The sequence below is a fragment of the Clostridium boliviensis genome (assembly GCF_033342255.1).
Lineage (GTDB): Bacteria > Bacillota > Clostridia > Lachnospirales > Lachnospiraceae > Lacrimispora > Lacrimispora boliviensis.
Window position 1 is genome coordinate 1 of sequence record NZ_JAWONS010000123.1, and the last position, 57671, is coordinate 57671.

At 40.5% G+C, this 57671-nt stretch carries 61 protein-coding genes, 1 pseudogene and 1 riboswitch (1 of these 63 running past the window's edge); of the genes and pseudogenes, 12 read left to right on the forward strand and 50 right to left on the reverse strand.

Going from position 1 to position 57671, the window contains the following annotated elements; translation table 11 throughout:
- Positions 1-91: 91 nt before the first annotated feature.
- Positions 92-478 carry a winged helix-turn-helix transcriptional regulator gene (locus RZO55_RS07930; protein WP_318063747.1) on the forward strand — a complete coding sequence of 129 codons (387 nt, stop codon included), beginning with the start codon at positions 92-94 and terminating at the stop codon, positions 476-478.
- A 187-nt stretch (positions 479-665) separates the two neighbouring features.
- Here RZO55_RS07930 and RZO55_RS07935 read toward each other — a convergent pair whose 3' ends face one another.
- Positions 666-1007 carry a hypothetical protein gene (locus RZO55_RS07935; RefSeq protein ID WP_318063748.1) on the reverse strand — a complete coding sequence of 114 codons (342 nt, stop codon included), beginning with the start codon at positions 1005-1007 and terminating at the stop codon, positions 666-668.
- A gap of 200 nt (positions 1008-1207) precedes the next feature.
- Here RZO55_RS07935 and RZO55_RS07940 point away from each other — a divergent pair, with 200 nt between their 5' ends.
- From RZO55_RS07940 to RZO55_RS07950, 3 genes are read left to right on the forward strand one after another with little or no spacing between them, the layout of a single operon-like run.
- Positions 1208-2461 (forward strand): ABC transporter substrate-binding protein, encoded by a 1254-nt coding sequence (locus RZO55_RS07940; protein ID WP_318063749.1) that lies wholly within the window; start codon positions 1208-1210, stop codon positions 2459-2461.
- Complete coding sequence (locus RZO55_RS07945) at positions 2458-3159, forward strand: GTP-binding protein (protein WP_318063750.1); 702 nt, start codon at positions 2458-2460, stop codon at positions 3157-3159. The genes RZO55_RS07940 and RZO55_RS07945 overlap by 4 nt, the downstream gene beginning before the upstream one ends.
- A complete protein-coding gene (locus tag RZO55_RS07950; RefSeq protein WP_318063751.1) occupies positions 3156-4163 on the forward strand; it encodes an ATP-binding cassette domain-containing protein in 1008 nt (335 codons plus the stop codon). Before RZO55_RS07945 ends, RZO55_RS07950 begins: the two co-directional genes overlap by 4 nt.
- Positions 4164-4227: 64 nt before the next feature.
- On the opposite strand, the gene ribH is transcribed toward RZO55_RS07950, so the two are convergent.
- Genes ribH through ribD form a run of 4 tightly spaced genes read right to left on the reverse strand, consistent with a single transcriptional unit; the run spans position 4228 to position 7659 of the window.
- Positions 4228-4695, reverse strand: a complete 468-nt coding sequence (ribH, locus tag RZO55_RS07955; protein ID WP_318063752.1) for a 6,7-dimethyl-8-ribityllumazine synthase — start codon at positions 4693-4695, stop codon at positions 4228-4230.
- 19 nt (positions 4696-4714) lie between these two features.
- The gene (locus RZO55_RS07960) at positions 4715-5914 is read right to left on the reverse strand and encodes a bifunctional 3,4-dihydroxy-2-butanone-4-phosphate synthase/GTP cyclohydrolase II (RefSeq protein WP_318063753.1); all 1200 of its coding nucleotides are present in this window, start codon (positions 5912-5914) and stop codon (positions 4715-4717) included.
- A gap of 10 nt (positions 5915-5924) precedes the next feature.
- Positions 5925-6572, reverse strand: a complete 648-nt coding sequence (locus RZO55_RS07965) for a riboflavin synthase (protein ID WP_318063754.1) — start codon at positions 6570-6572, stop codon at positions 5925-5927.
- On the reverse strand, positions 6553-7659 hold the full coding sequence (gene ribD, locus RZO55_RS07970; RefSeq protein ID WP_318063755.1) for a bifunctional diaminohydroxyphosphoribosylaminopyrimidine deaminase/5-amino-6-(5-phosphoribosylamino)uracil reductase RibD: 1107 nt from the start codon (positions 7657-7659) through the stop codon (positions 6553-6555). Before ribD ends, RZO55_RS07965 begins: the two co-directional genes overlap by 20 nt.
- Positions 7660-7817: 158 nt before the next feature.
- Positions 7818-7932, reverse strand: a riboswitch (FMN riboswitch).
- A gap of 247 nt (positions 7933-8179) precedes the next feature.
- Here ribD and sufC point away from each other — a divergent pair.
- From sufC to sufU, 5 genes are read left to right on the forward strand one after another with little or no spacing between them, the layout of a single operon-like run.
- Positions 8180-8944 carry a Fe-S cluster assembly ATPase SufC gene (gene sufC, locus RZO55_RS07975; RefSeq protein WP_318063756.1) on the forward strand — a complete coding sequence of 255 codons (765 nt, stop codon included), beginning with the start codon at positions 8180-8182 and terminating at the stop codon, positions 8942-8944.
- Positions 8931-10349: a Fe-S cluster assembly protein SufB gene (sufB, locus tag RZO55_RS07980; RefSeq protein ID WP_318063757.1), complete on the forward strand. Its 1419-nt coding sequence runs from the start codon at positions 8931-8933 to the stop codon at positions 10347-10349. Before sufC ends, sufB begins: the two co-directional genes overlap by 14 nt.
- Before the next feature lie 16 nt (positions 10350-10365).
- The gene (locus RZO55_RS07985; protein WP_318063758.1) at positions 10366-11451 is read left to right on the forward strand and encodes a SufB/SufD family protein; all 1086 of its coding nucleotides are present in this window, start codon (positions 10366-10368) and stop codon (positions 11449-11451) included.
- Entirely contained in the window at positions 11429-12655 is a 1227-nt protein-coding gene (locus RZO55_RS07990) for a cysteine desulfurase (protein WP_318063759.1), read from the forward strand. The genes RZO55_RS07985 and RZO55_RS07990 overlap by 23 nt, the downstream gene beginning before the upstream one ends.
- Positions 12645-13085 carry a Fe-S cluster assembly sulfur transfer protein SufU gene (gene sufU / locus RZO55_RS07995; RefSeq protein WP_318063760.1) on the forward strand — a complete coding sequence of 147 codons (441 nt, stop codon included), beginning with the start codon at positions 12645-12647 and terminating at the stop codon, positions 13083-13085. Before RZO55_RS07990 ends, sufU begins: the two co-directional genes overlap by 11 nt.
- Before the next feature lie 90 nt (positions 13086-13175).
- Here the strand turns inward: sufU and pepT are convergent, their stop codons facing one another.
- The 10 genes from pepT to RZO55_RS08045 all read right to left on the reverse strand — a co-directional run bounded on the left by pepT (position 13176) and on the right by RZO55_RS08045 (position 21761).
- Positions 13176-14402 (reverse strand): peptidase T, encoded by a 1227-nt coding sequence (pepT, locus tag RZO55_RS08000; RefSeq protein WP_318063761.1) that lies wholly within the window; start codon positions 14400-14402, stop codon positions 13176-13178.
- A gap of 217 nt (positions 14403-14619) precedes the next feature.
- Positions 14620-15222 (reverse strand): hypothetical protein, encoded by a 603-nt coding sequence (locus tag RZO55_RS08005; RefSeq protein WP_318063762.1) that lies wholly within the window; start codon positions 15220-15222, stop codon positions 14620-14622.
- Positions 15223-15253: 31 nt separating this feature from the next.
- Complete coding sequence (locus tag RZO55_RS08010; protein WP_318063763.1) at positions 15254-15808, reverse strand: DUF2628 domain-containing protein; 555 nt, start codon at positions 15806-15808, stop codon at positions 15254-15256.
- Entirely contained in the window at positions 15798-16859 is a 1062-nt protein-coding gene (locus RZO55_RS08015; protein ID WP_318063764.1) for a tetratricopeptide repeat protein, read from the reverse strand. Before RZO55_RS08015 ends, RZO55_RS08010 begins: the two co-directional genes overlap by 11 nt.
- Positions 16856-17668 (reverse strand): hypothetical protein, encoded by an 813-nt coding sequence (locus RZO55_RS08020; protein WP_318063765.1) that lies wholly within the window; start codon positions 17666-17668, stop codon positions 16856-16858. The genes RZO55_RS08015 and RZO55_RS08020 overlap by 4 nt, the downstream gene beginning before the upstream one ends.
- A gap of 27 nt (positions 17669-17695) precedes the next feature.
- Positions 17696-18226, reverse strand: coding sequence for a hypothetical protein (locus RZO55_RS08025; RefSeq protein WP_318063766.1), 531 nt, complete (start codon positions 18224-18226; stop codon positions 17696-17698).
- Between the two features lie 8 nt (positions 18227-18234).
- Positions 18235-19545, reverse strand: a complete 1311-nt coding sequence (locus RZO55_RS08030; protein WP_318063767.1) for a phage baseplate assembly protein V — start codon at positions 19543-19545, stop codon at positions 18235-18237.
- A 19-nt stretch (positions 19546-19564) separates the two neighbouring features.
- Positions 19565-20137 (reverse strand): hypothetical protein, encoded by a 573-nt coding sequence (locus RZO55_RS08035; protein WP_318063768.1) that lies wholly within the window; start codon positions 20135-20137, stop codon positions 19565-19567.
- Positions 20138-20161: 24 nt separating this feature from the next.
- Complete coding sequence (locus RZO55_RS08040) at positions 20162-20788, reverse strand: hypothetical protein (protein ID WP_318063769.1); 627 nt, start codon at positions 20786-20788, stop codon at positions 20162-20164.
- 58 nt (positions 20789-20846) lie between these two features.
- Complete coding sequence (locus tag RZO55_RS08045) at positions 20847-21761, reverse strand: hypothetical protein (protein ID WP_318063770.1); 915 nt, start codon at positions 21759-21761, stop codon at positions 20847-20849.
- 138 nt (positions 21762-21899) lie between these two features.
- On the opposite strand from RZO55_RS08045, the gene RZO55_RS08050 reads away from it, so the two are divergent.
- Positions 21900-22169 (forward strand): ZIP family transporter, encoded by a 270-nt coding sequence (locus RZO55_RS08050; RefSeq protein ID WP_318063771.1) that lies wholly within the window; start codon positions 21900-21902, stop codon positions 22167-22169.
- Between the two features lie 167 nt (positions 22170-22336).
- Here the strand turns inward: RZO55_RS08050 and RZO55_RS08055 are convergent, their stop codons facing one another.
- The 11 genes from RZO55_RS08055 to RZO55_RS08110 all read right to left on the reverse strand — a co-directional run bounded on the left by RZO55_RS08055 (position 22337) and on the right by RZO55_RS08110 (position 35018).
- Complete coding sequence (locus RZO55_RS08055) at positions 22337-23863, reverse strand: S8 family peptidase (protein ID WP_318063772.1); 1527 nt, start codon at positions 23861-23863, stop codon at positions 22337-22339.
- 1086 nt (positions 23864-24949) lie between these two features.
- Positions 24950-25522, reverse strand: a complete 573-nt coding sequence (locus tag RZO55_RS08065; RefSeq protein ID WP_318063773.1) for a CHAP domain-containing protein — start codon at positions 25520-25522, stop codon at positions 24950-24952.
- Positions 25523-25701: 179 nt separating this feature from the next.
- Positions 25702-26604: a hypothetical protein gene (locus RZO55_RS08070; protein ID WP_318063774.1), complete on the reverse strand. Its 903-nt coding sequence runs from the start codon at positions 26602-26604 to the stop codon at positions 25702-25704.
- A gap of 19 nt (positions 26605-26623) precedes the next feature.
- On the reverse strand, positions 26624-28015 hold the full coding sequence (locus RZO55_RS08075; protein ID WP_318063775.1) for a hypothetical protein: 1392 nt from the start codon (positions 28013-28015) through the stop codon (positions 26624-26626).
- A 12-nt stretch (positions 28016-28027) separates the two neighbouring features.
- Positions 28028-28606 (reverse strand): hypothetical protein, encoded by a 579-nt coding sequence (locus RZO55_RS08080; protein ID WP_318063776.1) that lies wholly within the window; start codon positions 28604-28606, stop codon positions 28028-28030.
- Positions 28607-28629: 23 nt separating this feature from the next.
- Entirely contained in the window at positions 28630-29169 is a 540-nt protein-coding gene (locus RZO55_RS08085) for a hypothetical protein (RefSeq protein WP_318063777.1), read from the reverse strand.
- A gap of 34 nt (positions 29170-29203) precedes the next feature.
- Entirely contained in the window at positions 29204-29779 is a 576-nt protein-coding gene (locus RZO55_RS08090) for a hypothetical protein (protein ID WP_318063778.1), read from the reverse strand.
- Positions 29780-30370: 591 nt separating this feature from the next.
- A complete protein-coding gene (locus tag RZO55_RS08095) occupies positions 30371-31663 on the reverse strand; it encodes an IS110 family RNA-guided transposase (protein ID WP_318063779.1) in 1293 nt (430 codons plus the stop codon).
- 136 nt (positions 31664-31799) lie between these two features.
- Positions 31800-33080, reverse strand: a complete 1281-nt coding sequence (locus RZO55_RS08100) for a hypothetical protein (protein ID WP_318063780.1) — start codon at positions 33078-33080, stop codon at positions 31800-31802.
- A gap of 14 nt (positions 33081-33094) precedes the next feature.
- Positions 33095-34486, reverse strand: a complete 1392-nt coding sequence (locus RZO55_RS08105; protein WP_318063781.1) for a phage baseplate assembly protein V — start codon at positions 34484-34486, stop codon at positions 33095-33097.
- Positions 34467-35018 carry a hypothetical protein gene (locus RZO55_RS08110; RefSeq protein ID WP_318063782.1) on the reverse strand — a complete coding sequence of 184 codons (552 nt, stop codon included), beginning with the start codon at positions 35016-35018 and terminating at the stop codon, positions 34467-34469. The genes RZO55_RS08105 and RZO55_RS08110 overlap by 20 nt, the downstream gene beginning before the upstream one ends.
- Positions 35019-35369: 351 nt before the next feature.
- Here RZO55_RS08110 and RZO55_RS08115 point away from each other — a divergent pair, with 351 nt between their 5' ends.
- Complete coding sequence (locus RZO55_RS08115) at positions 35370-36284, forward strand: helix-turn-helix domain-containing protein (RefSeq protein WP_318063783.1); 915 nt, start codon at positions 35370-35372, stop codon at positions 36282-36284.
- A gap of 115 nt (positions 36285-36399) precedes the next feature.
- Here the strand turns inward: RZO55_RS08115 and hisIE are convergent, their stop codons facing one another.
- The 16 genes and pseudogenes from hisIE to RZO55_RS08190 all read right to left on the reverse strand — a co-directional run bounded on the left by hisIE (position 36400) and on the right by RZO55_RS08190 (position 50865).
- Positions 36400-37014, reverse strand: coding sequence for a bifunctional phosphoribosyl-AMP cyclohydrolase/phosphoribosyl-ATP diphosphatase HisIE (gene hisIE / locus RZO55_RS26020; protein ID WP_439100032.1), 615 nt, complete (start codon positions 37012-37014; stop codon positions 36400-36402).
- A 309-nt stretch (positions 37015-37323) separates the two neighbouring features.
- A pseudogene (locus RZO55_RS26025) lies at positions 37324-37689 on the reverse strand (HisA/HisF-related TIM barrel protein); the annotation flags it as partial.
- Positions 37686-38429, reverse strand: a complete 744-nt coding sequence (gene hisA / locus RZO55_RS08125; RefSeq protein ID WP_318063785.1) for a 1-(5-phosphoribosyl)-5-[(5-phosphoribosylamino)methylideneamino]imidazole-4-carboxamide isomerase — start codon at positions 38427-38429, stop codon at positions 37686-37688. The pseudogene RZO55_RS26025 and the gene hisA, both read right to left, overlap by 4 nt.
- A gap of 11 nt (positions 38430-38440) precedes the next feature.
- On the reverse strand, positions 38441-39028 hold the full coding sequence (gene hisB, locus RZO55_RS08130; protein ID WP_318063786.1) for an imidazoleglycerol-phosphate dehydratase HisB: 588 nt from the start codon (positions 39026-39028) through the stop codon (positions 38441-38443).
- A gap of 11 nt (positions 39029-39039) precedes the next feature.
- On the reverse strand, positions 39040-40347 hold the full coding sequence (gene hisD, locus RZO55_RS08135) for a histidinol dehydrogenase (RefSeq protein WP_318063787.1): 1308 nt from the start codon (positions 40345-40347) through the stop codon (positions 39040-39042).
- The gene (gene hisG, locus RZO55_RS08140) at positions 40344-40994 is read right to left on the reverse strand and encodes an ATP phosphoribosyltransferase (protein WP_117418986.1); all 651 of its coding nucleotides are present in this window, start codon (positions 40992-40994) and stop codon (positions 40344-40346) included. Before hisG ends, hisD begins: the two co-directional genes overlap by 4 nt.
- A gap of 11 nt (positions 40995-41005) precedes the next feature.
- Complete coding sequence (gene hisZ / locus RZO55_RS08145; RefSeq protein WP_318063788.1) at positions 41006-42268, reverse strand: ATP phosphoribosyltransferase regulatory subunit; 1263 nt, start codon at positions 42266-42268, stop codon at positions 41006-41008.
- 119 nt (positions 42269-42387) lie between these two features.
- A complete protein-coding gene (locus tag RZO55_RS08150) occupies positions 42388-42921 on the reverse strand; it encodes a Holliday junction resolvase RecU (RefSeq protein WP_318063789.1) in 534 nt (177 codons plus the stop codon).
- Positions 42922-42926: 5 nt separating this feature from the next.
- Positions 42927-43889 carry an RluA family pseudouridine synthase gene (locus RZO55_RS08155; protein WP_318063790.1) on the reverse strand — a complete coding sequence of 321 codons (963 nt, stop codon included), beginning with the start codon at positions 43887-43889 and terminating at the stop codon, positions 42927-42929.
- Between the two features lie 23 nt (positions 43890-43912).
- Positions 43913-44482 carry an O-linked GlcNAc transferase-like protein gene (locus tag RZO55_RS08160; protein WP_318063791.1) on the reverse strand — a complete coding sequence of 190 codons (570 nt, stop codon included), beginning with the start codon at positions 44480-44482 and terminating at the stop codon, positions 43913-43915.
- A gap of 19 nt (positions 44483-44501) precedes the next feature.
- Complete coding sequence (locus tag RZO55_RS08165) at positions 44502-45287, reverse strand: SDR family NAD(P)-dependent oxidoreductase (RefSeq protein WP_369293201.1); 786 nt, start codon at positions 45285-45287, stop codon at positions 44502-44504.
- A gap of 28 nt (positions 45288-45315) precedes the next feature.
- Entirely contained in the window at positions 45316-47250 is a 1935-nt protein-coding gene (locus RZO55_RS08170; protein ID WP_318063792.1) for a YgiQ family radical SAM protein, read from the reverse strand.
- Complete coding sequence (locus RZO55_RS08175) at positions 47247-47912, reverse strand: HAD family hydrolase (RefSeq protein ID WP_318063793.1); 666 nt, start codon at positions 47910-47912, stop codon at positions 47247-47249. The genes RZO55_RS08170 and RZO55_RS08175 overlap by 4 nt, the downstream gene beginning before the upstream one ends.
- Positions 47881-48663 carry a pseudouridine synthase gene (locus tag RZO55_RS08180; protein ID WP_318063794.1) on the reverse strand — a complete coding sequence of 261 codons (783 nt, stop codon included), beginning with the start codon at positions 48661-48663 and terminating at the stop codon, positions 47881-47883. Before RZO55_RS08180 ends, RZO55_RS08175 begins: the two co-directional genes overlap by 32 nt.
- A complete protein-coding gene (locus tag RZO55_RS08185; RefSeq protein WP_318063795.1) occupies positions 48648-50012 on the reverse strand; it encodes an RsmB/NOP family class I SAM-dependent RNA methyltransferase in 1365 nt (454 codons plus the stop codon). The genes RZO55_RS08180 and RZO55_RS08185 overlap by 16 nt, the downstream gene beginning before the upstream one ends.
- Before the next feature lie 43 nt (positions 50013-50055).
- Positions 50056-50865, reverse strand: coding sequence for a M23 family metallopeptidase (locus tag RZO55_RS08190; protein ID WP_318063796.1), 810 nt, complete (start codon positions 50863-50865; stop codon positions 50056-50058).
- Positions 50866-50916: 51 nt separating this feature from the next.
- Between RZO55_RS08190 and RZO55_RS08195 the strand changes: the two genes are divergently transcribed.
- On the forward strand, positions 50917-51843 hold the full coding sequence (locus RZO55_RS08195) for a nucleoside recognition protein (RefSeq protein WP_318063797.1): 927 nt from the start codon (positions 50917-50919) through the stop codon (positions 51841-51843).
- Here the strand turns inward: RZO55_RS08195 and RZO55_RS08200 are convergent.
- The 8 genes from RZO55_RS08200 to RZO55_RS08235 all read right to left on the reverse strand — a co-directional run.
- The gene (locus RZO55_RS08200; RefSeq protein WP_336624280.1) at positions 51800-52378 is read right to left on the reverse strand and encodes an HrpE/YscL family type III secretion apparatus protein; all 579 of its coding nucleotides are present in this window, start codon (positions 52376-52378) and stop codon (positions 51800-51802) included. The two genes, RZO55_RS08195 and RZO55_RS08200, sit on opposite strands and share 44 nt — an antisense overlap.
- A 22-nt stretch (positions 52379-52400) precedes the next feature.
- Positions 52401-52889 (reverse strand): pantetheine-phosphate adenylyltransferase, encoded by a 489-nt coding sequence (coaD, locus tag RZO55_RS08205; RefSeq protein WP_318063799.1) that lies wholly within the window; start codon positions 52887-52889, stop codon positions 52401-52403.
- 18 nt (positions 52890-52907) lie between these two features.
- The gene (gene rsmD, locus RZO55_RS08210) at positions 52908-53471 is read right to left on the reverse strand and encodes a 16S rRNA (guanine(966)-N(2))-methyltransferase RsmD (RefSeq protein ID WP_318063800.1); all 564 of its coding nucleotides are present in this window, start codon (positions 53469-53471) and stop codon (positions 52908-52910) included.
- A 140-nt stretch (positions 53472-53611) separates the two neighbouring features.
- The gene (locus RZO55_RS08215; protein WP_104436182.1) at positions 53612-53815 is read right to left on the reverse strand and encodes an alpha/beta-type small acid-soluble spore protein; all 204 of its coding nucleotides are present in this window, start codon (positions 53813-53815) and stop codon (positions 53612-53614) included.
- 162 nt (positions 53816-53977) lie between these two features.
- Entirely contained in the window at positions 53978-54586 is a 609-nt protein-coding gene (gene udk, locus RZO55_RS08220) for a uridine kinase (protein ID WP_318063801.1), read from the reverse strand.
- Between the two features lie 97 nt (positions 54587-54683).
- Positions 54684-55337, reverse strand: a complete 654-nt coding sequence (locus tag RZO55_RS08225) for a DUF975 family protein (RefSeq protein WP_318063802.1) — start codon at positions 55335-55337, stop codon at positions 54684-54686.
- A gap of 29 nt (positions 55338-55366) precedes the next feature.
- Entirely contained in the window at positions 55367-57418 is a 2052-nt protein-coding gene (gene recG, locus RZO55_RS08230) for an ATP-dependent DNA helicase RecG (protein WP_318063803.1), read from the reverse strand.
- 99 nt (positions 57419-57517) lie between these two features.
- Positions 57518-57671 carry the 3' end of a DAK2 domain-containing protein gene (locus RZO55_RS08235; protein WP_318063804.1) on the reverse strand. 1517 nt of this gene lie beyond the right edge of the window, so 154 of the gene's 1671 nt are visible here — the last part of the coding sequence; its start codon lies beyond the right edge, outside the window; the stop codon is at positions 57518-57520.

The window sequence follows — 57671 nt, forward strand, 5'->3', positions numbered from 1 at the left end:
CAATTATAGCATAAAGTTATAAATACATAAGTACGCAGTTTTTTCTGTGTTAGTATAAAAAATATACTATTAATTTAAAGGAGTTGTAATTATGAATGCTGATTTGGATTGCAATGTAGAATTACCTAGTGATTCTATAAATGAGAACTATAATACAAGATGTCCCCTTATATACGCATTAGAGATTATTGGGCAAAAATGGAAGTTACCTATTATGTGGTACTTATTCGAAAATGATTTTACTAGATATAATGAATTAAAACGAAAAGTTAAAGGTATTACCAATATGATGCTTACAAAATCTTTAAAAGAATTGGAAGAAAATAATCTTATCATTAGAACCCAATACGAATCAATTCCTCCTAAAGTTGAATACTCTTTAACAGAAAGAGGTAAAGCACTACTTCCTGCATTGAATGAATTGTCTAAATGGGGTGAAGAACAACTTAAACTTGATAAGACGAAATCAAATTTTTAATCGATTCTTATTTACTTTAATACGCAATTTTTCACTATTACGACAGAAAATCATGAGTAGATAATGGAGTGTTATTGGCAATAAGACACAATATTTCATATGAAGACTTAAAAAGGAGGGAAAATTGACTTCCCTCCCCATATCAAATCCTTATACCAATATTATTATCCAACAGAGCTAAAATCACCTATTTTAAGTATTCACTGACGCCCTTCCAGGCCCCATTTTGATTAAATTTCGTCTGATCCGGATCAAAATCTTTATATTCCAGTTTTTTTAATTCCTGCAAATGGAAACCATCCTTTAAAACAAGAAGCGCCAAAAAATCTTGCGCCCAGATGTTCTCCTTTTCCCAGCATTGCAAGAAAACGATCCTTGGGTTTTGCCAGCAGAAAATGATGTTCTCCAGACTGATGGTTTTGCTTTCCAGTCCCTTCTTTGCCAATTGTTGTGCGAAACACAGACAGACTTCTTTTGTACAACCAGTCCCTGAAAAATAAGCCAGGGTTATTTTTTTTGGTTTTAACAATATAATTCCCCCTCTGCGAATCAAATTTATATGATTTTATCATACTATCTACTTAATGAAAAAGATAGTGGCTTAACAGGAAATAATATCAGAAGTATTTCAAATTAGTTGTTTTTACAACAAACAAAACAGAGAAACTATGATATGATAAACGTAATTTCAGAAACCAACTTACAATTAACATAGAGAAAGGAATCATTATGTCAAATTATTTTAAAGCCTCTGATACGATCTTTCATATCACAGAAACTTATCCGGAAACCATTGAAGTTTTTATTGCCAATGGTTTTGAGAATTTAAGCAATCCTGTTATGCGCAGAACTCTTGGAAAAACCATTTCATTAGAAACAGCATTGGCTATGAGAAAGGTTAACCAGGAACTTTTTATTAAGAAGCTGGAGGAAGTAATTGTTCAGAAGGCCCCCAGCATGACAGACGGACTTGCGCCTGCACAATCAGAAATAAAGGGAGATATCCGGATTGAAGGTGTCCTGCCCTGCCCAGTTCGTATTCCTCTTCTGGAAAAATTTGAATCCTGGCTTGAGGAAAATAAAAGTTCCCTTGGATATAAGGTGGAATATCATTTAAAATCAGCAAATCTGGGACTTGATGATGTAAAGGACCGGGTTATTTTAGCAGATGGTAATCCTGACGGTCTGTCAGACCTTTATCTCTCTGCAGGTTTTGATTTATTCTTTGATAAGAAGATGATCGGAGGTTATCAGGATCTGGGAGTATTTGAAGATCTTTCCGGTATGGATCATTTAAATCCTGATCTTGATAATGAAAACTTATCACTAAAAGATCCCCGGAACCAGTATGCCATCATCGGAATTGTTCCTGCAGTTTTCATGGTTAATACAAACGTTCTAGGGGACCGCCCCTTCCCCGAGAGCTGGGCAGATTTAATGAGACCGGAGTTTGAAAACAGCATCAGCCTTCCCATGAAGGATTTGGATATGTTTAACGCATTTTTACTTCATATCTATCGTTTTTATGGGCAGGAAGGAATTGAAAAGATGGGGAAAGCTCTCTTGCGGAGCATGCATCCCGCTCAGATGATTAAGTCCCATAAGTTAAAAGATGGAAATAAAGTTCCGGCCATTACGGTTGCCCCCTATTTCTTTGCCAGCATGACAGATGAGAAAAGCCCGATACGTCCGGTATGGCCAAAAGACGGAGCCATTATCAGTCCGATTTTCCTGTTGGCAAAATCAAAGAATAAGGATAAAGTAAAACCTTTCGTTGATCTTTTATATTCAAAAGAGATTGGAGATATTCTTTCCTCAAACGGGAAATTTCCGTCCACCAATCCTCTGGTAGACAATCATTTAACGCCAGACCAGAAGTTTATGTGGATCGGCTGGGATTTTATTCACAACAATGATATTGGTGAGTTAATCAAAACAATAGAAAAGCAGTTCTTTGCGGCTGCACAGAAGGAGTTCTTATGAATCTGATTATTTTTTCAGGCCCGCCCTCTTCCGGTAAAACATCGGTAATATTAAAAACAATTTCATCGTTTCATTCAAAAAACATTAAAGTGGGCGTGGTGAAATTTGATTGTCTTTACACAGATGATGACATTGCCTATGAAAAGGCGGGAATCCCTGTAAAAAAGGGCTTATCCGGCGCTTTATGTCCGGATCACTTCTTCGCTTCTAATATTGAAGAGGTGGTTAACTGGGGAAATGAAGAAAAGCTTGATCTGCTTATTACGGAATCAGCAGGTCTGTGCAACCGCTGTTCCCCCTATTTAAAAGAAGTAAAAGGTGTTTGTGTCATTGATAATTTATCCGGCATCAATACCCCCAAAAAAATCGGCCCTATGTTAAAATCTGCCGACTTCGTGGTGATCACCAAAGGAGATATTGTTTCTCAGGCGGAACGGGAGGTATTTGCTTCCTGCGTAAGCTCTGTAAATCCAAGAGCCATTACCATGCATGTAAATGGGCTGACCGGGCAGGGGGCCTATGAACTGGCCAGTCTTCTCTACGATGAAAACCAGAATATCAAGTCCGTTCAGGGAATGCAGCTTCGTTTCCCCATGCCCTCCGCTTTGTGCTCTTACTGTCTGGGCGAAACAAGAATCGGGGAAGCATATCAGATGGGTAATGTAAAGAAAATTGATTTAGGCGGTGATAAAAAATGATAAATATCAGTATAAAAAAGCTGTTGGGGGAATATCCGTTTGCTGCCGCATATTTTGAGCAGAATAAGCTTACAGTCGCCGGGTTCGAGGATCAGACATTTGAGGAATATCTAGATCATTTCTCAGAGGAAGAACTGGAAGACCAGGCAATCGATAAAGCCAGGCTGTTGTCAGATCTGCCTGTCTATCTGGAGCAGATGCGTCAGTTTTTAGGAATGGAGAATGATCGGAAGGTACAGTCACTGACTATTTTACCAGGTCATGATAAATCAGGAACTGGGGAAGGTTTTAAGGAGCTGACAGTAGAGACCTCCCAGATCATATCCATAGTAGGACCTACCGGTTCCGGAAAAAGCCGGCTTTTAGCAGATATTGAATGGACGGCTCAAAATGACACTCCTACCGGACGCAGTATTTTAATCAACGGCGAAGTACCTGATATGAAGTGGCGTTATTCCTCAAATAACAAGCTGGTAGCCCAGCTTTCTCAGAACATGAACTTTGTTATGGATTTAACAGTATTGGACTTTTTGCGGATGCATGCAGAAAGCCGCATGGTTTTGGACCCTGAGTCTGTGATAGACAGAATTATTGCAGCTGCCAATGATTTAGCGGGAGAAAAATTTGAACTCTCCACTCCTGTTACCAGCTTAAGCGGCGGGCAGTCCAGAGCGCTTATGATTGCAGATACAGCTATATTAAGTTCCTCCCCCATCGTTTTGATTGATGAAATCGAAAATGCAGGAATAGACCGGAAAAAGGCGTTAAAGCTTCTTGTTACTTCCGATAAAATTGTTTTGATGGCAACCCACGATCCCCTTCTTGCATTAATGGCAGACAAGCGGATTGTCATTAAGAACGGCGGTATCAATCATGTGATTTATACAAGCGAAGAAGAAAAACAGCTGTTAGAAAAGTTAGAAAACATGGATTCTCTCATCCAGACCGCACGCCAGGAACTCCGGTCAGGAAATACACTTTCTCCTGACCTGTTGTTAGAGTAAAATATAATTCTGTCAGTCCTCCAATAAGGTTATAAACTGCCCTTATTGGAGGATTTTCTTTGATTTAAGCCTGTATTCCGCGGATCAGGCTAACCATTTCGATCGCTCCGGCTGCACAGTCAAATCCTTTGTTGCCCGCTTTTGTTCCGGCCCGTTCAATTGCCTGTTCAATATTTTCTGTCGTCAGGACTCCGAACATGACAGGAATGCCGCTGCCTAGAGATACCTGGGCAATTCCCTTAGATACTTCGCTGCAAACGTAATCGTAGTGAGTTGTGCTGCCCCGGATGACCGCACCGAGACAGATGACAGCATCATATTTGCCGCAGTCTGCCATCTTGGAAGCAATTAACGGGATTTCAAAAGCGCCAGGCACCCAGGCTACTTCGATATTCTCCTCACCGATGCCGTGACGCCTCAGACAATCCAATGCCCCGCCGAGAAGCTTTGATGTTATAAATTCATTGAATCGTGCTGCAACAATGCCGACCCTGACATCCTTTGGTACCAGTGTTCCTTCAAATACTTTCATTTTTAAATCTCCTTTATGTTTAATAATGTAAAATGTGTCCCATTTTTTTCTGTTTTGTTTTTAAATAAAACAGATCATGGTCATTTGCCGGAATCTGTATAGGGACTCTTTCCATAATTTCCATACCAAAGCCAGACAGTCCATACACCTTTTCCGGATTATTGGTGAGCAGGCGCAGGGTTTTAACTCCCAGTTCCCGTAGAATCTGAGCACCGATGTAATATTCTCTTGGATCCCCTTCAAAACCTAATGCAAGGTTGGCTTCCAGAGTGTCCATACCTTTGTCCTGCAGGGCGTAAGCCCGCAGCTTATTAACCAGTCCGATACCGCGTCCTTCCTGACGCATATAAAGGAGAATGCCCCTGCCTTCCTGTTCAATTTGTGTCATGGCTGCAGCAAGCTGCTGTCCGCAGTCACACCGCATGGAGCCGAATGCATCCCCAGTCAGACACTCAGAATGAACACGGCATAAAAGATTTTCCCCATTACCGATTTCGCCTTTGACAAGAGCGACATGATGCTCTCCGTTTAGTTTATTAACAAAACAGAAGGCTTTAAAATCCCCATATTTTGTAGGCATGTCGCTGATTGATGTCTGCTCCACCAGCCTGTCGTGTTTTTTACGGTATTCCTTTAACGCATCAATGGTAATAAAGGGAATCCTCCATTTCTTAGCCAGCCCTATCAGTTCAGGAGTCCGCATCATGGTTCCCTCCTCTCCCATGATTTCACAGCAAAGCCCACATTCCTTCAGACCTGCCAGACGCATAAGATCCACTGTGGCTTCTGTATGTCCGCCCCGCTCCAGCACTCCGTTTCGCTTTGCAAGAAGAGGAAACATATGTCCTGGCCGGCGGAAATCTGCGGCACTTGCATTGTCGTCTGCACATTTCATTGCAGTCAATGACCTTTCCGCTGCTGAGATTCCGGTAGTGGTATTCACATGATCCACAGAAACGGTAAAGGCGGTGGAATGATTGTCTGTGTTTTCAGAAATCATTTGCGGCAAATCCAGGCGCCGGCACAATTCCTCATTCATAGGCATGCAGATCAGCCCTTTCCCATGTGTCGCCATAAAGTTGACATTTTCAGTAGTGGCGAACTGGGCGGCACAAATGAAATCACCTTCGTTTTCCCGCCCCTCGTCGTCTGTTACAAGAATAATTTTTCCCTGCTGAAGCGTTTTAAGGGCTTCTTCTATGGTGTTGTACTCAAACATCTTACTCCTCCTAATAGCCAGATTTTGCTAAGAATTCTCTTGTGATACCGCCAGATTGCGGCTTATCCTGGACTGGTAATAAAAATTTTTCCAGATATTTTCCCACAAGGTCATTTTCCAGATTCACTATATCCCCTGCTTTCCTGTGTGACAGGATGGTGGATTTTACTGTGTGGGGTATGGCAGATATCCGAAATCCCGTGTTGTTTACCGAAGCGACTGTCAGGCTGATTCCATCCAGTGCAATTGAGCCTTTTTCTACAATATAACGGAGTATTCTGCCCTCTGCGGCAATGGTGTACCAGATGGCATTGTCATCTCTTTGAACGGACGTTATCGTACCTATTCCATCAATATGTCCGGAGACGATGTGCCCGCCAAAACGTCCGTCTGCAGCCATTGCACGTTCCAGATTTACAAAATCTCCTGGATGCAGCTTTCCAAGACCGGAACGGTTTAAAGTCTCATGCATCACATCCGCCCGGAAGGTATGGGAAGAAAGCCCGGCAGCCGTTAAGCATACGCCGTTTACCGCTACACTGTCCCCGATTCCAAGATCATCAAAAATCACACTGCCCTGTATAGTCAGCATAGCGGACTGCGCTCCTTTTTTTACCTCCTTCAGTACGCCTATTTCCTCAATAATTCCCGTGAACATAAGGTTTCACCTCGCTTTCAATTAGTATATCTTCTCCCAAATGTGTCACTTCTATGTTGGTGAGAAAAAAACCATCCTCCGGGCGGGGAACGCCTAATCCTGCAACCGGTGTTTTCCCTCCTGATCCCCCCAAAAGCTTTGGCGCAATGTATGTCTGCACTCTGCTTACGATTCCTGCCTGCAGTGCCGACCAGTTAAGAATACCGCCGCCCTCCAGTAATATGCTGTCAATTTTCTCTGTACCAAGCTTTGTCATGAGTTCAGACAAATCTAAATGTCCCTCCACTTGTTCAAGTGAGAGAATCCGGCAGCCAGCTTTTAAATAGGGCTGCTGTGCCTGCAGATCCTTACAGGAGGTTGCTATTAACGTGGGAACCTCATTTGCGGTTGCCATGATCCGGGAAGTCAGCGGAAGCCGCAGGGCTGTATCGCAGATAATGCGAAGCGGGTCACGCCCTCCTTCAATCCGGCAGGTGAGAAGCGGATCATCTGCGAGAATTGTACCAATTCCCACCATTATGGCACTGTAACGGAGCCGGTCTTTATGCACGTTTTCCCTTGCAGCATCACCGGTAATCCATTTGGAGTCACCTGTATACGCTGCTGTTTTTCCGTCCATTGTCATGGCGTATTTCATGACAACGTATGGTCTTCCTGTCTGGATAAAATGGAAAAATACTACATTGAGCCTGTCACATTCCGCCTTCAGTATCCCTTCCGTGACCTCAATTCCTTTTTCCCTCAGGAATCGGATTCCTTTTCCTTTGACCAGAGGGTTAGGGTCCGAACTTCCCACCACAACTCTTCGTATTCCTGCATTTAAAATAGCTTCTGTGCAGGGAGGTGTCTTACCATAGTGACAACAGGGTTCCAGAGTCACATAAAGAGTCGCTCCCTCCGGGGATTCTTCACAGCCTGCAAGTGCATTTACTTCTGCATGAGGAGCACCATACCTCTTGTGGTATCCTGTGCCAATTACCCTGCCACCCTTTAGAAGTACAGCACCAACCATGGGATTTGGATTTACAAAGCCGCATCCTTTTTTGGCAAGCTGCAAAGCCAGAGACATACATTCAATATCGTTCATATCACACCGCCTTTAAAAGAAAAATGCCTTGAACACAAGGCTCAGGGCATATTTTCGGCAATCCGTCCATTATTTATGACTGTTAACACAAAAAGCTCTGAAATGAATGATCATTCCAGAGCGTGTTAATCAGCAGATGTTTCATAAACATGAAAAAACTGCATCTTCTTTCATCCAGACTTTACTGTCGGCTTCGGAGTTACACCGAATCATGCCTTGCGGCTCGTGGGCTATACCACCGGTAGGGAATCGCACCCTGCCCTGAAGATTATTGTTCAATTGGTGCAATAATACTCCTATATGAGAGTTATGTCAAGAAAAAATATATAATTTCTTACATTTACTGTAGCTACATATTTTCCTAACTGTTCTGAAATTTCAAAATTTTCATTATGATTATAAAAAAATAAAAATCAGGCTTGCATTTCATACCAAATAGGTATAGTATGGAAGCACAAAGACATGTTAGCAAATACTAACCATTAGATTCCCATTGGGGAAATAAAGGAGGTTGATATATATGAGTCATACATTACTGGAAATTAAAGATCTCACTGTATCTGTGGAGGATAAAATAATTTTAAACGGCATTAATCTCACCATAGGTTCAGGTGAGCTTCATGTCCTAATGGGACCAAACGGAACTGGAAAATCCACTCTCGTATCCGCCATTATGGGAGATCCCCGGTATCAGATAGAAAACGGGCAGATTCTTTTAGATGGGAAAGATATAACAGAAATGAAAGCAGACGAAAGAGCCAGAGCAGGTGTCTTCCTCTCCTTTCAGGCGCCGGAGGAGATTCCGGGCGTTACCCTTGAAGATTTTCTCCGCACAGCCAAAGGGTCCCTGGAAAAACGTCCTCAAAAGATACTGCAGTTTAAAAAGGACTTAAAAGAGCAGATGAAAGCTTTGGATATGGATCCCGATTATGCGCAACGATACTTAAATGTTGGCTTTTCCGGCGGTGAAAAAAAGAAAACGGAAATTCTCCAGCTTCTTATGCTTCAGCCCAAACTAGCTCTTTTAGATGAAACAGATTCCGGTCTTGATGTCGATGCGGTACGTACCGTTACAAGGGGAATCCGTGCCTTTAAGAGCCGTAAAAACGGGCTTTTTATCATTACCCATAATGCCAGAATTTTAGAAGGCCTTGATGTGGACGTGGTACATGTACTGGCAGGAGGCAAAATCGCTTATACCGGCGGCCGGGAGCTGATTTCAAAAATCACGCAGGAGGGATTTGGCGTTCTGGGAAAGGAGGCTTTAATCCATGAAAGACTTTAAACAGGAAAAAACCAGAGTCGACCAGGCCGACCGCACCATTTATGATGTGAAAGACAGGCTGGACCCGGCCTTTCTTATGGACTCCGGTATTACTTCGGAGATAGTGAACCAGATATCAAAGGAAAAAAACGAACCGGAATGGATGCGTCTGTTCCGCCTTAAATCATTAAATACTTATAAAGAAATACCACTGCCTTCCTGGGGACCCTCCCTTGACGAGCTGAATATGGATCAGATTGTTACTTATGTCCGTCCCAAATCAACCATGAAAGCGAAATGGTCCGATGTGCCGGATGATATCAAACAGACCTTTGAGCGTCTTGGAATTCCCAAAGCAGAGCAAAAATCACTGGCAGGTGTAGGAGCACAGTACGACTCCGAAGTGGTTTACCACAATGTCCGGGCAGAAGTTGCTTCAAAAGGCGTGGTCTATACGGATATAGAAAGCGCTCTTACAGGTCCTTACAGTGAAATGATACGAAAGCATTTTATGAAACTGGTTCCTCCGTCCGACCACAAGTTTGCGGCTCTTCACGGAGCGGTCTGGTCCGGAGGTTCTTTTGTTTATGTGCCGGCCGGAGTTACGGTTGATATTCCCCTGCAGTCCTATTTCAGGCTTAATGCACCGGGAGCCGGCCAGTTTGAACATACATTGATTATCGTGGAGGAAGGTGCCTATCTTCATTTCATAGAAGGCTGCTCTGCTCCCAGATATTACGTTGCCAATCTTCACGCAGGCTGCGTGGAACTGTATGTGGGTAAAAATGCAAGACTCCGCTATTCCACCATCGAAAACTGGTCAAAGAACATGTACAATTTAAATACAAAGCGCGCTTCGGTAGAGGAAGGAGGAACCGTGGAATGGATCTCCGGATCGTTCGGATCTCATATCTCCTATCTTTACCCCATGAGCATTTTAAAGGGGAAAAAGGCACGTATGGAGTTTACAGGCATCACATTTGCAGGAGAAGGCCAGAACCTGGATACAGGTGCAAAGGTACTTCATGCCGCACCGGATACCACCTCTCACATTTCCACGAAATCCATATCAAGGGATGGAGGCAATTCCACGTTTCGAAGCCTGGTAACTGTTACGGAAAATGCCAAAGGCAGCAAATCAGCCGTTTCCTGTGAATCACTGATGCTTGACAGTATTTCCCGTTCCGACACCATACCGGTGATGGATATCTCCTGCAATCAGGCAGATATCGGCCATGAGGCAAAAATCGGCAGAATCAGTGAATCCGCAATCTTCTACTTAATGAGCCGCGGTCTGTCCGAGGATGATGCACGGGCTTTAATCGTAGGCGGGTTTGCAGAACCCATTGCCAAGGAACTGCCGTTAGAATATGCGGTGGAAATGAACAATCTCATTCATCTTGAAATGAAGGGAAGCATCGGCTGAAAGGAGGAACACAAATATGAATACACAAATTAATCGACTCCCGGTTCCTACCTGGAACCGGACAGGAGTGAACTGGCTGGATAAAAAAGCGCTGCCTCCTGACAGGGAATATTCACAGGGAGACCACCTCCCTTATGATGGTGTTCTTCCTCATGGAATCAGTCTTATGGATCGCATTCCGGAAGAAATTGCCGCAATTCCAAGCGGGATGGGTGAATGGCTGGATGAGTTTATCCTGAGCCGTGCAGACAAAACCTGCTACTTATTGGGAGAAGGACCCGCCGGTGAACCTGTTATTATCACCCAGACTCTGGACCTTACCCATCCGGTTATCAGAGCCCATTATGCCATAAATGCAAAGCCAGGAAGTAATATCACAGTTATTCAGATTAATCGGGGGGACGCAAAAGACGGCGTTCTTGGAAGCTTAACACAGATTGATGCGCAGGAAAATTCCGTTGTCCGTCTGATTTCTGTCCAGCTGCTTGGACGAAACAGCCAGAGCTTTGATGCCGTAGGTGCACGCATTGGAAAAGGTGCCAGGGTAGAACTCGTTCGAGCCGTTCTGGGAGGAAAAACAGCGGCATGTGGTTCTCTGGCTCATCTGGAGGGTCAGGGAGGCGGCTATCAACAGGATACTGCATACTTTACTGATAAGGAACAGATTTATGATTTCAATGACATTGCCCGCCACGCCGGCAGAGAAACGGAAAGCGAAATGCATACAGCCGGAGTTCTTGCAGGCTCCAGCAGCAAGATTTTAAGAGGAACCATTGACTTTAATGCAGGATGCGCACACTCTGTGGGGCACGAAAATGAAACCGTGCTTCTGCTAAGCCCCAGCGCCAGAAACAGGACCGTTCCCTTAATCCTGTGCGGAGAAGAAGCTGTGGAAGGCCAGCATGCAGCCAGCTTAGGACAGTTTGATGAAAAACATCTCTACTATCTGTGCTCCAGAGGGCTTAGCCTGATGGAGGCAAAGCGTATGCTGGTAGAAGCCCGCTTTATGCCTGTTCTTCATAAAATAACTCCGGATGATCTGCGCATGGAGATTCTGAATGTCATTGAAAGGAGGCTGGATGAACATGAAACCAATTCGTGATCAGTTTCCTATTCTCTCTGTCCCGGAAAATGGAAAGAGACTGATATACTTAGATAACGCAGCAACTTCATTCAAGCCTTTGTCCGTTTTAGAGGCAGTGGATAATTACTACCGTATGGATAATGCCAATCCCCACAGAGGCGTTTACACCCTGGGCGTCCGTTCCACGGATATTCATGAAAACGCCAGGCTGACTGCGGCCCGCTTTGTAAATGCCGGTCCGGAAGAAATTATTTTTACCCAGAATGCTACAGAATCTCTTAATCTGATCGCTTACAGCTACGGTATGGAATTCTTAAAAGAAGGGGACGAAATTCTTATCTCCGTGGCGGAACACCACAGCAACCTGGTTCCCTGGCAGAGAGTTGCAAAACACACTGGTTCCAAGCTGGTTTATCTCTATCCGGGACCAGACGGGCGGATTACAGAGGAAGAACTGGATCAGAAAATAAACCCGCGCACAAGGCTGATTGCCATTGCCCACGTATCAAATGTACTTGGAACGGAAGCACCGGTAAAATCCATCGTGGAACGCGCCCGTTTACATGGCGCTGCAGTGGTTTTAGACTGCGCTCAGAGTGTGTCCCATATGCCAGTTGACGTCCAAGACCTGGGAGTAGATTTTGCAGCATTTTCCGGACACAAGATGTATGCGCCCATGGGGATCGGTGTTTTATATGGCAAAAAAGAACTGCTTGAGAAAATGCCCCCGTTTTTAAGCGGAGGCGATATGATTGCAAGCGTTCATGAACAGACCGCTTCCTATGCAGAAGTCCCACGCCGGTTCGAGGCGGGAACGAGAAATGTAGGCGGAGAAGCAGGCCTTGCGGCAGCCATGGAATATATTAATTCCATAGGCTGGGAGACGATCCGCAATCATGAGAACGCTCTGATGGACCAGATGCTAAAAGGGCTGAATGCTCTGCCCTATGTCACCGTATACGGCAGTACAGACAGCTGTGACCGTTTTGGGGTTATCTCCTTTAATGTGGACGGGGTTCATCCCCACGATACTGCAACCATTCTGGATTCAGAAGGAATCGCAGTCCGTGCCGGTCATCACTGCGCCCAGCCATTAATGGAATATCTGGGAATTGGCTCCTGTGTCCGGGCAAGTATTGCCATCTACAATACAGACGAAGATATTTCAGTATTTTTAAACAGCTTAAAACAGGTAAGGAGGTGGATGGGTTATGGAGCTTAATGCTTTATACAATCAGATTATTGTGGAAAACAGCCGTTCCAGTCAAAACCGTCACAAGGTATCAGAGGCGACAGCCAGTCTGGAAGGAGTCAATCCCAGCTGTGGTGATGACATTGTTCTGGAACTGCGGGTAAAGGACGGAATCATTGAAGATGCCGGATTTACGGGAGAAGGCTGTGCTATTTCCCAGGCTTCCGCGTCTCTGATGATTGATCTCATTCTTGGAAAACCGGTTGAAGAGGCTCAGAATCTGCTTAAAACCTTTCTGGGGATGATAAAAGGAGAAATATCAGATGAGGCGCAGCTGGATTCTCTTGAGGATGCGATTGCCCTGAAGGGAATCTCCCATATGCCGGGCAGAGTTAAATGCGCTGTCCTTCCCTGGCATACATTAATGGGAATCATTGAAGAACCGGAAACCGCAAAATAAACGAATGATACAGCAAAAAAACGTCCGGAATTGGTTTTGGCAGTATACCATTAAAACCATTTCCGGACGTTTTAAATTTTATTCTATAAATTACTTTTCAGCAAACTTTTCAACAATTTTAAGAAGCAGCTTCACAACCTTTTCCATGGACTGAACCGGGATAAATTCAAATTTTCCATGATAATTGTAACCGCCGGTGCAAAGGTTTGGACAGGGAAGTCCTTCGTAGGATAAGCGTGCTCCATCTGTACCGCCTCTGATCGGAGTAACAAGCGGCTCAATTCCCAGATCTTCCATTGCCGTCTTTGCAATATCGATCAGGTACATATGGGGTTCAATCTTTTCCTTCATGTTAAAATAACTGTCTTTTAAAATCAGCTCTACTGTCCCGCTTTGATATCTGTGATTTAAATAATCTGCCACACGGGTCATAAATTCTTTCTTATCTTCAAACTTCTTCTTGCTGTGATCACGGATAATATAATCCAGTCTGGCTTCCTCCACGTTTCCACTCATGGAATCCAGGTGGTAGAATCCTTCGTACCCTTCCGTATACATAGGGTTTTCAGCAGCGGGCAGCATGTTATGAAATTCCATACCCATTAAAAGCGCATTTTTCATTCTTCCTTTGGAAGAACCGGGATGGATGCTGGAACCGTGGATTAAAACTCTGGCAGAAGCAGCATTGAAATTTTCGTACTCCAGCTCTCCTAACCCACCGCCGTCCACGGTATAGGCTACATCAGCGGCAAATCCTTTCACATCAAAGAAATCTGCCCCTCTGCCCACTTCTTCATCCGGTGTAAATCCGATTCGGATGGTTCCATGAGGAATCTCCGGATGGGCAAGTAAGTATTCCGCCATAGTCATGATTTCAGCCACACCGGCCTTGTCATCTGCACCTAACAGGGTTGTTCCATCTGTAGTGATAATATCCTGTCCGATATATTTTAATAAATCCGGAAATTCTTCCGGGCTCATGGTAAGTCCAGTATCCGCATTCATCAGAATATCCTTACCGTCGTAATTCTTTACGATCTGCGGCTTTACACCTGCACCGGAGTAGGCTGGAGAGGTATCCATATGAGCGATAAATCCCAGTACAGGGACTGCTTTGTCCATGGTAGCCGGAATGGTAGCATACACATAGCTGTGCTCGTCAATTCTTACATCTGCAGCCTTCATGGTCTGCAGTTCTTTCACCAGTTCTTCTGCAAGTATCCGCTGCTTTGAAGTACTTGGAACAGCGTCAACCTCATCCTTTGACTGGGTATCATAGGATACATATTTAAAAAAATGATTGATCACTTCTGACATTGTTAATCGCCTCTTTTTCAATATTTTCTGGTAACGGCATGTTGGATTTCAACCGGATCCAGTTCTCCTAAAGGGTCTGTATATTCAGGTAGTATTCTCCGTATCATACGAAAAAATTACCAGAAAGGACCATTTGGATTTCCTTATTATACCATAATGCGTTTTTAATGTCTATGAAGCCTGAAAAACCATATCTGTATATTATTCTCTCGGGTTTCTATTCTGTTTCATCGCCGTATACCGCAATCAATTCAGAATTATCTAAATATTCACCCAGCATAAATTTAACATTAGACTCCTTTAAGATAAACACATCATCCTCTTTTAAAATATTTTTTATAATAGTGATAATCCACGCATTCGCTAAATAGTGAAACTTTTGCTGTAGCTGTATTAGCATATCATTTATTTCATGCCTTAATACGCGGGTCTGTTTATTCAATTTTTCAATAATCTCATTTTCAATGTTATAATAGCAATCAAATATATATTTAAAATCCCATAATTCTGTACACTCAATTTCTGAAATGCAGTCTCTTTTATCGTAGAAATCGATTCTATAGCATGGGGAATGATCTAAAAAGCCTGTATGTAAAAACGATAAATATATCCATTTCAGAGTCCCTGCCTCGCCAGAATCCTGTAATTTTATGTATTGGCTGTAAATATTATTAAAGACAATTTTCAGACCATCAGTAATTTCAGCAATATATGAATCAATTTCTTTTTCTATCTTCTGTGAACACCATAGATAACGATCATCTGCAATCGTCTGCAGCTCATTTATAACTTTATTTTTCAAATTTGCTTCATTAATCAATTATCAAGACTCCTTCTTTTAATAAGCCAGTCTAGATTTGGGCCATTACAGTGGCCATTGCAACTCCAATTGCTCCTACAACAGCATCTCCAAAATCTAGTAAAATAAAAAAAACAATTGCACTCCATATAGAAGCACCTTTACATTCTACAGAATTTGCCAACCTTTGAATTATACTTCGTTTTTTTCCATCTTCCCAATGAGAAGCATCTATTCTCTTTTTTATCTTCCACCAGTAGATGCAATCAGCCAGCTTTCCTATTATCACAAATTTTATAATCCAAAGTAAAAATAAAAACAGTCCGGCAGAATCTTTGGTATATATTATATTTGCTAAAATTAACATATAAATAATATACGAAGCAAATAATGTAATTACAGAAGAAATAAACCATAATAAGAATCCCTCTATCCACATCATTCGATAAGCAAACCATAATGGACCAAAAAATGCAGCGGCTCCATTAAATTTTTTCTTTCTATCAATTTGTCTGAATCTATTTAAGTACTCTTCTTGATTTTTTTCCAGATATCCTCTTATCTCTGATATTGAATATCCGCCTATCTGGTTTTCATCATAGTCCATTTTCGTCACTCCTCACTTCTCCCCATTTTTCTTTTAAATCTGCCTCTGCCTGTTTAAGCTGCTCCTGTAACCAGGTTTCATAATCCAAATCTGTTTCCACCAGATTTTTGTACGCATATATTAACATGTCTTTATACCTACCAAATGGATCATTAAATCTTTCGTGCTGCCAAAGATAGTATGCTCTGGCATAACACTTAACCTCTTGCTCAGGTTGTTTTAAGTTTTCATATACCCATGCTAACTCAATATAGATTGAATATGCCAACTCTGGATACGATGAACATTGCACTAAAGCTGTCTCATAATCCTCAATTGCTTTATATTGATCCTGGCTTATAAAGGAGTAGAAAGAACCTCTTCTGTCATAAGCATATAGTAAATCATAGTGATCTCTTGTTTGCCAATTTTCCAAAATTTCTATGCATTTATTATGGCATTTCAATGCTTTATCAAAATCTTCTGAATTGTTAGAATAATAGTTCGCCATTTCAAGATAGAGATTTGCCTCTACAGATTTATACTGATAAGTATTCTGATTTAATTGTAATGCCTTTTTCATATAATGGATCCCTACGTCATTACCAACATAGTTATAATTGGCCAGTGCAATCATATAATAATTGTAGACCCCGATTGCCTGATTTGATCCTAATAATTTTCTTTCTTGCTTTATCAGTTTTTTTGCGGTTTTAATTACCTGCTTATAGTCTATTTCACTATTCAGATATTTCTTTTTTAACATATTGGTATCCAGAATCAGGCGTTTCATTGGATCTGAGATATCCTTTTCATAAGCTTCTTCTGCATAGCGATCAACTTCATCTCTTTTATCTTGATATAGACAGCACTCTGATAAATTTGTTAATGCACAGGCTTTTTCTTCTTCCGTAACCGACAGGTCTAGAGCCGCTTTTAAATGGCGTTCTGCATCATCAAATTTTCTGAGACGCAAATAAGCAACACCTAACGCATTTTCTGTTTTTGCGTCATGTTCCATTCCCTGCAATTGTTCTATAACAGATTTCAGTACATCTCCATTTCCTTTCAACTGTGTGACCAGGCCCTGTCAGACTGTGCATTTAATTCCTTATTAAGAATCTTTCTTTTTTCTTCTTCTCTTTCTCTTTTTTTCTTTTCATTTTCATCAAAATAGTCTAATAAGTTTTTAGAAACCGCCCGCTTTGTATCTTTCCAATCCCATGAGCCTATATTTCCCTGTCCCTCTTTGCCCAGAGGTAATGCATATGCCAGATCCGGAGCAAAGCCTTCATCCTTTAAATATTTATTTGAGCCCTGCTTCAATTTTGCAAGCGATTCCCTGATTTGTTTCATATAACTTACTTGCAATTTCTTCATTTTTGCTATTACTTCAAGTTTATTACTCATTCTGGTCTTATCATCTGTATTGAACCAGCTGTCTATTAATTCCAGTACACAAGGATAATTACGCCCCAGTTTTGGAATACCCTGTTGATTCATAGCAGCTGTTACACAATCGGAATAATACAAAAATTTATTCTGTAATGCCTGATACTGAGGACTGTCCACTGGGTAAAGCTTCATAGTCTTGTTTAAATTACAAACAATGTCGTTCATTGCATTGACATAATTATCTGCCTGACAGCACCCGAATTTATCCAGATTTATAAATGGCTCGCAGTCAATATCCCTGATAAACGGACTGTCCTTACCAAATACACCATTATTTTTATCGGTTGCTCTTAAAAGTCTGTAATACTCAAAACATTCTGTATCCAGCTTTTTACATTTCGCCGGAACCTGCTTTGCGCAGGAACACATCACGTATGACGAATCCAAAAGATAATTAGGCTTCTGCTTTCCACTCAAATTTTTCATAATCACTTCCCCTATCAATTATATGTATTAATATACCAGCTGAACACGCTCCAGTGTCAATTTTCTGATATCTCTTCTAAGAAGACTCTCCGCCACATCCAGGCGAATAATAACAATATCTGTATCAATACCAGCAATCTTAAATACACTGTAATCCTCGACAGAACTTGCTTTAATAATCAGCTTTTCCAGTTTATTTCTATTTCTTACAGCCTTGTACTCGTCAGGCAGACAGTCTACATTAACAAATAGAGGCGCATAGTAATTGCAGCTGCTCCCATCCAAATTATTTAAAATACACACCGTCTTAAATTGCAATGAACGCTCATAGACGGAAAATACCTTTTTTACACCATCATTAACCAGAAACAATTGTCCATCCAATACATCAATATAATCAAGCGGCCGTTCGGATCTCGCAAAACCCACATTAATATCAGGTATATTGATAGAATTCTCTAATGACATGGCTGCTCTGCGGTTAACAATATCATTTAAGTTTGTTATAACTGGTGTGTGCATGTAAGTCTTATCTTCTTTTATCCAAAAGTAATCCATGAAACCTCCTATTGATACTGAATCGTGAGTCCTGTATGGCTGATTCCATCAGAGATCATCAATGAATTATTATTCTCCCGGAAAATGATTCCTCTACCTGCAACAATGCTGGTTTCCCCTCCACTGGCAAACTCTACAGATTCTGAGGCTGTTATTTTTACTGCCTTGTTACTATTAATCATAATCCCTTTTTCATCATCCAGTATAATAGATAATCCTTTATGGTTGGTAATCATTATTTTTTCAGGGGTGAAACGTATTTCTTTGTTGTGTATTGTTCTTATGGATTTTTCTTCTGGATTTTTACGCATATCACCATCACTTTCCGTATGAACTGCATTTATTACGTATGCCTGATTTGCGTTTTCATCTGGAAAATATATTCGGATTCTGTCTCCCTTCTCTGGCATACAATACCAGCCGGTGCCTTCTGGCGATGAATAAACGGAGGCAAATGGAAACCAGACAGTATCCTCATTATTAACTTTGCAACCATAGTTACAATTAATTCGTACAACATCATTTTTTACTTTTGAAACTTCCCCCATAAAAGACGCCCCTATTATTTTTTCATTTCCATAGGGTTTTACCTGAAAGCCTTGTTTTTCTCGTAAACAATATCTATGTATTAATTCCTGCTTATAAAGTCTGCTCTCAATTCCATGTACATATAATCTGTGACCATGGAACTCCACAGGTGTGCACAAATTAAGTATTTCACGAGATTCTACAATATATTCCCGTATATGATCTGTAATATTTACTTCATAAAATTCCACATCCAGTTCTGCATCATCTTTTGTGGGTAATCCAAAAAAGAAGCAGATATGGCTGTTCGTACAATCCGGAACCAATACCGTATTTAAGCAGCTTGCCAGTCTCTTTAAAAAGAACCAGTCTGTCTCCCTGTATTGCGCTATGATATTGCAAGATTGTTCGCTAACATGGTTCATAATAATACTGGCATTTTCATTCTTAGAAACAATGTAACGTACAATTTCTTTATATGTCTGATTCTTATTGTAAAAAAACCGCACTTTCTCTTCTGTGTCTAATAAAGTCGTTTTAGAAATTGCATGTATTTCCAGTTTAGTTAAATAGCCTTCTTCCGTATTTGATATTTTATCAGGTAGCCCACGAAAAATAGTATGTACGACTCCATTTTCGTCTGTAATCTCAATTGTAATTTCTGTATCAGGTGTAAATTTGCTTAAAACATCCTTTTCACCAATATAACCTGATATATACGCCAGCATATGTTCATTAACCTCTTTTTTTATCTGGCAGTCTAAAATTTCTATCATAGAAAATGGTTTCACAAGATACTGATCGCTTTCATTATGCTTCTTCCTTTCCGTGAATTGTATTTAGCAGCTCCAGCATAACTGGTTTCCATTCCATCCATGCTTCATAAGGACAATTAAAAAGTCCTAAAAGAAATCTTTCATTTATTACTGTTATAGATAAAATATTATATACAGCTCCGTCCAGAGTATGGCTCTTAAATTCCATCCAGCCACACCGGTATTCATCGTTTTCAATATGCCCTTTACTCATAAACTTATTTGCAGGCTGGGCGGTTGTAATCATAAGTTGAAATTGATTTAATGTACCATCAATCTTTTCAGCTTCAATCTCCTGCTCAAACAGGCTAAAGGTAAAGTTAACCTCACCTGCCTCATCTGTCATAATGACCTGTGGTCTGTCAACTGACGGGTACTTTTTTGATGCCAGTTCCGGGTCCATCTGTGTAAACTCTTCCGGCATCATAATTCCAAAAAAGGAAAGCAGCTCTATTTGATGAAATTTTATCAGCCTGTCGCCGACATACATTCCTGTTTCGCTGTTTATATACTTACTTCTCTTTTGCTCATTTCGCATGAATGCAATTTGTTCGTCCTTATATTTCATGGTACCTCCCAATTAAAAAATTCACTAATTTCTCCCTAAAAATATCAATTCAGATACCTGATGCTCCTTACTGGGATTTTGAAATGAAGGTAATCCGCCTAGTATAGCTGAAGAAACAGCTGATTCAGCAATTCCCTGGGGAATACCGGCCATAATATTCGTTGCATATTGGTATGAATTGCTGATGCCAAAGTCCTTACACGCCTGTTCCGGCTTATGCCCAAGCTTATGAGGAAGTCCGCTGATAACTGCTTTTTCGGTTGTCATCCGCATTTCATTTCCTGATAAATCAATACAATCTCCTGATTTCTTATTTTCAAAATGGTATCCCAGTGGTGTATCCATTGTTACGTTACCACCTGTCCGGATCCTAATACTGTCGTTAGCATTAATGAAAATATCCTTTTGGGAAAACAGATTAATACCAAGTTGATCCGATAATGCCATACTTATCTGACTGACTTCACTTGATAACCCTATTTGAGCTGATTGGATATCTAATCTTTTTCCTTCTTTTGTTTGAAAAGTTTTTACAGAGGCTTCCGGATAATCAATCTTCTCATTTACACTTCCTATCACAATCCCGCTGTTTTCCTTTTCATTTGAAAAATACAATTGAACTCTTGTCCCTTTTTCCGGCATCGCATACATAATATTGCCTGATACCGGAACATATTCGAATGCAAATAATTCCTCATCAAGAGGATTCTTATTTTTGATCTAAATCCAGTTTTACTTTTATTTTCTCCTTGGATGTCCATTTAACAGTTCCTCCCAGACACAGTCCGCATATTCTATGGTTATAAAATGGTTTCATCCCTGCCACAGCTTCTGAACCAAGTTTATATTCTACTTGAATTAAACCATTTTTAAAACTGACATGTTTAGAGATAACTATTTTTTTTGAATCTTTAAACCATACCTTATCTCCCAGCATATAGTTCAGGCTTCCGGAAACAGTATATATACAAAAATCTTCTGAATTACATTGAAAGAGCAATCTCTTCTTTCTATATTCCCCCCACTCCATTTGACATTTGTAGTTATTAGTGTCTTCTAACTGATATTGCTTTCCTCCGATAACCCCAACTGATATCTGGGGGTACTCGCCGGTAATCTCCGGTATAACAACGGAACCAAACTGGCTGGCAATTCGTTTACAAAATTCCCAATCGGTTTCTTCATATTGCAATAATGGAGTATTTAGTTCTAATCCGCTTCCACAAGTAAATAAAATATTACGCCCTTTTCCAGAAACAAGATCAAGCATTTGCCGATAGGTCATATGTCGATTCTGATAAAAACAGTATTTTTTATCTTTATCAAACTCGTAACTTGAAGATATACATTTAAGTTTTATATAACATTCTTCTCCTTTGAATATTAATCTTGATTCTTGTATTATTCCTGTAAATACAGGAATATTTACTCCTTCTTCTTCACAGATAAGGGACATTTTCTTCCCAATTAAATCACTGTTGCTTTCATCGGTTATATTATTCATCAACCCTTCTAATTTAAGAATGGCGTGTTCATTCATTTTTGCTTTCATTTCAAAATGTAACACCTGATTCAATTCTACCGTACCTGTCACAAATATTTTATCCATACTAATCCCAACCAATATCCTGCCCCCTTCGTATCTGTTACTAAAATTATGCTTTATAATCCATTTTTAAACGAAATGTATCTACTAAAAAATACCATTTTACGACATTAATTTCAACCCAAATGCCAAAATTGTACACGTTAGCTTCCGAAATTGTACATTACATCTGAAATTCTTGTAAAAGCAAAAGATGCCTTGACTTCTGCTCTGGGGGTTAAAGGCGGTTCCTGGGCTGCCGTTGGCGGATTCTTTTTTGGTATATTAATTATAGCAATAATCGATAAACTGATTCTCTCTACTGAAAACCCCCATGAGATACATACGGTAGAAGAGATGGATGAAAATTGCTGGAAAAATAAGATTGGATTTATAAATATTAGTTCAATTGTGTATGTCGAAAGAGCCAACCTTCCATTATGGTGAAAGGTTGGCTCTTTCGACATAGTTTCTGAATCTGCAGATCCAGTTCCAGTTACGTATTGGTATTGTCCGTTCCATCACTTGGAAACACACTGCCGTTCAATCTTGACCATACGGTACATCTTGCTGCACTCCTACAGCTCTGATGTCCTTAAGATAATAGACTGTCATCAGCTCCTGCCGGATCGCATATGCATTTCATATGCTTTTGAAACAGCTTTAAATGTATTTATTCTCCCATGACCGGTATAATTATCAAAACCTTTAGCGCCAATGTCATCTGCAGTATTTCGGATTATTTCTTCGACTTCACTTGCTTTTAGTTCTGGAGCAACGGAAAGCACAAGTGCTGCAACTCCTGCAACATGTGGGGTCGCAGCAGACGTACCGTTAAAATCTTCTACGTAATTATTAGAACTATAGCCGTCCTTATTCATAATATCAGTTGTGAAAATATGAACACCCGGGGCTGCTACATCAACTTCCGGACCATAATTACTACCCCACCAATATTCGCCGTCTCTACTTGTCTTACTTTTTCTTTCACCATACTCATTACATGCTGCAACAGTTATAACATTATCCAGACTACCAGGAAAAGAAACACTGCCATTATCATTGCCAGCTGCAAAACAAACAACGCATCCTTTTCCGTTTCGGCCATTTCGTTTGGCATTATTTATTGCATTTGTAATAGTTTGGCTGTCACCTCCGCCTCCCCAGCTGTTACTAAGGACATCCGCTCCTCTTTCCACAGATTTAGCAATTCCATCTGCAATTTTTGCATCATCAGTAACCCATATGCTTTCGGATCCATACTTAACTCCATACGCAATTCTTATCCCCATTATTTTACATTCCGGAGCCACGCCGGCTATTCCTTTATTATTATTACTTTTTGCGGCAGCTATGCCTGCACAAGCAGTTCCATGCGCATCAGCACTTTTAGGAGTTGGATCATTACGCTTGTAACAAGCATCATACCCGGTTACCAGTTTATCTGGTACATTTAAGTCTTCATGTTTGTAATCCACACCTTCATCAATAATAGCAATAATAATATCGTTATTTCCTTTCGTTATTTTCCATGCTTCTGAAATAGCGATGTCTTCACCTGCAATTCCTCCAGTTTGTCCAGTATTGTTAAGAGCCCACTGCTTATTTACATATGTATCATTACTTATTGCTGACATAGGCTTTAGCAACCGAACAAAATTAGGCTGTGCATATATTACCTTATCATTTTTATGATAAGTATTTGCCATCTCCAATGCACTTACTGCTTTACCTTCTGTGGTTTCCACAAGATATGAATTTTCCTCCCAATTAATATTTTCTATAATTTTAACATTATTAGAATCATTAATCTTATTAATTTCTTCTCTTGTTACATCTGGTTTGAATTGGATAATAAACTGATTTGTAAGTATCATTGGTGTTTTATCTTCTGCTTCTAATACAAAAAAATCATCTTCTTCTGGCTGATTTTTGCTTGAAAATGAAGTGGTTTTATAAACCTGCTTCTCGCTTATTGTCTCTAAAATAATGCCATTATTCAAATTAGTCATTTTCGAATTTGGGTTAGAAGTTAAAGATTTGTATTTACTTTCCATATAACCATTGTCTTTAAATGCTCTATATGATTCAGATTTTTTTAAGGGTATTTTTTTTCCGTTGCTCCAATAATTTAATTCCATTATAATTCTCCTCCTATTATTTTTTGAATTTGCAAATTCAATAATAAGAAAGAAAAATTAATCATTTTTGTAAACTTGAAACTTTCTTTAAGGTCTATGAAGCAACAGTTGGTTGGGTACCCGGGAATTGCCTACACATCGGTAGGCCGCAGATGTTCTCTTTCCGATTCGTAAAAATTTTAAAGATATGAATAATTTTGAATTCATTATTGGAGATTTTATAAATGTTAAATACGGTGAAATCAAAACAGGTAAATGGTACCTTAACAGGTTAACCTGCCACGGTACCATTTACCTTTAGCAACATAAAGTCTATTTTTCTAAATGATCCCTTACTAACGATTCGCCAGTTTCCTGTTCATATCTTCCCATGTTACACCCTTTGCGACATAAGAACCATCATATGATAAAGGAAATCAGAAATCTCTTCCCCTAGCTTTTTTTAAAACTTATCAATACCTTTATCAAATAGGTAGTTGGTATAGGAGCTTTCCTTTGGATTTTCCTTTCGTGTTATTGCCAGCCTAAATTAGCATTGCTCTATTTCCTCGATCGTCACTGGAATGTCCTTTATACTGTCATTAAGGTATAAAAGAAAGAAGTCTGCGGATAAGGAGCCAGCGGATTTCGCCGCCTTTTCCCTTTACAATACGCTTTACATGATCGCGCAGGACTAAAGGATGACCACATTATTGGACAGATATACGATCCTCAGCAAACCTCAGCAGATCTATAATATTCGCCTCTATCCTGTCTTGGCTAATATTGACCCAACTTCCATTTTGTACTACCTTAATAATGCCGCCACATCTGCAGACCAAAAAGGAATCTTCAGTCACAACCGGTCGCTCATAAATATTACTTCTTAACTTTCCTATTTCAGTACTTAGTGTATTAAAATTAGTACAAATATTCTCTATCTCCTGCTCCAACTTACTTCTATTATCTTCAATTCCATGTTTTCTAGCAATAGCCTCAAAATCTTCAAAGTACTGTAATCCATCAAATCCTAATTTAGTCCATCAGGGATAGATCTTTCTGTCATATATAGTGACATTTGAATTAAAAATGGACCATGGCCCACATTTATTCTGCCCGTAGCCACCCAGCAGGTTTTTTGTCTGTACCAACATAATAACATCCATCTTTGTTAGTCATGCTAAATCTCTGACGTGGCTTTCCATACACATTTTGCTGTATAACTTCGATGTCGTTTTCCGTAACCTCAGTTATAATAGCAACATGTCCATATTTCGTATCTGTAAACACGATCAGATCATCTTCTTTCGGAGCGACATTTCCTCCATTATAATATTGGAGTAATTCTCTTTGCACATTCATCTCTCCCTGTTTCGTACTATACGAAAAGTAGTCTTTTGCATTACCATATAAATCAGGCATTTTATGCCCCTTAGCTTCATAATAGAATCGCTTTATAAATTCTACACACTGCCAACTGCGTCCATAGTAGTAACCATCATCACTAAAATGTTTGCCATATGATTTTGTATAAAAATAACCGTTATAACATACATTTACATTTTTATAGCTGTCAATTGTTTTGCCTATTTTACTTCTGTCTTGAATGTAAAACAGGGTTGGTATACACACTAATATTAATAAAATTCCACTTAAAACAAGTATCCTTATTTTTTTCATATTAATCTCCATTCCGCGTGCCTTCGAGCGCGGTACAAATAGTCATGAAAGTTTTTCAATTACCACTCTGTGATGTAAAATAACTAGTAAGAAGCTATACTACAAAGCACGGTGTCCTTCCATTTTTTCTGGATTTTTGACCTGAATAATATAACTTTCATTCTTATACAAATTTATCTTTAACGATATCTTTTATAAACACCCTGTTCTAAATCTGAATGATTGAATCCGTAGCAGGAACTTTTTCCGTCAAAATTTGTATCATTGTATGAAAATGGAATCTCCAACCACCATTTATATATTTCCAAGACGTTTTTTTCATTTTCACTCAATTTTCCTTTAACTATAAAATAGTTATTATATTCTTCATATTCATAGGAATGTATATTTTTTAAAATTGTATCAAAAGAATATTCTGGTAAATTTCCTTTTAAATCTATGGGTATCTTCTTTTCATCCTCTATCAAATACCATTCCAGAGATTTACCGTTCCACCTTGGTTCTATTTTATAATAGCCATCCTTTTTAAGATAATAATTACCCTCAGAGTTCTCCATAAAAATATCATAATAAACTGTTGGATGATAATCTCCATTGATTAAATCATACTCATCCAGACAATCCTTAGGATAATAAAACCTTTGTTCCGGGCGATACTCCTTATATCCATAATCCCTTTTTACTGGCTTTATTATCTCCCAGTCTTCTACGTAAAAAACAATCTGATCTACATATTCTGAAAAATCTTTAATTACATAACCCTTTACCAAAAACTTATTCTGCTCTGAACCCATAAATATGTAAGACAATTCTTGTCTTGGATCTTTTCCCAATAATGCTATAGGGTTTTTTTCTCCATCTTCCTCATAAAAATATTGTCCTTCCATTTTTTCTGGATTAGTGACCTGAATAATATAACATTCATCCCTCTTCACCATTCTTTTTGCATATCTCATTTCTATTGCCGGTAATGCAATTGGAAGAGAATTTGCCTCACGGATTTTATTTCCCACAGAAAATAAAAGAATTAAAATCATTGCTAATAAAAATACATAAATTCCATTCTTTATTATCCTTATCATTCATTTCTCCCCTATTTTTTTATATTTTGCTACTACAGATATCCATTATACCGGTCACTGTATAAGTGTATGTTAAGAATCCCCGTGGTTCTCCCCATGTCCCTACAATGATTTTCCAATCATCTCCTCTATTGTTAACCATAGGATACTGCAATGAGCCTTTATCCGCATATCCATATTTCTTACCCGCCTTATCCAGCCTTTCTCTATCAATTTTTCTACTTTGCTTTTCCTTCCATTCTTCCGATGTATCAAATATTTCTCCCACTGTTTCTGCTCCCTTTTCACCTGTAATATATCTGGCTATTTTCTCTGCCTTCTCTTTTGATATTTCCTTGAGTCCGTTGATATAATCAGAAACTGCAGGATCAGGCATACCACCAGGGAGATTGAAAGCCGCATTTATTTCATCCATGGTACTGTTGATAAATATATAGTTCGATCTGGCATTTTGAAAAGCATGGCTAATCCCTATTGTCTTATCCGCCCATAGTTGGGCAAAACGAAGTCCATTTTTATCTGCAGTCCCAGCATTACATGTATAGAAATAAGTTTCCATATTACCATTATCAAAAGCTTCAGATAGTAAACGGTCTATATCCGATTGCTTAAAATTAAGTATTGATTCCAAATTCTCCCCAGTTTTAGAATATTTATTCATTTCATATCCAAATGATAATTGATTCTCTGCTCCACCAGTATACAATGGTGTTTGTCCATGACCAAAGACAGACATATATGATATTTTATTTTTTTTTCTTCCTTCACTTTTCCCATAAATGCTTTTAAAATTAATGTAATTAATAAGCTCGTCATTCTTCTTAATAAGCTGAATTTTTATGCCCAAATTTTTAGCCGTTTCTTTAAAATGTTGATTATCATTGCCACCAATTTTATACAGTAATTCTGAATAATACACCAGCCATGTAATATGGTCTGGTTTCGTCCCTTTCTTAATCCTTACGTTTATATCATGCAAAGCCGCTTCTATAAATTGATATATAAATCTACCTTCCGCTTGCAACCCGGAAACTATAATTTCCTCATAATTATTTTTCTCCTTCGCTTTTTTATTTGGTGCGCCAGTTGTCACTTTGTTCAGACTTGTACTAAAACCAACGACACACTTTCCATTATCATTCATCTCTATATTTATTTTTCCTACCTGAGGCGAACTATTAATGGCACTCAAATAAACCTCAGTAGAAATTCCATTCATACTTTCCGCTTTATAAACCTGAGGTTGTGAAGCAAGCATCGATTGGTATGTAGAATTGTAATTTCCCGGTATCCATATTTTCTCTTCTTTTGTTACTGTTTTATTTAATTCCTGCTTTGCATTCCCTTTTATCTTGATTGCCTCTCCATTAAAATTAAGCTGATCCACTAAATTAAAATATGTTTTTCCCATTCTGCCTCACTCCTATAGGATTTCTTCTAACTCCCCCATATGCTCACCATATAAAATGACAAGCTGCCTCTCTCCTGCCCATTTCTTCACTTCCAGATCTTTTATCAGCGCGTCTCCTAATACCTTAAAATACTTCAGACCAACTCTCCAATAATAAGAAATGAAAAGTCTTCTCAACACTTCTACTTCATGAGATTCAACCCGAACAAACCTTTTATTAAGCTCTTTCTGCAAAAAAGCCTCGTCTTCTTCTATATTCTGATATAGAAAATACAGATGCCAATACATACTTTTCCTTTTCTCATCTGCAAACAACAATTGATTAAACAAATTTATTTCATACTCATAAGTTCCCGTAACCAGACTGCTATGAAGATAACTGATTCCAAGAAATAAAACTTCTTCCTGTTCTCCTTCCTCTTGCTTATAAGAGGTATCAGACAGGAGATTTTCAATGATGCTATTGCAAAAATCCCTGATAATCTCCTCTTGATGTTTTTGAAAAAACGCTTCCACCTGGTTTTGTTTCTCTTCCAATCGCTTTTCCCATAACGGAGTTGCATACTCCCTCAATTTTTCTATGTCATTCATCCCTTTTTCTTTCTTCTACTAATTTAATTTTCTATTTTCTGACCTGAATCAATTGGATATATACAGCCGCCTCCATACTTACATACTAAAAATGATTCATTAGTAGGAATGCTGTGATACGTTTGATCCCCGCTATCCCAAACCAACATCTCTATCTCTGTTCCTTGCCACACCTGTGATAATTCCATCATACATTCCGGGCCATAATCAGAGATCTGCTTTCCACTGATACTCTCATTGGCCGGAATAACCTTCTGTTTTTTTTCAAGCCCCGGATTTCCAAAAATTTGTGGAGCATGGCATACTCCACAGGTTCCTGTTGGTCTGTCTTTATCTGTCAGCACTTCATCGCACCCTACATAGGTAAAGCTTGATGAACCCTTCTTTAGCTTTATTACTTTTTTTCCATATTGACACGCCACCAAAGCCCCATCTACCAGAAACTCTTTATAGATTTTACTTTGATCCATACCCTCAATCTCACGCATCATTTTCTCTATGCGCATATCTTCCTCATTGTGGTCTGAGTATTCCATTCTTTTGTTATCTTGAGCCTCCTTCATGCACCAGCCCCTCCTTTATTAAGATTTGCCTAATCTATAAAAAATGTTCTTTCGTTGTCAAAAAGATACTTTTTGCTATATCTTTCCAATCATCAGCTTCATCAAATAAACAGTTAAATGTCTCCTGTAGAATTTTATTTTTTATAGAAGTCATGCATACCAGATTATATATCTGTACATCAATGCCTGAGCTTTTATAGGAAAACATTTTAAAATACTGTTCTTTTTGTTTTTCTTCGAAGACCTCCAATATTTTTACTGAAGAATTTACCTGCTTTAAAACTGCCTGGAACTGGTTCGCAATTTCATTTATTCTCTCAGGTTCTCCTCCCGGTATATCAAAAAGATTAAATGTAAAATTAATGGTGCCATCCAGACTTGTCTTTATAATCTGCGGTCTGAATTCGGAAGGGTATTTTACCGCTGCGATAGCAGACGGTATATCAATAAATGAAATCGGCAGCATAATATCTACCTGATTACGAAACAAATATTCTGTTTTGAACTCGATCAATTTCTTGTTTACATAAATTCCGGTATCCAATGTTGTATGTTTCTGTTCCTTTTGGTTCTGTCTCATTTCCAAAACTGCTTCATCGAAGTATGTCAAGCTTAAACCTCCTCATATAGTCAAGTCTTTTTCCTTGAAAAATCAAGGTTTTTTGTTTCTTTATCTCAGGTAAATGAGCCATTGTTATGGATATTTCTCTGTATTGAATACTAAAATAGTGGTATCAGGGTACACGAAGTAAAACGTCTTTGCTTTTCGCTTTACATGGCCTTGTGTATACCCATCCCTCTATGGCAGCTAACCTCCTGTGTCCACCTGGATCTCCATCCGTTTCCGCATGCGTCCTAACTACCTTCGTTCTGCCTATCCATAACCAGGGTGTCAGCTTAGCTCCTTTACTGGGTCTATGCCCTATGGAAAATATTCCTGCCGACTACTGGCTCATTCTTTCTTTTGATTACTGATTTTGCTCCCACAACAGCGTTGTTTAAAACGGACGTTTTCCTGTTGCTTTTTACTTTCTGCATCGCCACTTTTGTGGCAGTTTAAAGCTTAACCTCTTGTTTACTATTTATCGTGGCTGGATTTAATTGTCAAGGGCCTGCCGCTTTAGCGGTACTGACGTACCCTTGATAATTAAATTCAACCGCGATATCTTTCGACAGAGGTTCAGCATTTTTTCTTTACTTTTTATGCCGCTTGGACCGATATCTCTGGTCTCTTGATGTCTCCTCGCAGCTTTACTGGGTCATAACTGACTCCTGTTGTCAGAATCTTGTAAATCACTCTGAGCAACTTACAGGCTACTGCTATCAGCGACTGCATCTTCTTTAATGGATTCTTCTGTCTGGTTGTATAGTAATGGTGCAGTTCCCTGAATTCTTCATTCTTTCCAACTAATGACATTGCAACCTCAAACAGCAGATATCTCAGTCTCTTGCGACCACGCCTGCTTATCGTTGTCTCGCCTTTATGTTTTCCTGAACTATTCTCCACCAGTGCATATCCTGCCAGTTTCTGTATCTGCTTTGGGTTATCAAAACGACTAATGTCTCCCACTTCAGCTATAAATCCAGATACCGTCTTACTTCCAACACCTTTTATTTCCAGCAGCTTATCTATGTATGGAATTCCACTCATCAAGTCATCTATAAGAGCCATAAGTTCGTCGACTCTTTTGCTATAGACATCATAATCATTAAGCAGATTTTTTATTTCCATACGCGCCGCTGTCAGACCTTCCTGACTTCCAACGCTATGCTCTGCAGCCGCTACCAGGGTCTTTGCCCTCTTTAGTCCAGCGCCTCTCAGCTTTGCGTCTCGCCAGATTTTATTCACTCCGTCCACACCTAACGCTATAATGTCTACCGGCAATGGTGCCTGTGCTAAAATCATCAATCCACTTTTTGCATCTTTCTTCCCATAAACGTCTTTGTATTCTGGAAAGTAAATGCTGAACCATCTTGCAATCCTATTAAGAACCCTTGTGAGTTCCTCCTGCGCCTGAAATCTCAGATTTGAAGCTGTCCTAAGCTCTGCATAAACACCTTCCGGAAGGTAAGGGTAAGAGAATCGTCCCTCATTAATTAGTCCTGCAATAACTTTTGGATCTTTGCGATCAGTCTTAGTTGGATTATTATCATCAAGTTCTTTGGATTTCTTTACGTGATGGGGATTGACAAGAACAGGTTTCATGCCGTTATCCTGTAAGAACTTACCAAGAGCAAACCAGTAGTGGCCTGTTGGCTCCATCCCCGGAAGCACAGCCTGTTTATCATGCTTCTCTCCCAGTTCATGCATCCATGCTAAAAAGCAGTTAAATCCAGCTTCTGTATTACTGAAGGAGAAGGCCTTCTTTGAGTACTCATAACCTCTCCAGTCAAAAGCTCTGGCATAGTGCATTTCACTTCCAACATCAATACCAACCACTAAAGTTTTTTCTGTAATAGTTCCTAATTTTGCATTCTGTGTGTTATAATTCATTTCTAGATACCTCTCTGTTTAATAAGATTTTTTACTAACCGGCAAAGTCAGTAATCTTATTTTACACTGAGGTATTTTTTTCTCAACCTTCTTTCTTGGAATTCCCTATATTTGAATTATACAGGAAGCTCCTTTTTTATCCTATGATTCCCTTTATCTCATCCGATGCTTTTAAATCAATTCTTTCTGCCTTTAACCGCACCTTCTCTTTTGCTTCTATTTCAATCTTTTTTCCGCTTCCGATATATATTCCTGCTTCATCTTCTAATACCAATTTATTTTCTTTTTTTGACATCTCCAGTATACAGGGATAAAGCTTTATCTTTGCACTATCAGAAGTTTGCATGATTCGATTTTGATAATGTTTTCCATAATTACTTTCTGCCCCGTCCCTATGCAGACATACCTTAACCACTGCCTCTCGTTCATCATAAGATGGCATAGTCAAAAGTACAGGACTCCCCTTTTCAGGCATTGCATACATCATATTCCCTGTCTCTGGCCTCCATGGGTACAAATAGGCTCCATTCTTTTCATCACCATCTATCTCCAATTGAACAGCCACATTCTCCCCGACAACCTGTTCTACTATTCCATATAGCTCCCGGCCGGTTAAGTCTTCATTGTATATTACATTCTGCCTAATGGCAGATTCCTCACTAAGCGTATAGGTAAACAGCATCTCTCCCCGGTCAAATTCTATTATTCTTTTATAGATAACCAATGTTTTGCCCTGAAATACCGTTTTGTCTCCAATCTGATAAACCTCCTTGCTTTTTACGATATAACTTTGTTGACTTGATTCAAGCTCTATCATCATCTCATAAGAGTTCTTAAAAAATATTGGTATCTCTATTCCCTGTCGCATCCCTAACCAAAATGCCGGTTTCCCTGTAAGCAGATCGCTGATCACAGATTTACCTAAGTGACTGGCAATCCGTTTTACAAACTCCCAATCTGTTTCCATGTATTGAATGAGTGGTTTTAATATTTTCATGCTATTCCCACATGTTATAATTAAATTAGCCCCTTGTTTAACCGCTATTTCTTTAGAAATATCAGCATATGTCATCTCCGTATCCTGAAAGGATCTCTTTTTTCTTTCAATATCTAATTTCCACGTTGCTGTTATTCCTTCTACACAGATCTGAGCTGATCTACCTTCAAATGTAATTTCATAATTCTTCACTAATCCATTAAATAGTACCTTTTCTTCTCCCTGCCAATTCATTTTCAATTCAATGGGCGATTTCAGAAAAAGTTGATTTGGACTTTTCAATGCTGCTTCATAGGGAATTTCCCCTTTTAGTCTTAAGCAGCCATGTTCATTTACTTCCCATTTAGCAGTTAACCCAATGACTTTACTCAATGGTATTTCTATATTTGTTACTAAATATTGGTTGATCCTTAACTCCATAATTCTCCCTTCTCCTAATGAAGGCGAACATGCATGCCTTCCATTGATATACCATCGCTTATATTAATTGCTGAATCCCCTTGCTTTAAACGGAGTTTTGAAGAAGCATTCATAACTATATCCGCTGTTTTGCTGGTTACAGAAATTCTTTCGCCCGCCTCCAGCAACACAGAATAATTACTCTTCATTCGTATTCCTTTTCCATCTGACAATTCAACAGATATTCCACAATTATTTGTAAGAAGTATGTAGTCTGGAGCCAGGCAAATTTCCTTCCCCTGTCTATTTTTGAATATCTTTTTTTCCGGCATCGTCCTTTCATCACTATATTCATGCACCGCACTGCTTACATAAGCATCAGAAGCTCTCTCTGACGGAAAGCGTAAATGAACAGTATCGCCGCACTCTGGCATACAATACCAACCAGTTCCATCCGGTGACGAATAAACAGTAGAAAAGGGAAACCATTTATAACCGGTGGATTCTCTGTTTTCATCCTCTGATACACTGATCTGAACCATATCGTCCTTCACTGATTTAACACTACCCCTTAATGCAGCTCCTATTATCTGCTTATTAAATCTTCTTTCCTGCATTAGTGCCTTTTGGGATTTTAGAAAATATGTATGGTATAATTCCTGTCCTTTCATAGATGATTCTATGCGATAAATAAATAATTCTTTTTCTAAAAAATCTACACAGGCGCCAATTTCATAAATTTCTCTGCTTTCTACCTCATAATATCCGCTTTCTTCTTCATCGATATGAATTGCCTGTAGTTTCTTTTTCTCAAACTCCGCCAGATCTCTGCATATTTTATAGGAAACAGTCTGAGTCATTGTTCTTTTTTTCCACTTTGGCAGACCAAAATAGTATTTTACTCCACCTGTCTGGGTATCAGGCACTACTACTGTATGAAGATAAGACGCAAGCCGCTTTATAAAAGTCCAGTCAGTTTCTTTATACTGCATAATGAATTCCGGTATCGGACTTTCTTTTCCACAGGTCATGATCATATTGCTATTGTCATAGAAATTATTGCAGGTCTCTAAAACTGTACGATAAGTAATTAAAGTATCCTGAAATGTTCTTGTATGGATCGATCTTTCCATCAAGCATGTACCTGTCTTTACTTCAAGAGTCATAACTGCAACACCATTTTCTACCTTAATGTCAAATATGGTTAAATACCCAAACAATAAAGTATAACATTCACCATTCAATTCTGATGCAGTAATTTTTACAGTTTTAATATTTCTGGCAGTTTTAATATACTCATCCAGCCTGGCTATTGGTATAGCTCCTGTAATTTTAACATTGGCATGCTCGTTTACCTGTTTGATACTTTGATAATCTATCACTCTCATTTCATTGAATGGTTCTACTTCAATTTTTTCTGCTCTCATATTTTCCCCCTTCGCTTAATATAACTTCCTGTAATCCGATTCCTACAGCATTTCTTCTCAATATACTCTCTGCAAAATCGAGACTGACTATGGTATGCCTTTTTTCTTTATATTTCACCCAGAAAATATTCCTTCCTTCTACCCATGCCGGGGTTTTAATTTTCTCAGTGACAATAGTTTCTCTGCCTTTTAGATTAATTAATTCAATATCACTGCTCTCCTCCATAACTGGTAAATAATACTGCTTTTCTAACTTATTCTTAATATCCAAAAGTATGATTTCTCTGAAAACAACTTCATCTCTATACAGTCTTATTACTTCTTTTATCATTGGTGAAACCAATAAAAAGGGAAATGATATGATATCTGTAAAAATAGTATTTGGAGATGAAGTGATCATTAAAACCTTTCTTCTCGGCAGCTTATGGTAAATCTCCCAGTTTATTAAACGAACTTTTATTTCTTCATACCAGTTCGTAATCTGGGGGGAGGTCCTATATGAATCATTAACACTTATATCAAAATATTTCATAAAACTCCTCCTTTAGTTTTAATATATTTTTTTAACTCGCTGATCTTTTCCAATCAATATCCTGCCTCCTTCTTGTCTGTTACTAATTTTTTGCCTTATTATCCATTTTTAAATGATATGTATCTACTAAAATTACCATTTTACGACATTAATTTCAACCCAAGTGCCATAATTGTACACGTTAGCTTCCAATATTGTACATCGCGGCTAATTTACTCATGAAGTCGCTGGAACTATACTTATTGTAATCCCATCCATATACGTTTATAATAATTATACAAAATCTGTACATACATTGCATAGCAAACCACGCTTCAATCCCTTATTATAGGAACTACGGAGGAATAATACATGAACAGCAGTAAAACTTTTGATGATGTAATACAATACCTTGAAAAAAGCATATTCGAGGGTTCTGAAATCGATTATAACGAGATTTCCAAAATAGCCATGAGTCCGGCAGCTTTGTTCCAGCGCATCTTTATATTCGTATCAGGTATCAGTATTGCCGATTACGTAAGAAAGCGCAAACTAACATTAGCCGGATATGATTTGAAAAACAGCGATATTACTGTTTTGGATGTCGCTATAAAGTACGGATTTCACTCTCATTCTGCCTTTTCACGGGCATTTAAAGAGCACCACGGAATCACACCATCGGAAGCAAAGTCTGAAACTGCTAAACTAAATAATTATCTTCCGATTAATTACCTGGAAATGAGATTTATAGGAGGGAAACGGATCATGGCAGATATGAAAAAGATTATTTACAAAGAAACAAAAGAACGCCTGATGGTAGGCCTGGGTCGTGAGACATCATTTTTTGAAGCAGGGAATGTATGGAAAGATTTTTTTGAAGGGGATACAATCGAAAAACTAGGTCCTCTCTCTGACTCAACATGCTGTGAAGATATTGATTCCAATGTTGGTATCGGTATGATGTATAATTTTAAAGATATGAATAATTTTGAATTCATCATTGGGGATTTTATGAATGCGGGTACTGAAATCCCGGAAGGTCTGACTGCCAAATATGTTCACGCAGGATTAACTGCCCGCATTCAGATTGAAGGAAGCAACGTTGCAGAAATACTTGAATCCGCATATTTGTTAATCACGGAAGCGATTGAAAAAACCGGTAAACAAATTGATCACGAACATTTTTACTGGTGTGAAGTATACACAAACGAACGTTATTGTGAGCCTTTAAACCGGGGCGAGAAGGTTATTATTGATTATATACTGCCTGTCATAGCAAACAGTTAAATGAATGATTAAACGGTACCTTAATAGTAATACACAGAAAACGAACTGTGTTAAACTATCAGGTACCGTTTACCCTTAATAACATACGGCGATACTCTTTATAAATGGGTCCTGTCTAACGATTCGCAAGTTCCCTGGTAATATCCTCCCAGGTCACACCCTTCTGCGCCATCAGAACCATCATATGATAAAGAAAATCAGAAATCTCATATTTCACTTCTTCGGAATCAGGATTTTTCGCGGCGATAATAATTTCCGTCGCCTCTTCTCCCACTTTCTTCAGAATCTTATCAATGCCTTTATCAAATAGGTAATTGGTATAGGAGCCTTCCTTTGGATTTTCCTTTCGGTCAAGAATGACTTCAAATACTTCCTCAAAAACTTTCAGCGGATTGGAATCCTGATATTCCTTCTTTACCAGTTCCTGATAAAAACAGCTTCTGGAACCCGTATGACAGGCTGCCCCAATCTGATTTACCTTGGCAAGAAGGGTATCGTTGTCGCAGTCCAGAGACAGTGATTTTACATACTGATAATGACCGGAAGTCTCACCTTTCAGCCAGAGACTCTGACGGCTTCTGCTGTAATAAGTCATCAGCCCTGTTTTTAATGTTTCTTTAAAAGCTTCCTCATTCATATAGGCCAGCATGAGAACTTCCCCGGTACGGTAATCCTGGGTAATAACAGGAACCAGGCCATCTCCGTTTAATTTAAACTCGGAAAATTGCATCGCACTTTCAAAAGTATCCACTGCAATTCCCTGCATTTTCAATTCCTGCTTCAGTTCCATACAGCCGGTTTTTCCATCTGAAATATCTATAATTCCCGTAATATTTTCTCTTTTCAAAGCATCTGTCAGGAAAAAGGGATCATTTCTAAGCCCTGCAACAAAAAACATCTCTTCCTGCGCAGAAATTTCATTCAGCCCTTCTTCTGAAAGGTCCATATCTCCTACGACCATAACAGAGGCTCCCAGCTGGGCGTATTCTTCCGTGTGAGGCAGATAGGAAATATCCGGTAGATAAGCATATATTTTATCATCTCCGAACCGGTCGGAGGCTTCCTTCATCATATCCACATTTTCTTCCAGACTCACATCAAGAAAAGCCGCTTTGGCACCGGCATATAAGTATTTTTTTACATCCTCCAGACGTTTTACTCTTCCGCCAGCAAGGACAGGAATATCTGACACTCTTCCGATCTCTTTCATCAGACCGATGGTGCGCTCATGATCAGCTTCCGTTTCTGATCGATCAAAGAGAAAAAGCTCATCAGCGCCATTATCTCCAAAAAAACAAGCCAGAGAAATAGGACGTTCCTCATAACAGGCTGATAAATCATCAAGTCTCCATGCTTTCCCTTCACGTATTCCGAAACCTGCAATTAATTTTTTACATTCCATCATACTTTCCTCCCTTGATGGCCCTGCAGTTCAAAGGTCTTTACCGCTTCCGAAAGATCAATTCGCTTCTCATACAATGCTTTTCCGATAATCGCCCCCTGGACGCCTGCTTCGTATAATTCTTTTAAATCTTCCATAGAAGACATCCCGCCGGATGCGATCACATCCAGACCTGTTTCGTCCGTCAGTTTTTTTGTATATGCCACATTGGGACCGGAAAGCATTCCGTCCCTGGAGATATCCGTATACACAATATGGCGGATTCCGTATTCCTTCATCTGGGAGCAAAGCCTGGAGGCGGTAATTTCGCTTACGGTTTCCCAGCCCTCTACCGCCACCATTCCGTCTTTTGCATCCACGCCTAACACGATCCGGTGTGCTCCAAACCTATGAATCATATCCCTGATAAACTCCGGCTGCCTCACCGCTTTGGTCCCGATAATCACCCGGGCAACTCCCAAGGAAAGCATGGAAGCAATGGCCTCTTCACTGCGGATCCCGCCCCCGATCTCTACAGGGATTGAAACTGCATTGACAATTCTTCGTATTACTTCTTCATTAACCGAATGTCCTGCCAGTGCTCCGTCTAAATCAACCAGATGAAGATAGGTAGCCCCCTGTGCCTGCCAGAGTTCGGCTATCTCCTCCGGTTTGTCAGAATATACGGTAATCTCTTTAAATTCACCTTGCTTTAAGCGGACACATTGTCCATCTTTTAAATCAATTGCTGGATAAAGCTGCATATGGATTCTCCTTATAATGTACCTTTTGTAGACAATACTCCGGTAATCCGGGGATCCGGCAAAGTAGCATCATCAAGTGCCTTGGCAAATGCCTTAAATACCCCTTCTATTATATGATGATTATTATCCCCTGATAGTTTTCTGATATGAAGATTCATCTCTGCAGAATAAGATACGGCATAGAAAAATTCCTTCACCATCTCTGTCTCAAAATCTCCTGCCCGCTCCGCTGTTAAGGGTACATCAAATCCGAGATAAGGGCGGCCGGATAAATCTACAGCACATAAAATTAAAGTCTCATCCATGGGCAGTATCATATTTCCGTAACGTTTGATGGATTTTTTATCACCCAGCGCTTCCTTAATGGCAGCCCCCAGTACAATTCCCGTATCTTCAATGGTATGGTGGGTATCTACTTCCAAATCCCCCTTAACCGTCAGCTCCAGATCAAAAAATCCATGACGGGCAAAGCTGCTTAACATGTGGTCAAAGAAACCGATCCCTGTATTAATATTGGCAGTTCCGCTTCCGTCAATACTCAATTTCATCTGGATGTCAGTTTCCCTGGTTATTCGAGATATCACTGCACTTCGTTCCATATTTTTCCCCTTTATTCCTGGATTTCGTCCTCTTCAAACCGTATTTTTACCGAATTGGCATGGGCTGTCAGCTGCTCAGCCTGGGCAAAATAGTCAATCTCTTTGTACACATCTGCCAGTGCCTCCTTGGAATAGTAAATAATGCTTGATTTCTTAATAAAGTCGTCTACACTGAGAGCAGAAAAGAATCTTGCCGTGCCATTGGTAGGAAGAACATGATTGGGTCCTGCAAAATAATCGCCCAAAGGTTCAGAGCTGTATTCACCTATGAAAATAGCGCCTGCATTATGAATCCTTGTCATGTCTTCAAAGGGATTCTTCGTAACAATCTCAAGATGCTCCGGCGCAATCTCATTAACGGCTGAAACGGCATCCTTCATATTATCCGCCACAAGAATGCAGCCGTAATTATCCAGAGATTTATTTATGATCTCAGATCTGGAAAGTTTTGAAGCCTGTAATCTCGCCTCTTTTGATACCTTTTCGGCCAGCTCCATGCTGGTAGTCACAAGTATTGCAGAAGCCAGTTCGTCATGTTCTGCCTGAGACAAAAGATCCGCAGCCACGAACCTTGGATTTGCGCTTTCGTCTGCAAGCACTAAAATCTCGCTGGGGCCTGCAATACTGTCTATGCTGGCGTGACCGTAAACTGCCTTTTTTGCCAGTGCTACAAATATGTTGCCTGGGCCTACAATTTTATTAACCCTTGGAATGGACTCAGTTCCGAAAGCCAGAGCGGCAATCGCCTGTGCTCCGCCCACCTTATACACTTCAGTTGCCCCTGCAAGATAAGCAGCCGTCAGCGTAACCGGATTCACCTTTCCATCCTTTCCGGGAGGAGTTACCATAACGATCCGGTCCACTCCTGCCACCATAGCAGGGATTATGTTCATAAGTACAGAAGAAGGATAAGCTGCTTTTCCTCCTGGTACATACACACCTGCACTCTCAAGTGCCGTTATCTTCTGACCGAGAATGGTTCCGTCCGGCTTACTGTCAAACCAGCTGTACTGTCTCTGTTTTTCATGAAACTGCCGGATATTATTCAGGGATTTTTCCATGACTTCTAAAAGCTTAGGATCAACTGACTTCACCGCTTCTTCGATTTCCTCTTTCGTTACGCGGATATTGGTCTCATTTACTTCTGCTTTGTCAAATTCTCTGGTGTAGGCAAAAACTGCCTTATCTCCCTCTTCCTTTACCCGGTCCACAATCTCCTGTACGGTTTTGGCATACGTATCGTATTGATTGGGATCTCTCTTTAACAATCCGGAAAGAATATTCTGTTTGGATGTTTCATCTAATTTTACAATCTTCATTGATTTTCCTCCTGCAGCAAAAGTCTCAAATCCCGAATCAGCTTTGTTATCCTGTCATTTTCCCGCTTCATGCTCACCTGGTTCACCACCATGCGGGCAGAGAGGGGGCAGATCTCTTCCAGTACTGTAAGCCCGTTCTCCTTTAAAGTTGTTCCCGTCTCCACGATGTCAACGATGACCTCAGACAAACCAACAATGGGAGCAAGCTCAATGGAACCGTTTAGTTTAATGATTTCTACAGTCTGATGTTTTTTATTGTAAAAATAATCCTTTGCAATGGCGGGATATTTTGTTGCTACACGGATCCTCTCATGATGCTTTAAAAGTTCACCGGCAGACTGGGGTCCGCAGACGCACATACGGCAGTTGCCGATTCCCAGGTTCATGACCTCATAAAGCTTTCTTCCCTCTTCTAAAATTGTATCTTTCCCAACGATACCAATATCTGCGGCACCGTATTCCACATAGGTGGGAACATCACTGGCCTTAGCCAGGAAAAACCGGATCTTAAGCTCTTCATTGGTAAAGATAAGCTTTCGGGAGTCCTTATCTTTCATCTCTTCGCAGGTGATTCCGATCCGTTCGAACATTTCTAGTGACTGCTTGGCCAGACGCCCTTTTGCCAGGGCAAATGTCAGATATCTCATACGTACCCCCATTATTTTAAGTATTCTGAAAGCGGAACCACATCCATGCGCTTTAAGTCAAGATTGATTACTGTTACCGATATTCCTTCCTGATCCAGATACAATAAATTCTTTAAGTCGCGGCGCATGGCATATTCTTTATAAGCCTCCATGGACCGTTCCGGTTCCTTACACTGCAGCTGAACCGGTACCTTTAAATTCCGGAAATGTCCGGCCAGAGAAATGGCATTCTCCCTTGATTCCTGCTCATAAAGAATCATGGTGTTGGTCATTGAAACTTCTGTTTCAATCTTTTGCCTGCTTAAAGCCAGCAAAAGCTCATCGACAGAGATACCAAATCCCACCGCCGGGGAATCCTTGCCAAACTGCTTTAAAAGGCTGTCATACCGGCCTCCGTTTACAATATAATCCCCTGTACCATAGGTATAAGCCTTAAAAATAATTCCGGTATAATACTGATACTGGCTTAGCATTCCAAGGTCATATGACACATAGTCAGAAAGTCCGTAGTGTTCCAGAATACGGTTCACCTCTTCCAGACGGCTGATGGCCCTTAAAGCCCGCTTATTAGCAGTCAGTTCTCTGGCAGCCTTTATCTGTTCCAATGAGCCAAAAAGTTCGGGAAGCTTTAAAAATACCTGTTTTAACTCCTGGGAAATGGGCTGAGCCATAACTAACTCTTCCACACCAAAGTAATTCTTGTTTTCAATCAGTTCCCGGAGGGTTTCTTCCATCTCCCCATCCATACCGGCTTCTTCCAACAAACCTTTAAAGAAATCCACCTCTCCCAGCTCAACCTGAAACTCAGTCAGTCCGGTTGATTTCAGCGCCCAGATCACCATGGCCAGGATTTCCCCGTCTGCATCCGGTGAATCATCACCAATTAACTCAACACCTGTCTGGCTGGCTTCTTTCAGTCTTCCCTGGTAGCTGGAATTATTGATAAAAGTACGTTCCACATAGCAAAGTCTTATGGGCATATCCTCATCCAGAAAATATTTGGCTGCACATCTGGCGATTGCTGGCGTCTCATCCGGCCGCAGCACCAGAGTGTGGTTATCCCGGTCAAAAAACTTGAACATCTCCTTTGCTTTTACGCTTCCCCTGGACTCGTTGAAGATATCAAAAAATTCAAAGGTAGGTGTTTCTATATCCTGATAACCGCATAAGTGAAACTCTTTCAGCATTTTTTCCTGAATGACTGCTTTTCTCGTACACTCTATTCCATAAATATCCCGGACTCCATCCGGCGTATGTAACAGTTTATTCGCCATAACAACCTCCAACCGTTCAAGAAAATATCTTTCATGAAAAACCATTTTCTTTTACTTTATTGTAGTAAAGTGATAATTTAGTAACGTGTAGTATATTATAGGCGAGAAAGATATTCTTGTCAATCTCTTCTGTCCAAATCTTTCTGTATCATTTCCAGATAATGAACCAGGATATCCCTGCAGCTTGCAATTTTCCAGGTTTTATCCAGTTCCTCATAAGTGAAACTTTTTCTTCCGCCCTTCTCCATTCTTTGAAAATAACATTTAATCTGATCAAAGGGCAGATAATAAACTTCATTCTTTTGGGTATAGGATACAATAATAAATGCAATTCCTCCCTGCCTTTCAAATTCTTCCATGAAAGTGACCTGATGAGAATGAATGTTCTGCAGGGGAAACGTATCAGACGAACATTCCTTTGCATCAAAGCAAACAGGAATTCCCTGAACTGCACCGATATAATCCACTGTACTTTTCTGATCAAAATAGGCCAGGGTAATATGCCTGCTCTCTTTATCAATGGAAATAGGTGTAATAGGTGTGGGAATTTTCTGAATCAGAGCCAGTCCCTTTTCCCTGTAACTGTCATTGCTTCGATTGATCAGCTCTTCTAACGTTGAGCCTCTTAATCCTCTTGTTTTCCAGGTTCCCATCGTATCTACCTCCATTCCCTGCATATGGCAGCGTAAATGGGAGGAAGGGGAGCCGTAAATTCCTTGTCTGAGAGATAAGAAAGGGGTTGCGGCAGCTGAGGCAATACCAGCTGATAAGAATGAAGAAGCTGTGACTGAACTTTGTAAAGCCTCTTCGCCTCTTCATTTACCTTTTTATCTCCATATTTGTAATCTCCAACGATTGGATGCCCTATGGAAGATAAATGAGCCCGGATCTGATGCGTGCGCCCAGTGATCAGCGTTACCCTAAGAAGCGTATAACCACCGTAATAATTTAACGGCATATATTCCGTGGAGATCGGCACACTGTCTTTAAATTCACTGGTACGGACAGTGACCTGATTGGTCTTTTCATCCTTTGCCAGGTACCCGGTAATCATCTGTTTCTGGGTCACATGCCCTTTCACCACACACTGGTAATACTTGTGAATGGACCTGTCCTTAAACACCTGGGACATCACCTGAAGACCTGCCAGGGATTTTCCTCCAACTACAAGACCGCTGGTATTACGGTCTAGGCGGTTGCAGACAGAAGGACGGAAACTTTTTAACTGTTCTGTGGACAACTCACCTTTTGAAAGCAGATAATCAATCAAAAATTCCACTAGAGATTCGTCAGAATCCTTTGCCTTTTGGGAAAGCATTCCTGCAGGTTTATTAATAAGAATGATATGCTCATCTTCATAGATGACATCTAAAGAAACTTTACTTACCTTAGGAACCTTAACCTGGGAGAATTTTTCAATGGTTTCATCGGAAAGAAACAGTTTGATTTCATCTCCCTGGGACAGCTTTTCAGAACCATCGCATTTTTTCCCATTTAAAGTGATGTTCTTCTTCCGCATCATTTTATAAAGAAAACTTTTTCCCGCCAGATTTAAATATTTGGACAGCAGCTTATCAAGCCGCTGTCCTGCTTCATTCGTAGATACAATTACAGACTGCATAATGGTTCCCTCTTTTATAAAATTTACATAGACAGACTTTTTAACAGAGCTGCTGCCTGATCTGCTCTGTCATTCTCTTCATTTGTTTCATTTGGTTTCAGACTCCCTAAGCGTTTAAGAAACGCCTTTTCGTCCAGGCTCACCTTTACATTGTAATCCAGTTTATGCCGGCCTAACATCTGTTTTATATAACGTTCGGCCTTGGAGGTATCGGTCTTACCGGCTGAACAATACGCATAGATTTCATCCGGAAGGATCACAAGCACATCCATTGGCAGAAGCTGTTCTTTCGAAGAAATGATAAGGTCATACAAGACAATTCCCTTGTCTTCAAATACGGAGACCTTTTCTCCAAAAACTGGTGATAAAGACCGGTACTTAAAAGAAGCAATCAGAGGAGCCGCTATATTGGCCGCAGGCAGGACAGAAAGGACCGCCATCACGGTTAAGATATTCTTTAATTCGGTGCTGGCAGCAAATTCCCGGAATAGTAACTGAATAACAATCGCAGCTGCACCAATCAGCACCTTAAACAGCTCTCTTTTTTTATGGTAATCACGGTAACCACGCTGTCCTTTGCTGTATCGTTTCACTTTTGTAACCCTCTTTCTTTTATCTTCTGGTATTCACCACACGCATAAATCCCTTCATAAACCGGAGTATTACGGAATGAGGAATGATCTTGCATAAAAGCCGGAACGCTTTCATTGTGGATCCGTAAACAGAAACCGGCCTTCCCATCATACTGTCGCGCAAAGCCAGCTGGACGACCTTTTTAGGATCAGCCATCACAACATTTTTATAGAGAGGAATTTTGGCTGTTGTCTCAGCGACATCAAAGAATTCCGTTCTGACTGGTCCTGGACAAACCGCCGTTACAAAGATTCCTTTTGATTTTAATTCCTCATTTAAGGCTCTGCTGTAACTTAGTACAAAGGCTTTCGTCGCTGCATAGATGGCAAAACCAGGCTGTGGCAGAAACGCTGCTGCAGAAGAAAATTGAATAATTCTGCTGTTTTCCGTCATATAGGGAAGAACCATATGAGTCACTGCGCAAAGCGCTCTGCAGTTTAAATCTGGCATTCCCAGTTCATCATTTAAACTGGCTGAGCCTATATCCCCGATCTTTCCATAGCCCGCTGCATTAATCAGCCATTTTACTTCCGGTTTCTCTTCAAATAATACATCCTGCAGACTCATCAGTTTGCTGTCATCAGTTAAATCAATGGCAAACGATCTTACTTTTACCGGTACGAGAGGGGATAATTCCTCTATCCGGTCCTGCCGTCTGGCAATCGCCCAGATCTCCCCGATGCCGCCAAAGCGGTCGGCAATCTGCATGACAAACTCTCTTCCCATACCGGAAGACGCACCAGTTACGATAGCAATCTTCATCATGATCCCTTCTTTCAATCAGACATTTATTCTATTTCTTTGTTGATTTTTTATGAACATTCCGGATGGTCTTTTTCCTTCGTTCCCGCTGACCTCCGGCTGTATCCCCCTTTTTCCTGTTTCCATAATCTTTCCCAGTTTTATCCTGGGAAAAACCTGGTTTTTGGCCATATTTGGGGCGGATCAGACATTTTTTATCAAATCCGATTAAATCAGTTCTTCCTGCTTTCGTAAGTGCCTCTGTCACAAGGTCATAATTCTTTGGATTCCGGTATTGAATCAATGCTCTCTGCATGGCCTTCTCATGAGGATTGGTAGGAACATAAACCGGTTCCATCGTTCTGGGATCATAGCCAGTATAATACATGCAGGTGGATATCGTTGAAGGCGTAGGATAAAAATCCTGTACCTGTTCCGGCATGTAACCCAGATCCCTTAAATACTCCGCAAGCTCAATGGCCTCCGCCAGACCAGACCCCGGGTGGGAGGACATTAAATAAGGGACCAGATACTGTTTTAAGCCCAGCCGTCCGTTCATATCGTTGTATTCCTTTACGAACCGGCGGTAGACATCGTTCTTCGGCTTTCCCATCTTATTGAGAACCTTGTCTGCCACATGTTCCGGTGCTACCTTTAACTGACCGCTGACATGGTGTTCACAAAGCTCTTTTAAGAATTTCTTACCTGGATCTGCAAGCACATAATCAAAACGGATTCCAGAACGGATAAACACTTTTTTTACCTTAGGCAGATTTCTTAACTTTCTTAAGAGCTCAATATAATCGGAATGATCTGCTCTTAAATTCTTACACGGTTCTGGAAACAGGCACTGTTTATTGGGACAGGCACCTTTTCCTATCTGTTTTTCACAGGCCGGATACCGAAAATCCGCAGTAGGGCCTCCAACATCATGGATATAGCCTTTGAAATCAGGCTCATCCGTCAGCCACTTTGCTTCCTCAATGAGAGATTCGTGGCTTCTTGCCTGTATGATTCTTCCCTGATGGAAGGTGAGTGCACAGAAGCTGCATGCGCCAAAACAGCCGCGGTTGCTTATGAGACTGAACTTGATCTCCCTGATAGCAGGTACTCCCCCCAGCTCTTCATAAGATGGGTGGTAGTTACGCATGTAAGGAAGTGAATAAACCTGGTCCATCTCTTCTGTAGACAACGGCTTTGCTGGTGGATTCTGAACGACGTATAGATTGTCCTTGTATGGTTCCACTAGGCGCTTCCCAATATAAGGATCTGTATTGTTATACTGAATAAAATAACTTTTTGCATATTCCAGCTTGTCTTTCTTCATACTGTCATAAGACGGCAGAACGTGGGCATCATATACAGACTCCAGGCTGTCTGTTTTGTAGACAGTTCCCTCCACAAAGGTTATATCCCGGATATCGATGCCGCTGTTTAGAGCATCTGCTATTTCCACAATGGATTTTTCTCCCATTCCATAGGAAATTAAATCCGCCTGTGAATCGATTAAAATAGAGTGTTTCAAACGATCTGACCAGTAATCGTAATGAGCCAGACGCCTTAAGCTGGCTTCGATTCCACCGATAATTACCGGCTCTTTTTTATAAACGGAACGAATCAGATTACAGTAAACTGTAGTTGCATAGTCAGGGCGCTTTCCCATAACGCCTCCCGGAGTGTAGGAATCCTGCTGTCGTCTCTTTTTTGAGACAGAATAGTGGTTTACCATAGAATCCATATTTCCGCCGGAAACCAGAAACCCAAGCCGTGGTTCACCAAGTACAGAAATACTGGAAGGGTCCTTCCAGTCGGGCTGGGCTATCATCCCTACCTTGTAACCGTGAGCTTCTAACAGACGGCTGATAATAGCAGGTCCAAAAGAGGGGTGGTCTACGTAGGCATCTCCTGTTACATAGACAAAATCACATTGTTTCCACCCCCGGATATTCATGTCCGCCCTGGTGATCGGAAGATAGTCGTGCATCATGAGTTAACTCCATTTCTTTTTAACAACTGGTAATAATCATAAATAAAATAATCTGCAAGTTCCCGTTTCTCATCTTCTAAAGCCCTGGAAAATTCGTCATCAACTGCACAGACCGTCATACCTGCCCTTTTTCCTGCCAGAATTCCAGCAGGTACATCCTCAAATACCAGACACTGAGACGGCAATACATCCAGTTCCTTTGCTACCTTTAGATAAATATCAGGTGCAGGCTTTCCCGCTGCGACTTCGCAGGAGGTGGCCACTATTTTAAAATATTTCCCTATTTTTAAGGTTTCAATCACAGCATCCACCATCTCTCTGCCATTGCTGGTGGCTATTCCAGTATGTATGCCCTGTGATGCAAGGTAGGCAAGGAACTCCCCTGCTCCCGGCTTTAATGGAACTTCATTTTTATACTTATCAAGAGACATAACCGTCCAGATTCCCTTAATCGCATCCAGAGATTCCTCCAGATGAAACCGCTCTTTAAAATAAAAGGCAGTTTCTGTAAAGCTCATTCCTTCAATTTCCCGTTCCAGACCATCTGGACAGGCAATGCCTCTGATGCCTAAAAATTCTATATCAATGGATTTCCACATCCACATGGAATCCACCAGGGTTCCATCCAGATCAAAAATTACCGCTTTTTTCTGATTTAACATCTTTTGTTTTCTCTTCCTTTCCGTGACGCTTTAACAGATCAATTTCCTCCTGGGTAAGGGATCGGTACTCACCAGGATGTAGATTTTCATCCAGCTTTAAGCTGCCCATAGAGAGTCTCTTTAAGTATACCACACTGCACCCCAAAGCTTCAAACATTCGTTTTACCTGATGAAATTTCCCTTCTCTGATCGTCAGAAGAATGACCGATGGCTTTCCATGTTCCAGAATTTCAAGACTGGCAGGCATCGTTAAGGTTCCGTCTTCCAGCAATACTCCCTCTTTCATGCGTTTAGCTGCATCTGAAGGAATCTCTCCTTCTATTTTGGCATAATACACCTTATCCACATGCTTTTTAGGGGACAAAAGCTGATGAGCCAGATCCCCATCATTGGTAATGAGTAGAAGACCCTCCGTATCGATATCTAATCTTCCCACAGGGAATAAATCTCCCCGCTTCCGGTCCGTAATCAAATCAATGACAGTCTGGTACCTGTTATCTTCTGTAGCTGACACTACTCCCTGGGGCTTGCACAACATATAATATTCGAATTCTGCATAGGAAATAGTTCTTCCGTCAACTGCGATTAAGTTCTGGCCCGGAATCACCTTGCGTTCCGGTTTTTTCTCCGGTGTGCCGTCAACGGTAATCCTTCCTTTTCTTGCCATTTCCTTTATCTGGCTTCTGGTTCCTTCTCCCATTTCAGCTAAATATTTATCTAATCGGATTTCTTTCATTACTGCCACCGCCATCCCGGATAGTATTTATTTTTCAGCGTATCTCCATTTCCCTTGGCAAATCCCAGAGGAAATCCGTCTACGCAGATTAAGATCCAGCCTTTTTTTCTTTCTTCTGATTCTGTTAAAAAAACAGTTTCTCCTTTTAAATACCGGATTACTCTTTCATCTTCTTTTTGAAACGAGATGGTCTGCTTAAACCCTTCCCTTGTGAGAGACTGAGCCAGTGCCTGAGACGGTTCAAAGCGTTCCTTTTTCATCTCACCCAGGAGAAGACCTGTACGCAGAAAACGGAGCTTCCGTCCAGCCTCCGGAAAATATTCCGGAAGGTAGTAGACACAGTTATTCTTAATCTCGATCCGGGAGGTAATAAACGGTTTTGATATCATTGACAGGAACTGGGACAGCTCTTCTGGTAATACTTTTGCCTTTTTTCGTTCTGGCTTTTCAGGCTCTCCCAAAGCTGGGTCTCCCTTTTTCTTTAAGAGTGCCATGAAATGACCTTCTCCCTTGATTTTGTGGGGAAACAGGCGAAGGCATCCTGACAGTCCAATACCGTCTGAAGCCCCCTCAAACAGCGGCAGTTTCACCAGTTCCATATCGTCATATTTTTCCAGGATATGTCGGATAATATCTTCATTTTCGCATATGGAGAAAGTACAGGTAGAATACATCAAAAGACCGCCAGGAGCCAGCATATCAACCGCATGTCCAACGATTTTAGTCTGAATCGCCGCATAGTATTCAGGCCCGTGTTCTTCATAGCTTTTCACCATATCTGCATCTTTTCGGAACATTCCTTCTCCCGAACAGGGCGCATCTACCAGAATTTTATTAAAAAAGCCAGGAAATGCCGTATTTAATTTTTCCGGCTCCTCACTGGTAACACAGATATTGTCGATTCCCCATAGCTCCAGGTTTTTCAGCAGCGCCCGTGCCCTGGAATTGCTGATATCATTAGATACCAAAAGTCCTTTCCCTTTCAGCTTCGCGCCAAGCTCCGTGCTTTTTCCGCCTGGTGCAGCGCAAAGATCCAGAACTTTATCTCCCGGCTCAACCGGAAGCATATGGGCCGGTGTCATTGCGCTGGGTTCCTGCAGATAGTAAAGCCCGGCATAATAGTAGGGATCTTTAGCAGGACGTTCCACTCCTTCATAATAATAACCATTGCTGATCCAGGGAACCGGATGAAGCTTTAATGTTGTTATATCCTGAAATTCTTCAGGGGAGATCTTTAACGTATTGACACGCAGTCCATACAGCCGTTCTTCCTCAAAGCTTTTTAGATAAGCTTCGTATTCTACTGTCCCCAGTAAGTCCTTCATCCTGCTTAAAAATTCTTCCGAAATTTTAATTTCCTTCACTTTTTTACTCCTATTTCCTCTCTATGTAAGCAATCTTAATATACTAATATGAATATTTCAACCGGTATTTCTCAAGATATTTAAGGATCCAGTAAGGATTGACACTCATCTCCTCATTGTGATCCGTCCGGATATAAATTCCAAGGTGCAGATGCACATCAAAATTTCCGGTGGTTCCTTCCACTTTACTGTATCCGGTATCTCCCATATACCCAAGCAGCTCACCCGCATTCACCGGATCTCCTTTTTTCCACTCTCTGCTGTAACCATAGAGGTGGGCATAATACAAATATGCTCCCCCCGGAGTCCGTATTCCCAGCCGCCAGCCGCCTTTTTCCAGCCAGCCCACCTTTTCCACGACACCGTCACTGATGCTGATGATGGGATAGGTGCCTCTGGGTTTTTCATTTCCCATTACATCACAGCCTTCATGTCCCCGTTCTCCGCCATAGGAGCGGCTTTCCATCCAGCCATCTTCAAATTTTACATGAGGAAAATCCGGATCAGCATTTTCAGGAACAGGAAAATACTTCAGATCACCAAGTATGGTTTCATAAGCCTTTTTTAACTTTCGGTATTCTGCAGGCTTCACTTTTAAAAGTCTGTTTGTATGTACGGTTACATCCTTCACCTTTGTTAAATCATACTGGTGTTCTACCATCAGAGAGGTGAGGGTATCATAGTCGATCTCCTCCCAGTCTGCCACTATTTTTCCAAGCTGCATACTTCTGAAATCATCACTCTCCCATGTGTAGGCATTCAGCTGATAAAACGTGGGATTATTATAGAGATAATCAATCATGGTCACATGAAACACGGAAAGGATCAGGATTAAAAAAACAATCACCATCATATCAATCTTGCCTTCTCAATATATTGTATAAAACAATCTATTCAGGTGGGTATGAAAAAATCCTTCTTCCGTCTTCTTTCTGTTTCTGCGCTGTTTCTGCTGCTCCTTTTTCATGATACCGCATTTGAAGGAGCAAAAAGCGGATTGATTCTTTGGGGCAGTGTGGTGGTTCCCACGCTTCTCCCTTTTATGATCTGTTCCAATGTAATTGTTTCCTTAAATGCCATACATATACTGATATTTCCGGTCAGGCAGCTTCTGCACCGGTTCTTCTGCCTGTCTGATGCCGGGTGTTATACCTTCTTTTCAGGCCTGCTCTGCGGATATCCCATAGGCGCCAAAACCTGCAGCGAATTTATGGATGAAAACAGGATTACGCAAAAGGAGGGAAAATATTTATTAGCAGTCTGCAATCATCCCAGCCCCATGTTTCTCCTGGGATATGCAGCCTCTGCTCTTCCAAAGACTGTACCGGTCTGGATTCTTCTGCTTTGCATCTATCTTCCTGTTATACCGGTATCCCTTGCAGCCCGCATCTGTTACAGGGTGAAACGGCCGTTTCGCTCCCTGCCCGTTTCAAAAGAACTAGTTAAATCCTTTGATGAAAGTCTTATGGATTCCTGCGAGGTAATGGTAAAAATCGGCGGATATATCATGCTTTTTTCCATTGTGGCCTTTTACATCATGAAGCTTGGCTTCCTTTCACCGGAATATAAAGCGGTACTTCTCGGATTTGTGGAAATCACTACAGGGATCCAGGCAGTTTCCCATGTATTTACCGGAATGGGGGGAGGATTATGGATCAGTGCAGTTACAGCATTTGGCGGCTTCTCCGGTGTCTTTCAGACAAAGAGTGTCATAAAAAATGCCGGATTATCCATCCGGCACTATGTAGCATGGAAAGCAATACATACTCTCCTGACAATCCTACTGTTTATTCTGCTGACCCGTCTTGTGGTCCTTCTGCCGTCTGTATAACAGCTCCTGTCAGTTCCTGACGGTTAGAGGATACAATATCATAACTTGACTGCATGGAAGTCATAAAAGCGTCAAAGCGCCCCTGTGCACCCTCCATGGAGTGACTGATGATCGTCTGCAGGCTCTTTAACATATCATCTGTATATTGAACGGAGCTTTGTCGGATCCCGTTTGCATCAGCAACAGCCTGCTCAACGATCTGCTGTGCCTGAACCTGAGCCTGTTCAATAATCTCATTGGCCTGGGCATATGCTTTCTGCATAATCTCATGCTCATTTACCAGTTCATTGGTCTGGGCATTGGCCTGGGCCAGAATGGAATCAGCCTGTTGCCGGGCTTCGCCCATGATGGCATCCCTGTTGCTGATAATCTTCTGATACTGCTTGATCTCATCGGGAATCCGAAGACGCAGTTCCACCAGCAGCTCTTCCAGTTCATCTCTGTTTACCACAATCTTACTGTTAGAAAGGGGCTGGTACTTACAACTGTCAATATATTCTTCTATTTCACCGATTAACTGTTCAATTCTGCTCATCATAATACGGACACTCCTTGCTTTATTTCGTTCTATCTTCCATTTTCTTCCTTACACGTTCTGCAATCTCCTGAGGCACAAACGCGTTTATCTCACCGCCATAAGAGGCAATTTCCTTCACAATGCTGGAACTTAAGTAGGAATACTTTAAATTTGTCGTCAAAAACACAGTGTCCACCTCTGGTGCAATCACCCGGTTTGTCTGTGCAATCTGTAATTCGTATTCAAAATCCGTTACAGCCCGAAGCCCGCGGATTACCGCCTCCGCCTGATTGGCTCGTACAAAATCGATTAACAGCCCTCCAAATGATTTCACTTCTACATTCTCAAAATTAATCGTCAGGCTCTTTAACATATTAACACGTTCTTCTACAGAAAACAACGGAGTTTTTGAATTATTATTTAAAACCCCAATAATTAAATGATCACACATTCTTGCCGAGCGCTCAATAATATCAAGATGACCATAGGTCACCGGATCAAAGCTTCCCGGATAAACCGCTTTTCTCATATTGTCTCTTCCTTTTATCTATTCTTTTTCTGTTCTTGCTGCAAACACATGCTTATTGGTTTTATAATTTTTCTCTCTTGTAATCTCATATCCCAGGGACTTTAAATAATCAAAATCCGTATCCAGGGATGCTTCAGTAATTATGGTAGTCACTTCGTTAATCAGGGATGAACCGGCAAGATATTCCAGAACCCGTTTTTCCCATTCCATACGATAGGGAGGATCCATAAATATAACATCAAACAGATAATCCTTATCCTCCAGACGCTTCAATGCAGTTAAAACATCACAGTTCATGACAACTGCATCATCCTGAAGACGAGTTGTTTTTAAATTCTCCCGGATACACTCCGCTGCTTTCGGGTTTTGTTCCACCATTACTGCCAATTTGGCGCTCCGGCTTAAGGCCTCAATTCCGATAGCTCCGCTTCCGGAAAACAAATCCAGAAAACAGCAGTCCGGGATCTGGTCATGAATCATATTAAAAAGTGTTTCCTTTATTCTGTCGGTCGTTGGTCTCGTATCCAGACCTTCTATTGTTTTTAAAATAAGCCTTCTGGCTTTTCCGGCGATTACTCTCATATACAGTTTCCTCACATTATTTTTCCAGACTATTATAGTATGAATATAGAAATTATACAACAAAAAAAAGAAAGGAGCCACAGCCCCTTTGTAATCAAATGAATGATTACCGGCTGCAGCTCCTTTTGAATTGTTACAGATTATTTACCTGCAATCTGTCTTTCATAGGCTTCGATCATTTTCTTAACCATATATCCGCCTACGGAACCATTCTGTGCGGAAGTTAAGTTACCGTTATATCCATTTGTTAACGGTACACCTAATTCGTTTGCTACTTCCATTTTGAAACGATCCATTGCTTCTTTTGCTTCTGGTACATTTGTAGTGTTAGATTTTCCTGACATAATAAAATGCCTCCTTTTCATCTATTCACCATGTTTCATAAATCTTTTTTCATGGTGTGTTTTGTGCTACACTCCTATTATGGCTTTAATAAGGTGAAATACACTAGAAGGTTTTTCGTAAAATGTTATTTTCAGGAAAAAATGAATCACTTCAAATCAGCCTTATCTTAATATCTTTTCAATATTCGTTTTAACCAGCTGGAATGCCACCTCATTCATACCGCTGTTTATAATTACATCGGCCATTGGCTTCGTAGGTTCTACATAGAGATAGTGCATAGGTTTAACCGTAGTCAGATACTGTTCCACGACCCCTTCAATATCTCTTCCCCGTTCCTTTACATCACGGATCACACGGCGTAAAATCCTCTCATCTGCATCGGCTTCAACAAAAATCTTAATATCAAACATATTTCTCAAACGTTCGTCCGCAAACACCAGAATGCCTTCAACTAAAATAACCTTTTTAGGTGCAACTTTAACGAACTTGTCAGAACGATTGTGTTTGGAATAATCGTATATCGGACACGCAACCGATTCTCCGTTTCGCAGTGCAGCCAGCTGTTCCAGTAAAAGCTCTGTCTCAAAAGCTTCCGGATGATCATAATTCATCTTCTTTCTTTCTTCGAAAGGAACCCCATCCTGACGTTTATAATAATTATCATGGTAAAGAACTGCTATATTATCACAAAATGCTTCTTTCAACCGGTTGGTAAATGTTGACTTTCCTGATCCGGTACCACCGGCAATTCCTATTATAACACAATTCATCTTCCGCAATCCTCCACTTATCTGGTCCTGTTCACACAAAATTTATTTTAACAGAAAGCCCTGCCAAATTCAATGGTTTTCCTGACTGTATCTGCTTTTAATCTTTTATCTCAATATAATAATTTGCCAGCGTGACAGTCATATAGGGATATACATAAATATAAGCGAGACCGCATGTGACCGCAGCAAGTAAAATCCATAATATAAAGGACAAATTTAAAACAAAATATTCCCATAAATGACCGTCCATGATTTCCTTGCTCTCCCGGATACACTGAAAAATTCCTTTATCAGGATTTTCAACCATAATAAAAACAGCCTGGGAATAGCGCAAAGCAGCAATAATCCCTGGTATGATCAGCAACAAGGTCCATAACGTAATAAATATCCCCACCATCAGGGAAAGTCCCAGTGCCTTTAGTAAATAGTATGCACTGGAAAATAAGTCTCCATAGGACATGGATTCATCACGTTTTGCCACTTTTAAACAGTAAGTTGAATAACCAAATTCCAGTAATGTACTTATAATAAAATATATCACGAAGAAAACAATACTAAATATAATAAATGACTGCCATTGGTGCAGATCTGCATGGGTATTTTCTAGTATCTCCTCCCATTTATCCAGAAAAAGCTGGATTACAGATAAAACCGTTAGGATTACTCCCATAATAACAGTAACCAGATATGGGCTTATTAATGCTTGGCTCATGGCATCTTTCGCATCTGTTTTTAAAGCTTCCCTGTTCATACTACGCCTCCTTTTTCATACTTCTTTACTTACAAGTTCAGCCTGTCATAACTTTTCTCCAGATATTCACTGAGTTTTCTGTTCAGCTCTGTATTTTCCTCTTTTTCAAGATCCGGATCTTCTGAAAAAATAAGATTCACTTCCTCCGATACCGTTTTTAACAGATTTGCATCTGTAAAAATATCCCCTAATTTAAATTCCAGCTCTCCGCTTTGCCGGATACCGAATATATCACCAGGTCCTCTTAATTTTAAATCTTCCGAGGCAATAAAAAATCCGTCATTGGACTTGTTTAAGATATCCAGACGTTCCTTTGTTCCATCCTGTCCGGAACCATTTACCAGAATGCAGTAAGACTGATGTCTGCCACGCCCCACTCTGCCTCTTAGCTGGTGAAGCTGGGCCAGACCGAACCGTTCTGCATTTTCTATCATCATGACTGTCGCATTGGGCACATTGACACCAACCTCAACTACCGTTGTAGAAACAAGAACGGAGATTTCACCTGCTGCAAACCGCTCCATAATATTATTTTTTTCCTTTGCTTTCATCTTACCGTGAAGATATTCGATACTGATTTCCGGAAGGGCCTTTTTTAAAGCGGCAGTATAATCGATGACATTCTCCGCTTCTATCATCTCACTTGCCTCAACCATGGGACAGATCACGTAAGCCTGACGCCCGGCTGCAACTTCCTTTTTTATGAAATCATATGCTTTTTTCCGGTATCCCATATCCACTACGCAGTTTTTTATGGGAAGACGATTGGCAGGAAGCTCATCAATCACAGAGATATCCAGATCACCGTAAATAATAATAGCCAGAGTTCTGGGTATGGGAGTTGCACTCATAACCATTACGTGAGGCTCTTTGCCTTTTTTTCCAAGCAGTTCTCTCTGTCCCACACCAAACCGGTGCTGCTCATCGGTAATAACCAGTGCAAGATTATCATAAACAACCTTTTCCTGAATAAGCGCATGTGTTCCTATAATAATATCCGCTTCATGGGCTGCTATTTTCTCATAAGCAATTCGTTTTTCTTTTGCTGTCATGGAACCGGTAACAAGGATAGGTACCTTTGGGATCTGATGACTGGCAAACAGTTCCATCATGGATTCATAATGCTGTCTGGCAAGAACCTCCGTTGGAACCATCAAAGCGCCCTGATAACCGTTAAAGGCTGCCTGCATCAAAGCAAGTATGGCAATAATGGTTTTTCCTGATCCCACATCTCCCTGTACCAGACGATTCATAACCATGCCGCCTGTGATATCCGCATAGACTTCATCCAGTACCTTTTGCTGTGCACCTGTTAAAGAATAAGGAAGACTGGCCTGAAAGGATTTCACTTCCTCTGATAATTGGAAAACAAACGGACTGGTCTTATTCCCTCTTTTGTCTTTTAATCGTCTGACAGCCATTAAAAAGAGAAAAAACTCATCAAAAACCAGCCTTTTTCTTGCAAACAAAAGTTCCTTTCTGTCGGTTGGAAAATGAATATGTTCAATTGCAAAATTGTATTCTGCCAGTTCGTGTTTCTTCCGCAGGTCTGCAGGCAGATAATCCCGAATCATACGGCGCACAGCAAGCGCCTGTTTTTGCGCGCGGACAATGGTTTTGTTGCTTAGTCCCTTCGTCTGACCGTAAACTGGCTGCATGGAATGAAGTATTTCTCCATAAGCTTCCGGCGTATAGACCTCCGGCTGTTCCATAACAAGCCGTCCGCTTTTCTTAATGATTCTGCCCCGCAGTACAGAACGCATTCCAGCTTTCAGTGTAGCATGCAGATAAGGCATATTGTACCAGATCAGCTGCAGGGTACCAGATCCATCTCTTAAACTGGCTGTAACAACCTGTACACGGCTGTATCGTTTCACATCCGGTGTTCTTTCAAGCATACCGGCCACTGTCATTACGGTATCCGGTCTGATTTCGGCAATGGGTGAGGGTTCCTCATACGTATCATATGCCCTTGGATAATATTCCAGAAGATCTTCTATCGTATCTACACCAATCTTTTGAAAGAGCTTGCCTGTTTTTTCACCGATTCCCTTTAGTGTTTCAATGGATTTTAGATTCATTCGTTCCGCTGCCTCCTTTCAATTCATTTGAATAATAATTCAAAAAAACCGGGCAGACTGATGTTTTGTCTGCCCGGAATCCTATGCTCTGATTCCTTTTTATTCTACGGAAATCAGATAATAATAAATTGGCTGACTGCCGGAATGAAGTTCCACTTCACAATTGATGAATTGTTCTTCCGCTTTTTCCTTTAATGCATTGGCAGCTTCTTCGCTCACATCTTTACCATAATAAATAGTAATTAATTCTGAT

Coding starts and splice junctions, on each gene's coding strand:
- RZO55_RS07930 (WP_318063747.1), top strand. CDS start 92: ATGAATGCTGATTTGGATTGCAATGTAGAATTACCTAGTGATTCTATA.
- RZO55_RS07940 (WP_318063749.1), top strand. CDS start 1,208: ATGTCAAATTATTTTAAAGCCTCTGATACGATCTTTCATATCACAGAA.
- RZO55_RS07945 (WP_318063750.1), top strand. CDS start 2,458: ATGAATCTGATTATTTTTTCAGGCCCGCCCTCTTCCGGTAAAACATCG.
- RZO55_RS07950 (WP_318063751.1), top strand. CDS start 3,156: ATGATAAATATCAGTATAAAAAAGCTGTTGGGGGAATATCCGTTTGCT.
- ribH (WP_318063752.1), bottom strand. CDS start 4,695: ATGAAAGTATTTGAAGGAACACTGGTACCAAAGGATGTCAGGGTCGGC.
- RZO55_RS07960 (WP_318063753.1), bottom strand. CDS start 5,914: ATGTTTGAGTACAACACCATAGAAGAAGCCCTTAAAACGCTTCAGCAG.
- RZO55_RS07965 (WP_318063754.1), bottom strand. CDS start 6,572: ATGTTCACGGGAATTATTGAGGAAATAGGCGTACTGAAGGAGGTAAAA.
- ribD (WP_318063755.1), bottom strand. CDS start 7,659: ATGAACGATATTGAATGTATGTCTCTGGCTTTGCAGCTTGCCAAAAAA.
- sufC (WP_318063756.1), top strand. CDS start 8,180: ATGAGTCATACATTACTGGAAATTAAAGATCTCACTGTATCTGTGGAG.
- sufB (WP_318063757.1), top strand. CDS start 8,931: ATGAAAGACTTTAAACAGGAAAAAACCAGAGTCGACCAGGCCGACCGC.
- RZO55_RS07985 (WP_318063758.1), top strand. CDS start 10,366: ATGAATACACAAATTAATCGACTCCCGGTTCCTACCTGGAACCGGACA.
- RZO55_RS07990 (WP_318063759.1), top strand. CDS start 11,429: ATGAACATGAAACCAATTCGTGATCAGTTTCCTATTCTCTCTGTCCCG.
- sufU (WP_318063760.1), top strand. CDS start 12,645: ATGGAGCTTAATGCTTTATACAATCAGATTATTGTGGAAAACAGCCGT.
- pepT (WP_318063761.1), bottom strand. CDS start 14,402: ATGTCAGAAGTGATCAATCATTTTTTTAAATATGTATCCTATGATACC.
- RZO55_RS08010 (WP_318063763.1), bottom strand. CDS start 15,808: ATGGACTATGATGAAAACCAGATAGGCGGATATTCAATATCAGAGATA.
- RZO55_RS08020 (WP_318063765.1), bottom strand. CDS start 17,668: ATGAAAAATTTGAGTGGAAAGCAGAAGCCTAATTATCTTTTGGATTCG.
- RZO55_RS08025 (WP_318063766.1), bottom strand. CDS start 18,226: ATGGATTACTTTTGGATAAAAGAAGATAAGACTTACATGCACACACCA.
- RZO55_RS08035 (WP_318063768.1), bottom strand. CDS start 20,137: ATGAAATATAAGGACGAACAAATTGCATTCATGCGAAATGAGCAAAAG.
- RZO55_RS08040 (WP_318063769.1), bottom strand. CDS start 20,788: ATGTATGCGATGCCGGAAAAAGGGACAAGAGTTCAATTGTATTTTTCA.
- RZO55_RS08055 (WP_318063772.1), bottom strand. CDS start 23,863: ATGGAATTAAATTATTGGAGCAACGGAAAAAAAATACCCTTAAAAAAA.
- RZO55_RS08065 (WP_318063773.1), bottom strand. CDS start 25,522: ATGAAAAAAATAAGGATACTTGTTTTAAGTGGAATTTTATTAATATTA.
- RZO55_RS08070 (WP_318063774.1), bottom strand. CDS start 26,604: ATGATAAGGATAATAAAGAATGGAATTTATGTATTTTTATTAGCAATG.
- RZO55_RS08075 (WP_318063775.1), bottom strand. CDS start 28,015: ATGGGAAAAACATATTTTAATTTAGTGGATCAGCTTAATTTTAATGGA.
- RZO55_RS08080 (WP_318063776.1), bottom strand. CDS start 28,606: ATGAATGACATAGAAAAATTGAGGGAGTATGCAACTCCGTTATGGGAA.
- RZO55_RS08085 (WP_318063777.1), bottom strand. CDS start 29,169: ATGAAGGAGGCTCAAGATAACAAAAGAATGGAATACTCAGACCACAAT.
- RZO55_RS08095 (WP_318063779.1), bottom strand. CDS start 31,663: ATGAATTATAACACACAGAATGCAAAATTAGGAACTATTACAGAAAAA.
- RZO55_RS08100 (WP_318063780.1), bottom strand. CDS start 33,080: ATGGAGTTAAGGATCAACCAATATTTAGTAACAAATATAGAAATACCA.
- RZO55_RS08105 (WP_318063781.1), bottom strand. CDS start 34,486: ATGAGAGCAGAAAAAATTGAAGTAGAACCATTCAATGAAATGAGAGTG.
- RZO55_RS08110 (WP_318063782.1), bottom strand. CDS start 35,018: ATGAAATATTTTGATATAAGTGTTAATGATTCATATAGGACCTCCCCC.
- RZO55_RS08115 (WP_318063783.1), top strand. CDS start 35,370: ATGAACAGCAGTAAAACTTTTGATGATGTAATACAATACCTTGAAAAA.
- hisIE (WP_439100032.1), bottom strand. CDS start 37,014: ATGCAATTTTCCGAGTTTAAATTAAACGGAGATGGCCTGGTTCCTGTT.
- hisA (WP_318063785.1), bottom strand. CDS start 38,429: ATGCAGCTTTATCCAGCAATTGATTTAAAAGATGGACAATGTGTCCGC.
- hisB (WP_318063786.1), bottom strand. CDS start 39,028: ATGGAACGAAGTGCAGTGATATCTCGAATAACCAGGGAAACTGACATC.
- hisD (WP_318063787.1), bottom strand. CDS start 40,347: ATGAAGATTGTAAAATTAGATGAAACATCCAAACAGAATATTCTTTCC.
- hisG (WP_117418986.1), bottom strand. CDS start 40,994: ATGAGATATCTGACATTTGCCCTGGCAAAAGGGCGTCTGGCCAAGCAG.
- hisZ (WP_318063788.1), bottom strand. CDS start 42,268: ATGGCGAATAAACTGTTACATACGCCGGATGGAGTCCGGGATATTTAT.
- RZO55_RS08150 (WP_318063789.1), bottom strand. CDS start 42,921: ATGGGAACCTGGAAAACAAGAGGATTAAGAGGCTCAACGTTAGAAGAG.
- RZO55_RS08155 (WP_318063790.1), bottom strand. CDS start 43,889: ATGCAGTCTGTAATTGTATCTACGAATGAAGCAGGACAGCGGCTTGAT.
- RZO55_RS08165 (WP_369293201.1), bottom strand. CDS start 45,287: ATGATGAAGATTGCTATCGTAACTGGTGCGTCTTCCGGTATGGGAAGA.
- RZO55_RS08170 (WP_318063792.1), bottom strand. CDS start 47,250: ATGATGCACGACTATCTTCCGATCACCAGGGCGGACATGAATATCCGG.
- RZO55_RS08175 (WP_318063793.1), bottom strand. CDS start 47,912: ATGTTAAATCAGAAAAAAGCGGTAATTTTTGATCTGGATGGAACCCTG.
- RZO55_RS08180 (WP_318063794.1), bottom strand. CDS start 48,663: ATGGCGGTGGCAGTAATGAAAGAAATCCGATTAGATAAATATTTAGCT.
- RZO55_RS08190 (WP_318063796.1), bottom strand. CDS start 50,865: ATGATGGTGATTGTTTTTTTAATCCTGATCCTTTCCGTGTTTCATGTG.
- RZO55_RS08195 (WP_318063797.1), top strand. CDS start 50,917: ATGAAAAAATCCTTCTTCCGTCTTCTTTCTGTTTCTGCGCTGTTTCTG.
- RZO55_RS08200 (WP_336624280.1), bottom strand. CDS start 52,378: ATGAGCAGAATTGAACAGTTAATCGGTGAAATAGAAGAATATATTGAC.
- coaD (WP_318063799.1), bottom strand. CDS start 52,889: ATGAGAAAAGCGGTTTATCCGGGAAGCTTTGATCCGGTGACCTATGGT.
- rsmD (WP_318063800.1), bottom strand. CDS start 53,471: ATGAGAGTAATCGCCGGAAAAGCCAGAAGGCTTATTTTAAAAACAATA.
- RZO55_RS08215 (WP_104436182.1), bottom strand. CDS start 53,815: ATGTCAGGAAAATCTAACACTACAAATGTACCAGAAGCAAAAGAAGCA.
- udk (WP_318063801.1), bottom strand. CDS start 54,586: ATGAATTGTGTTATAATAGGAATTGCCGGTGGTACCGGATCAGGAAAG.
- RZO55_RS08225 (WP_318063802.1), bottom strand. CDS start 55,337: ATGAACAGGGAAGCTTTAAAAACAGATGCGAAAGATGCCATGAGCCAA.
- recG (WP_318063803.1), bottom strand. CDS start 57,418: ATGAATCTAAAATCCATTGAAACACTAAAGGGAATCGGTGAAAAAACA.